The organism is Pseudomonas sp. PDM10, from assembly GCF_014852295.1.
Classification (GTDB): Bacteria; Pseudomonadota; Gammaproteobacteria; order Pseudomonadales; family Pseudomonadaceae; genus Aquipseudomonas.
On record NZ_JACVBJ010000004.1, the window covers coordinates 575,730 to 631,988 of the forward strand.

A 56,259-nucleotide genomic window follows, 5' to 3' on the forward strand; every position below is an offset into this window, starting at 1 on the left:
TGTGGTTCGCCAGCTCAATCAGATCGAGGGCTTTCTTAGCCAGAAGGTGGATGCGGTCATCGTCTTGCCCGTGGACACCGCTGCCACCGCCAACATGACGCGCGCCGCCGTCGAGGCGAAGACACCGCTGGTCTACGTCAACCGCCACCCGGACGAGCGCGTCTTGCCCAAAGGCGTGGTCACGGTGGCGTCCAATGACGTTGAGGCCGGGCAACTGCAGATGCGCTACCTGGCCGACAAGTTGGGGGGCAAAGGCAACATCGCGATCATCATGGGCGACCTGGCGCAAAACTCCACGCACGACCGTACCGAAGGCGTGAAACAGGTGCTCAAGGACTATCCAGGGATCAAGGTCGTCGAACAACAAAGTGCCGAGTGGCAGCGCAACAAAGGGATGGACCTGACCAGCAACTGGCTGCTGGCAGGTACCCGTTTTGATGCCATCGTTGCCAACAATGACGAGATGGCCATCGGCGCCGCTATGGCATTGCAGCAAGCCGGCAAAGCCAAGGGCGAGGTTGCGATTGTCGGCATCGACGGTCTGCCTGACGGCCTGGCGGCCATCAAGCGCGGGATGCTCGTGGCCTCGGTATTTCAAGACCCCAAAGCGCAAGCGACGAGCGCGCTGCAAGCGGCCATCAAAATGATCAAGGGGGAGCCGGTGGAGGCGGATGTCTGGGTGCCCTTCCAGCTGATCATGCCGGAGCAAGTGGCCGTCTTTGAGCAACACTACAAGTAACGTCAAACGAGCGAATGACCTGCCGACGGAAAGTCAGCAGGTCAATCGTCGTTTACAGATCAGTGATTTCCTTATGGCGTGGCACCAGCGCCTTCATCACGCTCCACGCCACCAGATAGGCCAGCGCACAGATGGCGAACATGATCATGTAGCCGGTATGGATATCGCCGATCAGTTTGTAATGGTCGATCACCCAACCGCCGGTCTTGGTCATCACGACGCCGCCCAGGCCGCCGGCCAAACCGCCAATGCCAACCACCGACGCGATGGATTTTTGCGGGAACATGTCAGACACGGTGGTGAAGATGTTGCACGACCACGCCTGATGCGCCGATGCGCCCACGCCGATCAGCAGCACCGGCACCCAGAAACTGATGTAACCGAATGGCTGCGCCAGCAGTACCAGCAACGGGAAGAAAGCGATCACCAGCATGGCTTTCATACGACCGTCATACGGCGCATCACCGCGTGACATGAAATAGCTCGGGAACCAGCCGCCGCCGATACTGCCCACCATGGTCATGCTGTACAGCACGGCCAGCGGCAACACGATGGCCTGGCCCTTCATGCCGTATTGCGCAGACAAATAGGTCGGAAGCCAGAACAGGAAGAACCACCACACGCCGTCGGTCATGAATTTGCCGAAGGCAAAGGCCCAGGTCTGGCGGTAGGTCAGCAACTTGAACCACGATACTTTTTTGGCAGCGGCACCCGAGTCTGTGCCGGTGAGTGCTTGCGCGCCCTGATCGCTGCGGATGTAGGCCAGCTCTTGCACCGACAGGCGTTTTTGCTGCTCCGGTTTTTCGTACAGCGCAATCCACACCGCCACCCAAACGAAGCCCAACGCACCGATCACGATGAACGCCGCTTCCCAGCCCCAAAGGCTGGCGATCAGCGGCACACTGATCGGCGCCAGGACTGCGCCCACGTTGGCGCCGGAGTTGAAGATACCGGTGGCGAAGGAACGCTCCTTCTTCGGGAAATATTCGGCAGTGGCCTTGATCGCAATCGGGAAGTTACCCGCTTCGCCGATCGCCAGCACGGCGCGCGCCAGCATGAAACCTGCAATCGAAACCGGGATGACGGCAAGGCCCAAGGCGCTGCTGATGCCGGCAATACCCTCGCCCATCGGCTCTGCAAAGGCGTGCATGATCGCGCCGGTCGACCAGATGCCGATCGCTATCACATAAGCCTTCTTGGTGCCGATCTTGTCAACGAAACGGCCGGCGAACAGCATGGAAATCGCGTACACAAACTGAAAGACAGAGGCGATGTTCGCGTAATCGGTGTTACTCCAGCCAAATTGCGTCGACAGATCCGGCGCCAACAGACTCAGTACCTGGCGGTCCAGGTAATTGACGGTGGTAGCAAAAAACAACAGCGCGCAAATCGTCCAGCGGTACTTGCCAACGGCCTGGCCGACTCGTTGCGCATTGATGGGCTCGTTCAGATTCATGGCATCACTTTATTGTTGGTTTATGGTGATGATCTCTCGGTTTCAAGCGAGATCAATGGTGTCGTGATGGTCCACGCCACGGTATTGCGGGCTCGAAAATGGGTGCTCCATGCTCAGCGGCTGGAGTTGGACATTTGGCAAGAGCTATCGGGCGTTGGGTGGGACAGTTGTATGTGACTGGCCTGACCGTGGGGATGGGCAAGCAGTCGAGGTCGAACCGTAAGAAGCGGCATTCAGCAGGATGCGCAGGCGGGTGGAATTCATGATGGGGCCGACACTCGTTTTTATTTTTAGTGTTTAACAGCCGATAATCGTCTGTCGTCGTACAACCGTGTCTTTTATATCGAGTTCACTACCGGGCTGTCAATCTGAAAAAACAGCCGCTCGTCTCGACAAAGGCTGCCCATTAAAAGTGCAGCTTTGTACAGGTACCGCCGGTTGTAGGCCCGTCAGGCTTTCATTTTTCGTGTGTTGATCGCCAGGTCTGAGTGTCTTGATATCAAGAAAAGTCGTACGACAACACCATCCAGCACGATGACAGGCCAAAACCAGACCGTAACCACTCGACGCCAATTGCTGCATCTACTGCAACAATGAACTGCAATTGCCCTTACTAGTGCTTCACTGGCAACTCAATAGACTCTCAGCACGACCAACGCATCGGGAGTTCCAAATGGTAAGCACCGTAATAATTCAGGAAACTGGCGGGCCTCAGGTTTTGCGGTTCGAAAAAAAAACTACTGAGCAAACACCGGGTGCAGGAGAAGTCTGGCTGGAGCAAGCAGCCATCGGGCTCAACCCTTTGGACGTGAGCCAACGCTGTGGCGCTGCCCGTGTTCCCCTGCCCTCAGGATTAGGCCTTGAAGGCGCCGGACAGGTGACAGCAATTGGGGCAGGCGTCACCGAAGTCGCCGTGGGGGACAGGGTCGCGTACGCCACTGGCCCCATGGGTGCCTATGCAAGCGGTCGCCTCTATCCGGCCAATCGACTCGTGAAGATTCCCGATGACCTCGGCTTCGACGAAGCGGCGGCCCTGCTCTTCAAGGGCATCACCGCCCACTACCTGCTCAAGACGACCTTCCCTGTTGGCCCAGGTTCCACAGTGCTTTTATATGGCGCGGCGGGTGCGTTGGGGCAAATCATGGTGCCTTGGGCCAAACACCTGGGTGCCTTCGTGATAGGCGTGGTCTCGAAGCAGGACAGTATCGAGCGGGCCAAGGCCGCCGGTTGTGATGAAGTGCTGGTGTTTGACCCGGCGACACTGGCCGCCCAGGTTGCGGAAGTCACCCACGGGCAAAAGGTTGACGTCGTGTATGACCCCATCGGGCGGGTGTCTTTCGAAGCCTCCCTCGACAGCCTTCGCCCACGTGGCTTGATGGTGTCTTTCGGCATGGCCTCGGGCATTCCGGCCGCTATCGAGGTCAGCACCCTCAACGCCAAAGGCTCTCTGTTCCTGACCCGACCGTCTCTCGCCGCGCATACGGCCACCGCGCACGAGTATCAGCAGCGCGCACAGGAGGTGTTGCAAGCGGTCGCCGCCGGTATCATTCAACCTCGAATCTGGCGTCGCTACCCATTGGCTGACGTAGCACAGGCACACGCCGATCTGGAAAGTGGACGGTCGCAAGGTGCAATCGTCCTTACGCCCTGAGTAGAACCCGGGACGAAGCCTGCGGCCCGAGTCCTTGTTTCCTTGAATTTGCGAGGTTTGCCGTTGCATGGATCTGTTCGATAGCCGACAGGCAGATGAACTCGCCACCCTCTTGGCGCTGTCCGAACACGGCTCTTTTGCCGCCGCCGGAAGGATGCTGCAACGGCATCCATCGGTGCTGTCCAAACGCCTCGGCGCGTTGGAACTTCGTCTCGGAATACGTCTGGTGGAACGAACCACAAGGCAACTGCGCTTTACCGACGAGGGACAGCGTCTGGTCTCGCAGCTTCGTCATGCCGTCAGTTTAATTTCCCAAGCGGAGCAAGAGGCAGCCCAAGGCGCGGCACAGGTCAGGGGACGATTGCGACTCGCCCTGCCCGCCGCGATGGGGCGATTATGGCTCAGCACGATGGTGTCCGAGTTCGCCCTGGCTTACCCCGAGGTGTCGCTGGAGGTCGAATACTCGGAGCGATTCGTCGACATCGTCGCGGAGGGTTTCGATGCCGCGATCCGAATTGGTGAGCTGTCAGACAATCGACTGGTGGCCAGGAAGTTGTGCGATCACCGCCGAATCCTCTGTGCTGCACCCGCCTACCTGCAACGCCAGGGCGAACCGAAGACACCGGCAGACCTCGCTGGGCACAATTGCCTGGGCTTCACCGGACTGCATTCCTACCCGGAATGGAAGCTGACCCGCGATGGCGATCAGCAGAGCATCAGGGTGCGCAGCGCCATGGTCAGTAACGACAATGAGGCGCTGCTGTCCGCCGCCCGCATGGGGCTGGGCATTCTTGCCGGCGGTGAGTGGCTCATGACGAGGGACATCGATAGCGGTCAGCTCGTCAGGGTGCTTCCCGACTGGCAGCTGGATGCAGACGCCGGTGTCTATCTGGTGCGCCCGTCAGCCAAGTACAACACGGCAACGACGACGGCGTTCAAGCACTGGATCGAGGCAGCGTTTGCGCGAGGTGCGCCATGGCAGCTGCCCCAACCGTAGCGCTTGAAACCGGAACCTGTCAGCAAGGCCCCATCAGGATTTCGCACGCCTGCTCGTGTTGAGCGCCACGGCGGCGAGAATCAGCGCCTTCAACGCGCGCTCATCAAGCGTGTCGCCCTCATGCAAATCAATGGCACGTCGGGTGTTGCCTTCGAGACTGGCGTTGAAGAGGCCGGAAGGGTCTTCCAGCGAGGCGCCCTTGGCAAACGTCAGCTTCACCACCTGCTTGTATGTCTCGCCAGTGCAGATGATTCCGGCGTGCGACCACACTGGAACGCCCCGCCACTTCCATTCCTCGACCACGTCAGGGTCGGCCTGGCGGATGAGCGTTCGGACCCGAGCGAGCGTCTCGCCCCGCCAATCGCCCAGCTCCTTGATTCTCGCATCGATCAGCTGAGAGGCCGAAACTGCCCCCTCTTCTTCCTTTGCACCGACCTGCTCTTTGTTCATGGTGGTTGTCGCCTTCTTCATGAGGGTGTCCAAAACCGGGCTTTACAGCGTTTTTTGACTGTTGCCGAGGGTCTTGGCCTTTTCGATCCCCCAGTCAAAGGCAGCCTCCATGTCCAGCAGGTGCGGTTTTGGATCGTGGTCCTCAAAAATGGCCGTGCCGTCCGGTCGGTAAACACCAATGAACATCCCCAGTGAGCCGTCCTTCAATATCTCGGCTTTGACCTCGATCTTGCATCCGTTCGACAGCGTTTCCTTGTGGTGCATATGGCGTTCAGTCATGGCTGCATTTCTCCCGTCGTTGAAGTCCGAGTAGCGCGTTTACCCATTGGCCATGTTAGCTCAGTGCGGCCCATTCAAAGGCCTGCCAGGACAGCGGCGTAATGCCACCTATACTAGAAGCCACCGCCCCCTCGGGGTCTGCACTCCCAACAATAAAAAGCAGAGGTGGAACATGGTCTGGCAGCAAATCTACGATCCGTTCGGTAACCCGATACTTTCAACCATCATGGCAGCGGTGCCGGTCGTGGTCATGCTGGCAGCCCTGGCGTTTTTCCATGTCAAAGCGCATCTGGCCGCATTGATGGCCCTGGCATCTGCGCTGGTGATCGCGATCTTCGCCTTCGGCATGCCGGCGAACATGGCCGGCTCGGCCGCCCTGTACGGCGCCGCCAACGGCTTGCTGCCCATTGGCTGGATTGTGCTCAACATCATCTTCCTGCATCGGCTGACCACCGAGAACGGCTCGTTCAAGGTGCTGCAGGATTCCCTGGCGCGCATCACCGACGATCGACGCCTGCAATTGCTGCTGATTGCTTTCTGCTTCGGTGCGTTCTTCGAAGGGGCAGCCGGGTTCGGCACTCCGGTGGCGGTGACCGGGGCGATTCTGATCGGGTTGGGCTTCTCGCCACTGGCCGCGTCTGGCCTGGCGTTGATCGCCAACACTGCGCCCGTGGCATTCGGTGCGTTGGGCACGCCGATCATCACCCTGGCCAAGGTGACCGGGCTGGATGAAATGGAACTGTCGATGATGGTCGGCCGGCAATTGCCGTTCTTCTCGGTGATCGTGCCGTTCTGGTTGATCTGGGCCTTCGCCGGTTGGCGCAAGATGCTGGAAATCTGGCCGGCGATTCTGGTGGCCGGGGTCAGTTTCGCCGTGCCGCAGTTCCTGGTGTCCAACTACCACGGACCGATGCTGGTGGACGTGATCGCCGCGCTGATTTCCATGGCCTGCCTGACCGGTTTCCTCAGGGTCTGGAAACCGGCCACCGTGCACACCTCCGCCGCGCTGTCCGGGCGCGTCGACAACTCCAAAATTGCCGAAGAGCATGACGAAAAACCCGTCGCCAGCGCGACCTTTGCCAGCGATGCCAAGCCTGCGGTGATGCGCGCGTGGATGCCGTGGATCATCCTCACCGTGTTCGTGTTCGCCTGGGGCACCCAGGGTTTCAAAAACATGTTCGATACCCGCCCGGCGATTGATCCGGCCACCCATTCGGCCAAGCTCGATCCTCAGGGCAAACCGATGCGCGAAGCGAACCCGATCTTCGCTCCGGTCGTGACATTCACCACGATCCACCAGCAGATCGAGAAGGTCCCGCCGGTGGTCCCAGCGCCTAAAACCGAGGACGCGGTCTACAAGTTCACCTGGTTCACCAGCACCGGCAGCGGCATCCTTCTGTCGGCGATCCTCGGTGGGTTACTGATGGGCTATTCCATCCCGCAATTGATCCACCAGTACGTGCGAACGCTGTGGGTGGTGCGCTACTCACTGATCACCATTACCGCCATGCTCGCCCTCGGTTTCCTCACCCGTTATTCGGGCCTGGACGCCACCATGGGCCTGGCCTTTGCTGCGACGGGCATCTTCTACCCCATGTTCGGCACCCTGCTCGGCTGGCTCGGCGTGGCGTTGACCGGCTCGGACACGGCGTCAAACGTGCTGTTCGGCGGCTTGCAACGGGTAACCGCCGAGCAATTGGGCCTCAGCCCGGTGTTGATGGCGGCCGCCAACAGTTCCGGCGGGGTCATGGGCAAGATGGTCGACGCGCAGTCGATCGTGGTGGCCTCGACTGCCACGCGCTGGTATGGGCATGAGGGGGAAATCTTGCGTTATGTGTTTTTCCACTCGATCATCCTGGCCATTCTGGTCGGGGGGTTGGTGACGTTGCAGGCGTATGTGGCGCCGTTCAGTCATATGGTTGTTAGTGGGCATTGATTGATGTAGTTCGGGGTGGGATGGGGTGCATATCCGTTTCTGCGGGAGTGGGCCCGCCGCCATCGGCCATCCATGGCCGGGGGCGGCTACCGCGGCATCCTTGCCGCGGTGCCCACTGCGCAGAACCTGCGCTCGGCCCCTGTGGGAGCGAGCCTGCTCGCGAAGGCGGATTTACATTCAACATTGATGTCGACTGACAGGGCCTCATCGCGAGCAGGCTCGCCACAGGGGAATGCGTACGCCTAAAGACCCGGGCATTACGCCCACCCCTCAAGTCGCAACGTGGCCCGAACCAATCGTTGCTCTTCACTTTCGATTTCCTTGAGGTTCTCGCAGATGCTCTGAATATGCGCAATGGCCGCCTTGCGCGCCTGCTCCGGCATACGACCGGTGACAGCGTTGTAGAGCCGCGCATGTTGACGGTCGATCTGACGCTTCTGCGGCTCGCGGTGATAAAGGTTGTTCACCGAAGCAAACACCGTGTTCAGCAGCAAATCCGTCAGCGAGCGCAAGGTCTGCACCAGCACCGGATTGTGCGAGGCCTCACAAATCGCCAGGTGAAACGCATGATCGAGCCGGGCATGTTCGGACGCCTCCAGCGAACGGCTATGCGCATTAAGCAACGCCTCGTAGCTGCGGGTGATGAGCACGAAGTCGGCGTCGGTTCCGCGCAACGCCGCCAAGCGTGCGGACTCGCCTTCAAGCAGGCTGCGGACCTCGAACAAATCGTAAAGCGTGCGGGGCTGTGAGCTGAACAAGTGCATCAGCGGTGACGCAGCACCGTGCCCTGAAAGATCGGCAACAAATGAGCCTTTGCCCTGCTCTGTCTTGATAATCCCGCGCGCGCGCAACAGCTTCAGGCCCTCGCGAAGTGCCGTGCGGGAAACGCCGAGTTTTTCGGTCAGACGACGCTCCGACGGCAACAGTTGCCCGGTCTTGAGTACCCCGTCCACGATCAGCCGTTCTATACGTTCACAGACCACGTCTGCGACTTGTGGATTACGGCTCGTTTCTGCCCTTTCCATCGACTCTCCAACTGGTATGACCAGCCTCGCTTCGAAAACCGCAAATGTTCAACCACAAACATAAACTTATGTTTTAAAACAGTTTTTTTTCATCAGTGAAAAACTACCGAATAAAAAACTGGTTCGACCAGCCAAACAACACATAGACAGTAGAACGCCTCAGGCCAATGATGCAAGTCAGTGGTAAACGGACACAGACCTCCTATAAAAACAACTGAGGGTCGTCAACCGACTATGAACATTCTTTACGATGAACGCGTCGATGGCGTCCTGCCTGATGTCGACAAAACTGCCTTGCTACAAGCCCTGCAAACACAGTGGCCGGATCTGGAAGTCCTGCATCAACAGGAAGAGCTCAAACCGTACGAATGCGACGGACTTTCTGCTTACCGCACCACGCCCATGCTGGTGGTGCTGCCGCGCCACATCGACGAGGTGCAAGGCGTGCTCCGACTCTGCCATGAACGGCAAGTCGCGGTGGTCGCCCGCGGTGCCGGCACCGGTTTGTCCGGCGGTGCATTGCCGCTGGAAAAAGGCGTACTGCTGGTGATGGCTCGCTTCAACTCTATTCTGCACATCGACCCCGCCGCCCGCACCGCTCGGGTTCAGCCGGGGGTGCGCAATCTGGCGATTTCCCAGGCTGCAGCACCGTTTGGCTTGTATTACGCGCCAGACCCTTCCTCACAGATCGCTTGTTCAATCGGCGGCAATGTGGCGGAAAACGCCGGTGGCGTGCATTGCCTGAAGTACGGGCTGACCGTGCACAACCTGCTCAAGGTCGACATCCTCACCGTCGACGGCGAACACCTGACCCTGGGTTCCCAGGCGCTCGATTCTCCGGGCTTCGATCTGCTGGCGTTGTTCACCGGTTCCGAAGGCATGCTCGGTGTCATCACCGAGGTCACGGTCAAACTGCTGCCCAAACCCCAGACCGCGAAAGTGCTGCTGGCGGCGTTCGATTCCGTCGAGAAGGCTGGCCGCGCGGTGGGTGACATTATTGCCGCCGGGATTATCCCCGGTGGCCTGGAAATGATGGACAACCTGGCCATTCGCGCCGCCGAAGACTTTATCCACGCCGGCTACCCGGTCGACGCCGAAGCCATTCTGCTGTGCGAGCTCGATGGCGTTGAAGCCGACGTTCATGATGACTGCGACCGCGTGCGCCAGGTGCTGGAACAGGCCGGCGCCACCGAAGTGCGCCAGGCCCGCGATGAAGCCGAACGCGTGCGCTTCTGGGCCGGGCGCAAGAATGCCTTTCCCGCGGTGGGCCGTCTCTCACCGGATTATTACTGCATGGACGGGACAATCCCGCGCCGCGAGCTGCCCGGTGTGCTGCAGGCGATCGCCGCGCTATCGGCCGAGTACGGCCTGCGGGTGGCCAACGTTTTCCACGCCGGTGACGGCAACATGCACCCGCTGATTCTGTTCGATGCCAACCAACCGGGTGAGCTCGATCGCGCTGAAACCCTGGGCGGCAAGATCCTCGAATTGTGCGTGAAGGTCGGCGGCAGCATTACCGGTGAACACGGCGTGGGCCGGGAGAAAATCAATCAGATGTGCGCGCAGTTCAATAGCGACGAATTGACCGTGTTCCATGCCGTGAAAGCCGCTTTCGATCCGAGTGGTTTGCTCAACCCCGGCAAGAACATTCCGACGCTACACCGTTGCGCCGAGTTCGGTGCCATGCACGTTCACATGGGACAGTTGCCCTTCCCTGAACTGGAGCGTTTCTGATGCGCAGCGAACACGATATCGACGACAGCGCCTCGCTGCTGGAACAGGTCAACCAGGCGCTGCAAAACGCCACGCCGTTGCGCATTCAAGGCTCCAACAGCAAGGCGTTTCTTGGGCGCATCGTGGCGGGCGAAGTGCTCGATACGCGCAGCCACCGAGGCATCGTCAGCTACGACCCGACCGAGCTGGTCATCACCGTACGCTGCGGCACCCCGCTGGCAGAACTGGCGGAAGTGTTGGACGCGGCACAGCAGATGTTGCCCTGCGAACCGCCCTCCTTCGGCGACGGCGCCACGGTCGGCGGCATGATCGCCAGCGGGCTGTCGGGGCCACGGCGTCCCTGGTCCGGCTCCGTCAGGGACTTTGTCCTCGGGACACGGGTCATCACCGGCCACGGCAAGCATTTGCGCTTTGGCGGCGAAGTCATGAAAAACGTCGCTGGCTACGATCTTTCGCGCTTGATGGCCGGCAGCTACGGCTCGTTGGGCGTGGTCACCGAAGTCTCGCTCAAGGTCCTGCCCAAGCCGCGTCAAACCTTAAGCATCAGCCTGGAAATGGACAGTGATCGCGCCTTGCTGCGCCTCGCCGAATGGGGCCAACAACCGTTGCCGATCAGCGCTGCGTGCCACGATGGGGAACGCCTGCACCTGCGGCTTGAGGGTGGCGAAGGTTCAGTGGCCGCGGCACATGACCGATTGGGCGGCGAGTTGCTCGACGCTTCTTATTGGGCTGATCTCAACGAACATCGATTGAGCTTCTTCGATGAGGACCAGGCACTTTGGCGCCTGTCCGTCCCTCACAACACGCCTCGGCTTTCCCTGCCTGGCGGTCAGTTGCTCGATTGGGGCGGTGCGCAGCGCTGGCTCAAATCCGACGCAGAGGCAACGTTCATTCGCTCGATCGTCGAAGAAGTCGGCGGGCATGTGACCTGCTACACCCATGGCCTGATCGACAGCCCGTTCCAACCGTTGCCTGATGCATTGATGCGCTACCACCGGAACCTGAAGCAACAACTCGACCCCCGGGGCATCTTCAACCCCGGGCGCCTGTACGCGGAGCTTTGACCCATGCAGACCACCTTGAGCGAACAAGCCCGCCAACTGCCCCGCGCCGAAGAAGCCGAAAGCATCTTGCGCACCTGCGTGCACTGCGGTTTCTGCAATGCCACCTGCCCGACCTATCAATTGCTCGGCGATGAACTGGACGGACCGCGGGGCCGCATTTACCTGATCAAGCAGGTTCTGGAGGGCAACGAAGTCACGCAGAAGACCCAACAGCACCTGGATCGCTGCCTGTCCTGCCGTAACTGCGAAACCACCTGCCCTTCCGGCGTCGACTATCACAACTTGCTGGACATCGGCCGGGCGGTGGTCGATGCGGCGGTGCCGCGCCCACTGGGTCAGCGCTTGTTGCGTGAAGGATTGCGCAGCGTCGTCCCCAATCCGGCGCTGTTCAAAGCTCTGGTCAGCAGCGGCCAGGTGTTCCGGGCGTTGTTGCCCAACACCTTGCAGATAAAGTTGCCTCGTCGCGTCTATCCGGCCAAGCCGCGCCCGGTCACTCGCCACGCCCGGCAGGTGTTAATGCTCGAAGGCTGCGTGCAACCGAGTCTGTCACCCAATACCAACGCCGCCGCTGCGCGAGTACTGGATCGACTGGGGATCAGCGTCATCGCGACCCGCGAGGCCGGATGCTGCGGCGCCGTGGATTATCACCTCGACGCTCAGGCGGCCGGCCTGGATCGCGCCCGCCGCAATATCGATGCGTGGTGGCCAAGCATTGAAAACGGTGCCGAAGCCATCGTGCAAACCGCCAGCGGTTGCGGTGCGTTCATCAAAGATTATGGTCACCTGCTCAGCACCGACCCGGCGTATGCCGAGAAGGCGAAAAAGGTCAGTGCGCTGGCCAAGGATCTGGTCGAAGTGCTGCGCGACGAGCCGCTGGAAAAGCTCGGTATCCACAGCGCCCAGCGCCTGGCCTTTCATTGCCCCTGCACCTTGCAGCACGCGCAGAAACTGGGCGGTGCGGTGGAAGCGATTCTGACGAGTCTGGGCTTCAACCTCACGCCTGTTGCCGACAGTCACTTGTGCTGCGGCTCGGCGGGCACCTATTCGCTGACCCAACCCGAGCTGTCCCGGCAACTGCGCGACAACAAGCTCAATGCGCTGGAAAGCGGACATCCCGAAGTCATTGTCACGGCCAATATCGGCTGTCAGTCCCACCTCGACGGTGCGGGCCGAACCCCTGTCAGGCACTGGATCGAACTGGTCGAAGCCGCCTTGCCCTCACCGAGCACTGGAGTATCCCCATGAAAAGCAAAGCCGTACTGAGCCAGACCGAAGTCAGCCAAATCCTCGCGGCTGCACGCACCGAAGCGCAGAACAACCAATGGGCCGTGACCATCGTGGTTGTCGATGACGGCGGCCATCCCCTGGCCCTCGAACGCCTCGACGGTTGCGCTCCGATTGGCGCCTACATCGCCACCGAAAAGGCCCGCACTTCGGCCTTGGGTCGGCGCGAATCCAAAGGCTATGAAGAGATGGTCAATGGCGGGCGCCACGCCTTTTTGTCCGCGCCATTGCTGACATCCCTTGAGGGCGGCGTGCCGATCATCGTCGACGGCCAGGTGATCGGCGCGGTCGGGGTGTCCGGGGTCAAAGCCGAGCAGGACGCGCAGGTGGCCAAGGCCGGGGCGCAATGCCTGAACTGAACAGGGGCGTTATCCGCGCTCAATAAATTCTGTGTGATGGAGATGCAAAAAGTGACCGAATTCGTGAACTGCCAAGGCCTCAAGGTCGCGCCTGTCTTGCAACGTTTCGTTGATCTGGACGTGCTGCCGGGAACCGGCCTGGCCCCTCAAGCGTTCTGGGGTGGTTTCGCCGCACTGGTGCATGAACTCGCACCTATCAACCGCGCGCTGCTGGCTGAACGTGATCGCCTGCAAACCGAACTGGACACCTGGCACCGCGCCCACCCGGGACCGGTGACGGACATGGCGGCTTATCGCAGCTTCCTCAGCGGTATCGGTTACCTGCAACCGCAACCCGCAGACGTCAAGGTCAGCACCGCCAACGTCGATACGGAGATCAGTGTGCAGGCCGGACCGCAACTGGTCGTCCCGGCGGTCAACGCGCGTTATGCGCTCAACGCAGCCAATGCGCGCTGGGGTTCGCTGTACGACGCGCTCTACGGTACCGATGTGATTTCCAATGACGGCGGCGCCGAACCGGGCCGGACTTACAATCCTGTGCGCGGGGCGAAGGTCATCGCGTTTGCCCGTGGCTTCCTGGATCAGGCATTCCCCTTGAGCAGCGGTTCCCATGCCGAAGTGGCGCGTTACCGAATCGACAACGGCACACTGCAAGCCTCCTTGAAAGACGGCAGCCAAACCGGTTTATCGAATACCGCGCAGTACGTCGGCTACCAGGGTTCCCTCGCTGATCCCACGGCCATACTGCTGAAAAACAACGATCTGCACGTCGAGATTCAGATCGATCGGCAGAGCGTTATCGGCCAGGCTGACGCCGCTGGGGTCAAGGATCTGCTAATTGAAGCAGCGCTCTCGACCATCATTGATTGTGAAGACTCGGTGGCGGCGGTCGACGCCGATGACAAGGTGCAGGTGTACCGCAACTGGCTGGGTTTGATGAAGGGCGACCTGAAAGAGGACCTGGAGAAAAACGGTAAAACCATCACGCGACGGTTGAACCCGGACCGCGAGTACACCGCGGCCGATGGCCGCTCACTGTCGCTGCACGGGCGGTCGTTGCTGTTCATCCGCAACGTCGGACACCTGATGACCAGCCCGGCGATTCTCGACAAGGATGGACTGGAAATCCCGGAAGGCATTCTCGACGGCGTCATCACCAGCCTGATCGCCCTGCATGACCTGCAACGTCGCGGCAACTCCCGGACCGGTAGCGTCTACATCGTCAAACCGAAAATGCACGGCCCCGCCGAAGTGGCCTTCGCCGAGCAGTTGTTCAGCCGCATCGAAGACTTGCTCCAGCTCGAACGCCACACCCTGAAAATGGGCATCATGGACGAGGAACGGCGCACCAGCATCAACCTCAAAGCCTGCATCGCCGCAGCTTCCTCACGGGTCGCGTTCATTAACACCGGTTTCCTGGATCGCACCGGCGACGAGATGCACACCGCCATGGAAGCGGGCGCGATGCTGCGCAAGGGCGGCATGAAAAATACCTCGTGGATCGAGGCCTACGAACGCAACAACGTGCTCGTCGGTCTGGACTGTGGATTGCGTGGGCGGGCGCAGATCGGTAAAGGCATGTGGGCCATGCCGGACCGGATGGCCGATATGCTCAAGCAAAAAATCGCCCACCCGAAAGCGGGCGCGAATACCGCGTGGGTGCCCTCCCCGACCGCTGCGACCCTGCACGCGCTGCATTACCATCAGGTCAACGTGCGCTCGGTGCAGGCGTCCCTTGAAACAACGGACTTCGGAGCCGCCAGCCCGGCACTTCTGGACGGCTTGCTCAGCGTGCCAGTCGTCACCGCCCCATCCTGGTCGGCCGATGAGATTCGTCAGGAAGTCGAAAACAACGCGCAAGGCTTGCTGGGGTATGTGGTGCGTTGGGTCGAACAAGGCATCGGCTGCTCGAAAGTGCCCGACATCCATAACGTGGGGTTGATGGAAGATCGCGCGACCTTGCGCATTTCCAGTCAGCACATGGCCAACTGGCTGCGACACGGGGTGATCACCAAGGATCAGGTCGTCGAGATATTGCAGCGCATGGCGCGGGTCGTTGATCAGCAGAACGCCGGTGATCCGATCTACACGCCAATGGCGCCGGACTTCGAGCAGTCGGTTGCGTTTCAAGCGGCTTGCGCATTGGTGTTCGAGGGATGCGCACAACCCAATGGTTACACCGAACCGCTGCTGCATAAATTCCGGCGCGTGTATAAGCAGTCGAGGGTGTAATCGGAGGAAATAAAAAAAGAAGAGGCTAAGGCCTCTTTTTTTTTGAGCGACTACGCTCGACAGGTATCGCCTCATCGCCCCGCCCAAGAGGAAGCGCACAGATGCCCCGTCTCACTGCGAAAGACTTTGCTCCGGAACTACTCGAACTGTACGACTACTACGCCCACGGCAAGATCAACCGGCGAGAGTTTCTGGATCGGGCGGCGTTGTTCACTTTGGGCGGTTTGACCGCCAGCGCGCTCCTCGCCGCCCTGAGCCCGAATTATGCGCTCGCCGAGCAGGTTGAATTTACTGACCCGGACATCGTTGCCGAATACATCACCTATCCATCCCCCAAGGGCAACGGGCAGGTCCGTGGCTATCTGGTGCGCCCGGCGAAAGCCACCGGCAAGGTGCCGGCGGTGGTTGTGCATGAAAACCGCGGGCTCAACCCGTATATCGAAGACGTCGCGCGGCGTGTGGCCAAGGCAGGCTTCATCGCCCTCGCCCCTGATGGCCTGGGACCGGACGCTGGGGTGGTTTCGGCGGTACCTGGCTTAAGGGTGAGGTTGCTCGCCGGTTGCTAAATAGAGTTGGCGGTACGCGCCCACCAGTTGATCAAGCGTGAACGCGCGATTTCGCCCACTGGGATTGGGCAGGATCCATACCGAAGCATTGCCGAAGGTCTTTGGCTGAAGCCCCCATGCAATGTCTCGTTGACCGGATAGCGCGCAATACGCCGCTTTACCGAGAAACGCCACAAAGCGCGGCGCATAGCGCACGATTTTTTGTTCAAAATCCGCAGCGGCAGCGATGAACTCATGGGCAGACAACTGATCCGCTCGGGCCGTCGGCCGTTCCACCACGGCCGTTAATCCACACTGATACTGCAAGATCGTCCGATCGTTTTCCGGGCGCACCTCCTCAGGCGTGAACCCCGCGAGATGCAGCGTGCGCCAGAAGCGATTGCCCCTGCCCGCAAAGTGGTGGCCTTGGGCAGCGGCCGTCATGCCTGGGTTGATGCCACAAAAAATCACGGCCAGCTGTTCGGCAAGAATATCGTCGAGTCCTTCACTCACCGAAAACCTCACCCACCGCAAATCACGTTGACCGCGCCGCGCACAAGCTCGGTCAATTCAGCGCGGGATTTGCCCGCTCGTGCACGTATCGAAATGCTATGCAGCAGGGATGACGCGAGTACGGCAAGGGCTGCCGGGTCGACATCGCCTTTCAATTCACCGGAACTGATGGCCGTTCGCAGACGCGTTTCGAGATCGGCATCGAGCCTGCTGAGCCGGTCCGACAGCACGTCTCGTATTTCAGAATCCTCGACGGCTTCGGTCGTCGCCGTGCCGATCGCAAAGCACCCACGCGGCTGGCCGTCACCCGAGAAGTAGATCGACAACTGCCCTTCGTAAAACCGCATCAATGCCTGGCTCAAGGTCAGTTCGTTGTCCGTCAGCGCCTCCTGCATGGCCGCAGCGGCGAACTCCCAATATTGCTCCAGCGCTTTGATATACAGCGCGTGCTTGTCACCGAATGCCGCATAGAGGCTTGGACGATTCATGCCGGCGGCCGTGGCGATGCTATCCAGAGAAGCGCCGGAATATCCGGTACTCCAAAAAACATCAAGTGCCTGCAACAGCGCTGTCTGCGGGTCATACGCGCGTGGGCGGCCGCGGCCTTTCGCCTCTGTAATCTTTTTTTGTGCCATGTCGTACAAAATCCTTGAATGAAAGTGAGCCTGGGGGATATTCTTACACCATCGCACAAAATTAAGGAACCAGAAATTCCTTGGCTTTGAGGTTTGTTGTAGCGGAGCTCGAACTGGGTATTGCGGCGACGAAACAGAGGCGGCGGAGCGATCCTCCTGACCGCACACGGTATGGCTGTTTTTGTGGGTGTTAGCCCGACTTCCCGGTTAATAGGTGCAATCGATCATGACCAAACAGTTCGACATCCCAGCTACACAGACCTTCGAGCATCCAGGGCCGAACCCGTCTGACTCACCGATCAAGAAGCCGTTTAAAGAGAAAATGCGGCCATTGCTGATGGTGGGTTTTCCTCTCCTTTTCGCTGCGGTTGGGTACGCCCACTATGTCGCGGGTGAGCCCTTTGTTTCGACCGATAACGCTTACGCCCGAGTGGCGAAGGCATCGGTCAACGCGCGCATTTCCGGGCAAGTCGTCGAAATCGCAGTCGAAGACAACCAGCCTGTTCACAAGGGCCAGATTCTGTTCCGGATCGACCCGAAACCGCTGCAGATCGCGGTTGACCGTGCACAAGCGCAGTTGAGCGTCGCGCGGCTGCGCATCGATGGCCTCAAGGCCAGCTACCGCCAGCAGCAGGCTGAACTGCAATCGGCTAAAGAGTCGGCCGATTTCGACCAGCGGGATTTTGCCCGCAAGAAGGCGCTGGTCGCTACAGAGTTTGTCTCGCGCTCGATTTACGAGCGCGCCGACACTGACGTTAAAGTGGCCCGGCAACGAATCGCATCGGTCGAACAACAGATCGCCAGTACGATCGTTGCCTTGAACGGCAATCCAAACATCGAAGCCGATAGTCACCCGTCGGTTCGCGAGGCCAAGGCTCAGCTCGACGAGGCGCAGCTGTATCTCTCGTATGCGACGGTGTATGCGCCGGACGATGGCATCGTGGCCAAGGTCGACGATTTGCAGGTGGGCAACTATGTGAACAACGGTGCGCCAGCCTTTGCACTGCTGTCCGATCGCGAGATTTGGGTTGAGGCCAACTTCCGCGAAACCGACGTGACCCACATGCGTCCAGGCCAGGACGCGACCATCAGGATCGATACGTATCCTGATCGCGTCTTCAAAGCCCACGTGACCAGCATGAGCCCCGGTGCCGGCTCGGACTTCGCCCTGCTGCCGCCGGAAAATGCGACCGGCAACTGGGTCAAGGTTGTGCAGCGGGTGCCGGTCCGACTCGAACTCGACGAGATGGACCCTGCCCTGCCGCTTTTCTCGGGTACCAGCGCCACGGTCAAGGTCGATACCGGATATCGCACGCCTTGGTGGCATCCGCTCAAGGCCCTGTTAACCGCAGGTAACTTCTGATGAACGCCAAACTTGCCGGACCTCAAGGTGCGCGGACATTAAGGTTCGCCGCGCTGCTCGCCACCTATATGCAGTCGGCGAACCTGCCTTTGCCAAATGCGGTTCTCAGGTTGATTCAGGGCAGTCTGTCGATGACTGACGACCAGGCTGGCTGGATATTCACCTCGTACCTCGCGGCGAGCGCCATCACGATGCCGATTGCGCAATGGCTCGCCGGGCGCTATGGCTTGAAGCTGGTTTATCAAGCCGCGCTGGCCTTCTTCGTCCTTGGCTTGCTGCTCGCGACGCAGGCAACGACGCCATTGGAATTCGTGGGCGCACGCGTTATTCAAGGCTTGGCGAGTGGCGTGCTGGCACCGCTGTCGATGGCGATTTCCCTGGAGACATTGTCCCTCGAGAAGCGTGCAAAATTTGGCGCAACGTGGACGGCCATCGTGCTGTTCGGCATCGTCAGCGGCCCGAGCATCGGCGGTTGGCTCGGCGAACATTTCGGATGGCGCCCGATCTTCTACATCAGCGTTCCGCTGGCGGCGTTTATCTTCCTGGTGATGGCGCTGCTGCTTGCCGAGAAAAAGACCGAGAAACGTCCGTCGTTCGACTTCTTTGGCTTCGGCAGCTTCACGCTGGGTTTGATCAGCCTGCAAATGTTGCTCGACCGTGGTGAACGCCTGGACTGGTTTTCCTCGACCGAGATCTGGCTGGAAGCGATCGGCTGTGCACTGGGGCTCTACCTGTTCGCTGTGCATGTGCTGACCACGAAGGTGCATTTCCTCAACAAGCGTTTGTTCAACGACCGCAACTTCGTGCTCTCGACGGTCATCTTTTTCGCCGTGGGTTTCGTGCTGTTGTCGACCATGGCGCTGACCTCGCCGATGCTCGACGAGATTCTCGGCTACCCACCTGACACCACGGGTTCCCTGACGATTCCGCGCGGGATCGGGCTGGTCGGTGCGTTCCTGTTGATGAGCCGTGTTCCCGAGCGTTTCGACCGTCGGTTGTTCGTGGCGGCAGGCGTCGCCGTGGTGATTTATGCCAACTGGCTGATGCTCGGTTACTCGCCGTTGATGGACTGGTCGCCCGTGGCGGTGGCGGGTGCGATCCAGGGGATTGGCATCGGCGTCTTGATGCCGTCGCTGACCAAGGTCGCGTTCAGCACGCTCGACCCGACGTTACGCCCGGAAGGCACCGGTCTGTTCAACCTGTCACGCGTCTACGGCAGCACCCTGGGCGTTGCGATTGTGCAGCTGTTCTTCTTCAACAACACGCAGGCGATGCACATGGCGCTGGCCAGTAACCTGACGCCGTATCGCGCCGCTGCGCATTCCGCGCCGACGTCCCTGCAAGCACTGGCGGGGCTCAACGAAATGATCACCGGCCAGGCCGCGTTTATCGCGGTGGTCGACCAGTTCAAGATTTTGATGTTCGCGATGCTGGTGGTCAGCCCACTGGTTGTCTTTCTTCGCAAGCCCGTTCCGACCAACTAGTTTTCGTGGAGTTTGCCAAATGAAATCCCCTGCACGCTTCATCAATAGACAAATGTTCAAAACCACGTTCGGTGCGGTGTCGGCTCTTGCGTTCCTGACGGCCTGCACCGTCGGCCCTGACTATCAAATGCCGCCACCGAGCCTGTCGCAGCACTACGATCAACAGGCCGAGCAGCGTCTTGGTCAAGGCGGCAACAAGCCCGGTGAACAACGCATTGACCTGGGCAAAAAGGTCAACGGTGACTGGTGGTCTGCGTTTCGTTCGCCGAAGCTCGACAAGCTTGTACGTCGCGCCATTGACGGCAATCTTGAGCTCGTGGCCGCAGACGCGACGATCCGGCAAGCGGCTTCCTCCGTCGCTGCGGCGGAAGGTGCGCTGTATCCGCAGGTCGACTTTGGCGCCCAGGCTGGCCGCCAACGGGTGCACAACGCGAAAGAACCTTCCACCGCCAATTTCTATGCGATTGGGCCACGGGTTGGCTTCGACCTTGACGTTTTCGGCGGTAACAAGCGGCAGGTCGAACAACAGCAAGCGTTTACCGATCTGCAGACGCATCGCTACGAAGCGGCGTACCTGACCTTGACGGGCGATGTCGCGAGCCAGGCGTTGTTGCTGGCCTCTGCCAGCGCGCAGATGGCAGCCGTCGAGAAGTTGCTCGCCAATGACGCAAAGAACCTCGAACTGGTGCGCATGGCGCACGCCAATGGCAGCACCACGCAGATCGATGTTTCACTGGCCGAAACCCGGCTCGCCCAGGACCGCACGCTGTTGCCGCCCCTCGCCCAGCAGCGCGACTCGGCACGTCACGCACTCTCGATTCTGACGGGCAAAGGCCCGGCTGACTGGATCGCACCTGACTTCACCCTCGCCGAGTTTGCCTTGCCGGCAAACGTGCCGGTCAGCCTCCCTTCCGAAATGGCCCACGATCGGCCGGACGTACGACAAGCAGAGTCAGAACTGCACATGGCCAGCGCCGCGGTTGGCGTTGCGACCGCCAACCTCTATCCCCATGTCGAACTGTCCGCGTCGCTTGCACAGGCGGCTTCAGGCAATGGCGGCGCCGCACTCTGGGGCTTCGCCGCCGGGCTCACGGCGCCCATCTTCAATGGCGGAACGCTGAAAGCTGAACGTCAGGCCGCCGTCGACGGCTACAAGGCAACCCTCGCCGGTTACCAGCAAACCGTCATTAGTTCGTTCGGTCAGGTCGCCGACACGCTGCAGGCGATCAATCATGACGCAGAGGAAAACCTGGCCCAGGAGGACGCGTTGCGCGCGGCGGACACGAGCTTTCGGTTGAACCAGCAAGCCTACGCGCAAGGCGAGAACAGCATTCTCCAGGTGTTGGAGGCGGAACGTGCTTATGAGCAAGCGTTACTGGGTCAAATCAGAGTGAAGACCGCACAGTACCTCGACACGGTGAGGCTGTACGTGGCACTCGGCGGTAATTCCGTCGGTGTGTTTGAACAAAGAGTCGCCAGTCGCGAAGCACAGAAACCGTCCTATCAGTAACGCCAGACGTTGGAGTAAAAGCTATGCCTTACGAATCCTTTCACGATGCACTTCGCGATACCCGATTCCCTCTGATACACGGGTCTGGTGAGATGCCGGCGGTTGGCTTTGGCACGTTGTTTCGGGATCTCTCCGTGACAACACAAGCGGTCAAGGCCGCGCTGGAAGCAGGATTTCGCCATTTCGATTGTGCGGAACGTTATCGAAATGAAGAAATGGTCGGCGTTGCCTTACAGGAAGTGATTGAGGCAGGTAAGGTCCGGCGCGAGGACGTGTTCATTACCACCAAATTGTGGAACACCAACCATCGTCCCGAGCGCGTCGAACCTGCTTTCGAGGCGAGTTGCCGACGACTTCAAGTGGATTACATCGACTGCTATCTGATCCACACGCCGTTTGCCTTTAAGCCCGGTGATGATCAGGACCCAAGAGACGAGCACGGTCGAGTTATCTACGACTCCGGCGTGACGTTAATTGAAACCTGGCGGGCGCTTGAGCGCCTGGTGGATGAAGGCCGCTGCAAGTCCATCGGCTTGTCTGATATCACGCTGGAGCGGTTACAAGAGATTGTGGCAGTGGCCCGGATAAAACCCGCCGTCGTGCAGGTTGAATCCCACCCTTATTTGCCTGAATGGGAACTGCTTGAGTATTGTCAGCAGCACGGAATTATTGTCCTTGCCTTTGCGCCACTCGGGCATGGCATGGAGCCGAACGTATTGGAAGACTCGGTGATTACAGGGATCGCCAAGCGCATACAGAAAACTCCGGCTCAAGTAGCATTGGCCTGGTCGGTCCAGCGGGGAGTCGCTTTCCTGACCACGTCTGCGACGCCGAGCCATATTCAGGAAAACATTGATATTTCTACCCTGCCGCACAGGGCCATGCGTGAAATCCGGGAAGAGATTACAACCCGGGTACGATTCAACTCAGTCGTGGAAACGGGTGTACCTGGATTTATTCCGCAGAAAAAGTAATACACCACGAGGGGGGCGGTCTTTTTGCAGGGCCGCCCTCTTTATCCATACCCTTGAGGTGGAAACGATGGACGTTTTCCAAACCATGCGTTTTTTTGTTGCGGTAGCTCAGAGCGGTAGCTTTACCGCGGCGGCTGAGGTGTTGGACACCACAACAACCAACGTTTCCAAAGCGGTCTCCAGCCTGGAGGCCAGGCTTCAAACACGCCTGATTAACCGCACAACCCGACGCCTGGCGCTGACCGAAGCCGGTCTGCGCTACTTGCAACGCTGCGAGAAAATTCTTGAAGAGATGCGTGAAGCGGACGAAGAAGCAGGCACTGCTCATACCTTGCCCGTTGGCCGGCTGAAGATTCACGCGATGTCAGCCATTGGCAACCATTACGTGATCGATGCCATCGCCCGCTATCGAGAGACTCATCCCTCGGTGATGTTTGATCTGACCCTGACCAACCGGCTCCCTGACTTGCTGGAAGAAGGCTATGACATGTCGATTGTCTTGGCGCGGGATTTACCCGATTCAGGGTTTGTCGCTCAGCGGCTCGGCATGACCTACAGCATCCTCTGCGCCTCGCCTGCGTACCTGAAGAAACGCGGACACCCGGAGTCCCCGAGTGCACTGGGCTCACATGATTGTCTGAGAATTGTGAATAGCGTCATGCCGGCTGAAAACTGGGCATTTGAGGGGCCCGAAGGCATGGAAACCGTCAACGTCCCGCTGTCGCCCTTGCACATCAACACCGCCGATGGCATGACCATCGCGATTACCAACGGAATGGGCATCGGCATTCAGCCGATTGCTTCTGCAGTCGACGGTCTCAAGGCGGGTACGTTAGTGCGGGTACTATCCGACTATCATCTTGAAGAGTTGAATCTATTTGCAATCTACCCATCAAGAAAGTTCGTGGATGCAAAGATTAAGACATGGGTGGAATTTCTTAAAAGTTATATTCCAGGCTTGTTGGCATCCGATGAAACAATCACCGGTTCACCCAGGAAACGATAACAACATTTGAAATCACGAGTGCGGCAGGCATGGAGTGTCGACCCTCCATCTTCCACACACGACTCAACCGTTTGAACAGCCAGTGCCCATGACTTGATACTGCAGGATATGCCGTTGACCCTGAGAGTCTTCATACGTCATTTGCGCCGGGACTGGCCCGCACTGGTCAGGAATATCTGACACTGTAATGACTTTCTGGATATCCAGCTTCATGTCGTAAGTGTACGTGTCTACAGGCGTCTTGCTGTCCGCGGCAGTTGACTGGCTTTCGCCTGCAAAGGCCTGTGAACCTAAAACACCAAGCGCAAGAACCATCGCAAGTCTTGAGATCTTCATCGTATTCACCCTATCGTCAAAAGTTAACCTCGTGAGCGAGTTGACACTGACGCTATTGGCTCACTCGGTAGAGACGATGCTAGGTGTTTACCCCTCCCTCAAACAGCAGCCCACGGGACAAACACTGTTGCCAGATTCCGCATGAATGGAGGATTTCGAACAGACAACGCCAGGAAGACGACGAATGAGCTATACCCGCTAATCTCCCATTGCAGTTCTTCCCCACAGGAGGTTGGCAATGAAGCGCAGACACTCACTTGCAGCGCTATTGGTCACCGCAAGCCTTTTCGGCTGCACCACTTCATCAAACCATGGCGTGAGCATTACATTGGTTGCCACCCGGCAGAACACCGGTCAGATCGGCAATGTAACGTTGGCCGACTGGGGCAAAGAGACCGGGTTCAGTTTCTTCATCAGTGGTGCTCCAAGCGGAGCGTCTCTGCCCTTGCGCCTCTTCACCTTCATCAATAAAGGCAGCTGCCAGCACCCCGGGCCAGTCGCTTACGCCATGAATGACCATGTCACCACCGAACGCCAGGCCATACGCGGCTGGGCTTTCTCAAGAAGCGCACCTGTCGCACTGCCGGTCCTGCTTTCAGGCGAGTACTCCATCGTCGTGCGAAGTGCGCCGGACAGTGGCAACGTCGATATTTTTTGCGGAGATATCAGGCACAAAGGCCCGGGGAAATAGCCTCGGTTCGACCTGCTCCGGAGATTTTCGCTGGTCAGATCATCCCCTGGCGGTTTCTGGAAGCTTGGCAATCACCTTGATCTCGAACTGGTAACCATAGAGCCACGTGACGCCGACGCCGGTCAGCGTCGGGTGCGGCGCGTTACCCCAGAACTCTGGCACAACCTTCCAGATCGTCTCGAACTTTGATTCGGGATCGACGATGAAAACGGTGACGTCAATCACATCGTCGAAGGTGCAACCGGCAGCGACCAGGATTGCATTCAGATTGTTGAACGCGAGTCGGACCTGGGCCTCCAGGTCGGGTTCGGGCGAGCCGTCTTCCTGACTGCCGACTTGCCCCGACACGAATAAAAAGCCATTGGACTTGATAGCCGGCGAATAGCGATTGCGTTCATAAAGTGCCTGGCGTCCAGGTGGAAAAACGACATCACGCTGCGTCATAAGTGCCTCCATCAATGGGTCAAAGCCGCCCCGAAGCTAACGATGGAGAGACTGTAAGGACTTGTGCCTGGGCGATAAACAAGCAACCTTGGCTATCACTGTTTGTGAAATCCAAACAATCTGATCGATAGCGGGGGCAGCAATGGACCGTTTTGATGCTATGCAGGCATTTGTTCGAGTGGTGGAAGCGGGCAGCTTCACCAAGGCAGCCGAAACACTGCATATGAGCAAGACCACCGTGACACAACTGGTGCAGCAGCTGGAGGCTCGGTTGCGCGTTAAATTGCTTAACCGCACGACTCGCAAAGTCAACGTCACTGCCGATGGTGCCGTCTATTACGAGCGAGTGCTACGGCTGCTGGCCGACATGGATGACGCTGAGACTAGCCTGTCCGGCGCCTCGGCGCTGCCCAGGGGCCGGTTGCGAGTGGATGTGCCGAGCCCACTGGCCAGCATGATTCTCGTACCCGCATTGCCTGCATTTTACGAACGGTACCCAGACATCCAGATCGACATGGGCGTAAGCGATCGTATCGTGGATATGATCGATGAAAACGTCGATTGCGTGGTGCGCGGCGGCGAGCTGACGGATCAATCGTTAATAGCCCGGCGGGTAGGCGAACTTCAGCTTGGCGTTTTTGCAGCGCCGAGCTACCTGGCACGCGTTGGTATGCCCGCGCATCCGCGGGAGCTGGAAAATTCGCATCATCGTATCGTCGGCTTCTTGTGGGCGCGCACCGGCAAAGCCGTGCCCTATGCCATGCGCAACTCCGTTGAGAGTGTCAAGATCAAAGGCCGCTACGCGCTGGCAGTCGACGATGGCAACGCCTATCTCGCAGCCGGCCTTGCCGGATTGGGTGTGCTTTGGCTGCCAAAGTACATGTCCAGGACCTTCGAAGCGCGCGGCGAGTTAGTGCCCCTGTTCGAGAACTGGAGCCTCGATCCAATGCCCATCTACGTGGCATTTCCCCCGAACCGGCATATCAGCATCAAGTTGCGCGCGTTCATCGATTGGGTCGCTGAGCTGATGGCACAACTTGCGCCTGTCAGCGACCGACATGATTCGTGACTACCGCTTTGCGGGGCTCGCTGATGTTCAAGGCGACCGGCGCCCTGCCTGCCAGCGAACTCGTTCACGTCTCAATCACATCGTCCGCCCAACTGATGGCCGCAACGACGGTGGGGAAACCGATCGTGCTGGTCAGGGAGATCAACGTGTGACGGATCTGCTCTGGTGTAGCGCCCGCCTCCAGTGCCCGTCGGGTATGACTGTGCACCGCGCCCTCAGAGCGGATGGCCGCCGCGGCACCGAGCTGGATCAGCTGGACAACGATCTCTTCCAGTGGGCCGGTATGACGCACCGCCGTCCCCAAGGCCTCCACGGCGGCCAGGTAATCCGGGTACTGCTGTTCGAGACGTTGGTAAGTATTGTTCGCTTTCTTCTTTGTCATGTTTGTTTCCTCGCGTTGGAGGGCGATCAATTCGCGCCTTTGTGCTCGAGTCATCAGGCTGCGATTGGCGAAACTTGCACACTGCAACAGTAGGCTACGCTTACAGCAGCTTATTGCACACGATGCTCGCGTCTGCAGGTTTTGGTTGGTTCTGGAGAGCGTCTGCAACAGCTATTTCAGACAGGCCCAAACAATTCACGCAGGACTACGTGATGACCGAGCCCCTCCTCAGTTTTGATCAACTCAAGCGTGCCGCCGCGTCCGGCGAGATCGATACCGTGCTGGTCTGCATGGTCGACATGCAAGGCCGACTGGTCGGCAAACGATTCCAGGTCGAGTTTTTCATCGACAGCGGCCATGAAGAAACCCATTGCTGCAATTACCTGCTGGCCGACGACATCGACATGGAACCGGTGCCGGGTTACGCCGCGGCCAGCTGGAGCAAAGGCTATGGCGACTTTGTGCTCAAACCCGACATGGCCACGTTGCGACGGGTGCCCTGGCTCGAGTGCACGGCGCTGGTGCTCTGCGATGTGCTCGATCATCACCATCGGCGCGACTTGCCGCACAGCCCTCGGGCGATCCTGAAAAAGCAAATTGAGCGACTGCGCGAGCGCGGTTACACCGGCATGTTCGCCTCGGAACTGGAGTTCTATCTGTTCGACGAGAGCTACGAGGCCATCCACGAGCGCAATTACCACAAGCCGAAGACGGCTGGTCACTACATCGAGGACTACAACATCCTGCAGACCACCCGCGAAGAGCCGGTGCTGCGGGCGATTCGCAAGCATCTGCAGGCCAGCGGCATTCCCGTGGAAAATTCCAAGGGTGAATGGGGGCCGGGTCAGGAAGAGATCAACATCCGTTACGCCGACGCGCTGACCATGGCCGACCACCACGTCATCATCAAGCACGCCTGCAAAGAGATCGCACAACTGCAGGGCAAGGCGATCACGTTCATGGCCAAGTGGCGCTATGACGCCGCCGGTTCCAGCAGCCACATCCACAATTCGCTGTGGGACAAGAACGGTAAAAAGCCTTTGTTCTTCGACGCCAAGGCGGAGTTCGGCATGTCGAAACTGATGCGCTCCTGGGTGGCCGGGCAGCTCAAGTACGCCAACGACATCACCTGTTTTCTCGCGCCCTACATCAATTCGTACAAGCGCTTTCAGGCCGGCACCTTTGCCCCGACCCGGGCGGTGTGGAGTCGGGACAATCGCACCGCAGGTTTCCGTTTGTGCGCAGAAGGCAGCAAATCCATCCGCATCGAATGTCGCATTGGCGGGGCCGACCTCAACCCTTATCTGGCCTTCGCCGCCTTGATCGCTGCGGGACTGGCCGGTATCGACGAGAAGCTCAGCCTCGCGTCGCCCTTCGAGGGTGATGCCTACGTCGACGAACATTTGCCTGAAGTATCGAAGACCCTGCGCGAAGCCTGCGCCGCACTCCAGGGCTCAACCATGTTGCGCGAAGCGTTCGGCGATGAAGTGATCGACCACTACGTGCACACCGCCGAATGGGAACAGAAAGAGTACGACCGGCGGATCACCGACTGGGAACTGCAGCGCGGGTTTGAGCGCTATTGAGACCACCATCATGACTTCAACCATTCAACTCATCTCCCCGGTCGATGGCCGGGTCTATGCCGAACGCCGCTGCGCCGATGCGGCGCAAATCGACCAGGCACTGGCGGCGGCCGAAGCTGCCCAGGCGCAATGGAAACGCCGGCCACTGAGCGAACGCGCCGCCTTCTGTAGTGCCGCGGTAGACGCGATGCTGGCCATGAAGGCCGACATCGTGCCGGAACTGGCCTGGCAAATGGGCCGTCCGGTGCGCTTTGGTGCTGGCGAACTGCGCGGTTTCGAAGAGCGTGCCCGGCATATGATCGCCATTGCGCCTGAAGCCTTGGCAGCAATTGAACCCACGCCTGTTGCCGGTTTTCGACGCCATATCAAACGCGAACCGTTGGGTACGGTGTTGGTCATCGCCCCTTGGAATTATCCCTACCTGACAGCGGTGAATACGATCATCCCGGCGCTGATGGCCGGCAACAGCGTCATCCTCAAACACGCTTCACAAACGCTGCTGGTCGGCGAGCGATTCGCCGAGGCGTTTCGCCGCGCCAATTTGCCCGAAGGACTGTTCCAGAACCTGCTGCTGAGTCATGTTTATACCGGAGCGATCATTGCCTCTGGACGCGTGCAGCAAGTGAACTTCACCGGCTCGGTCGAAGCCGGTAAATCCATGGAACAGGCTGCCGTCGGAAGTTTCCTCGGCGTAGGCCTGGAACTCGGCGGCAAAGACCCGGCCTATGTCCGCGCAGACGCCAACCTCGAACACGCAGTGGAAAACCTGGTGGATGGCAGCTACTTCAACTCCGGGCAAAGCTGCTGCGCGGTCGAACGGATCTATGTCGATGAAAAAATCTACCCGGCGTTTGTCGAGCGCTTCGTCGCGCTGACCCACCAATACGTGCTGGGCAACCCACTGGACGAAGCCACCACCCTCGGCCCGCTGGTGAATCCGGCCGCCGCTGAATTCGTTCGGGGTCAGATCGCCGAAGCACTGTCAAAAGGCGCCAAGGCGCTGATTGATCCGAAGACCTTTCCCGCCGACGCACCGGGCAGCGCCTACCTCGCGCCGCAAGTATTAGTCGACGTCACCCATCAAATGTCGGTGATGCGCGAGGAAAGCTTTGGTCCCGTGGTCGGCATCATGCCGGTGGCCAGCGACGACGAAGCCATTGCCTTGATGAACGACAGTGAGTTCGGGCTCAGCGCATCCATCTGGACGCAAGACCTTGCCGCCGCCGAACGCCTGGGCAACGAGATCGACACCGGCACCGTGTTCATGAACCGCTGCGATTACCTGGACCCGGCCCTGGCCTGGACCGGGGTGAAGAACAGCGGACGCGGCGTCACGCTGTCGCGCCTGGGTTATGAACACCTGACCCGCGCGAAATCCTTCCATTTGCGCCACGAGATCTGAGCCATGAGCCTGACCGCGAACTGGAACTACCCCACAAGCATCCGCTTCGGTGTCGGCCGCATCGCCGAGCTTGCCGAGATCTGCCGCAGCCAAGGAATCCAGCGACCGTTGCTGGTCACCGACAGTGGACTGGCGCGTGCCCCGATCACCCTTTCAGCGCTGGACGCCTTGCGCGCCGCCGGCCTTGGTGTCGCGCTGTTTTGCGACCTTAAACCCAATCCGGTCGAAGCCAATCTGGCGGGCGGGCTCGACGCCTGGCGCGCCGGCAAACACGATGGCGTGGTCGCCTTCGGCGGGGGCAGTGGCCTAGACATGGGCAAGCTCATCGCCTTCATGAGCGGCCAGACCCGACCGGTGTGGGATTTCGAAGACATCGGCGACTACTGGACCCGCGCCGACGAAGGCAGCATCGCCCCGATCATTGCGGTGCCGACCACGGCGGGTACCGGCTCCGAGGTGGGCCGTGCCGCGGTGATCATCGATGAGCGTACGCACACCAAACGCATCATCTTCCACCCGAAGATGATGCCGCGCGTGGTCATCAGCGACCCGGCCCTCACCGTCGGCATGCCGGCCAAGGTCACTGCGGGCACCGGCATGGATGCGTTTGCGCATTGTCTGGAATCGTATTGCGCTCCCGGCTTTCACCCCATGGCCGAAGGGATTGCGGTGGAAGGCATGCGCCTGGTCGCCAATGCCCTGGTGCGAGCCGTACACACCCCCTCGGACCTGGAGGCGCGAGCGGAAATGCTCGCGGCTGCCGCGATGGGCGCTACCGCTTTCCAGAAAGGGCTGGGCGGGATGCACGCCCTCTCACATCCGGTGGGCGCCCTGTACGACACCCATCACGGCATGACGAACGCCACGTTCATGCCCTATGTCCTGAAATTCAATCGACCGGCCATCGAGGAACGCATCACCCGCCTCGCGGCTTATTTGCGTCTGCCCTCGCCCGGCTTCGACAGTTTTCTGGCCTTTGTCCTCAAGTTGCGCAAGGACATCGGCGTGCCCCATACGCTGGTTGAGCTGGGGGTGGATGACCGGCAGGCCGACCTGATCGCGGACATGGCGATTGTTGACCCTTGCGCCAGCGGCAACCCGCTGCCATTGACCCGAAATGGCGCGGCAGAAATTTTCGAAGCGGCGTACCACGGCCGTTTGTAGGAGCAGTTGTCTGTCCATGGCCAAGGTGCGAACGCGCAGCATGGACGGGGTTTATCCGTTAGCAACAGGAGCAGTACGACAAGGGGTTGAAGGCCAGCCCGTCCGGCAACGTAAACCCGGATGGATGCGTATCAAAACCTGAAGGGGCACACAACATGAAGCCAACAAACCAGCCCGGCACGAGCGCGCCGCAAGACGATGACGTCAAGGTGCTGCACAGCATGGGCTACGCCCAGGAACTTTCGCGACGCATGGGCGTTTTCTCCAACTTTGCCATTTCCTTTTCGATCATCTGCATCCTCTCGGGTGGCATCAACTCACTCGCTCAGGGCACCTCGGGTGCGGGCGGTGCCTCAATCGGTATCGGCTGGCCGATTGGTTGCCTGATCTCCGGGGTTTTCGCCATGGCCATGGCGCAGATTTCCTCGGCCTACCCCACCGCTGGCGGCCTCTATCATTGGGGTTCGATTCTCGGTAACCGCTTCACCGGCTGGCTGACCGCGTGGTTCAACCTGCTGGGGCTGGTCACCGTGCTCGGCGCGATCAACGTCGGTACTTATTACTTCTTTTTCGGCGCCTTCGGACCGTCCCTGGGAATGGAAGACACCACCACGACCCGGGTGATTTTCCTGGCGATCCTGACCGGTATCCAGGCCTTGTGTAACCACCTGGGTATCGGCCTGACCGCGAAACTCACCGATTTCTCGGGGTATCTGATCTTCGCCACGGCGCTCGCGCTGACCATCGTCTGCCTGATCTCGGCGCCCAGTTATGAGTTCGCCCGGTTATGGACCTTCAGTAACTATTCCGGCGAGGCTGGCGGCAGCGTCTGGCCACAGGTGTCGAACGGCTGGGTTTTCATGCTCGGCCTGCTGCTGCCGATCTATACCATCACGGGTTATGACGCTTCTGCGCACACCTCCGAGGAGACTCGGCAGGCAGCCATGTCTGTGCCGCGTGGCATGGTCACGTCGGTGGTCTGGTCGCTGCTGTTCGGCTGGGTCATGCTCTGCTCGTTTGTGCTGATGCTGCCGAACATGGATGAGGCGGCGAAGCAAGGCTGGAACGTATTTTTCTGGGGCATGAACACGCAGGTCAACCCAACCGTGAAGCTCGTGCTGTACGTGGCGATTTTCATCTCGCAGTTCCTCTGCGGGCTGGCAACCGTGACCTCGGTTTCACGCATGATCTTCGCGTTTTCCCGTGACGGTGGCCTGCCCTGCTCGAAAGCACTGGCCTCGGTGTCACCTACCTATCGCAGCCCGGTGGCGGCGATCTGGACCGGTGCCACCCTGGCGGTATTGTTCGACTGGGGATCGTCGGTGATATCGGTCGGCGCAACGCCGGTCTATACCATCGTGGTGTCCTGCACGGTGATCTTCCTGTTCTTCTCCTTCATCATTCCCATCGTGCTGGGCCTGTTTACCTACGGGACTTCGAAGTGGCCAACCATGGGGCCGTGGAACATGGGACGCTTCTGGTACACAGTATTCGCCGTCCTCTCGATCCTCTCGATGGTCATCATTTTCGTCATCGGCATTCAGCCACCGAACGATTGGGCGTTGTACATCACCATCGGCTTTCTGGTGCTGACGGCCATCGTCTGGTTCGGTTTTGAAGCCCGACGTTTTCAGGGGCCGCCGATTGGCGACATGATCATCAAGCGTCAGGCTGAAATTGCGGCGGCGGAAGAGGCGTTGAATAAACGGGCCGGGAGCTGATTGCTAGTTAAGCGTGACGCTAACCCTTTGGCGAGGGAGCTGCTCCCGCTAGACTGCGCAGTCTGTGATTGGGCAATCCCAAGATCAGTACCCATGGATCAATAGGACGCAGGGGCGGCAGGAGGCATGCAATGGAACTGAAGTTCAGTCACGTCGATGTACTGGTCAACAATCTCGAGGAAGCCTGTGCTTACTACGCACAGATACTGAAGGCCAGGATCTCCAAAACGCTCGTCTGGGAACGAGGTAGTCTGCACGTGCGCTACGCGATTGCGCTGATCGGCCAAGAACGTTTCATGCTGGTTCAGCCGTTGGCGGGGAACCTGAGGGAACTGTTGGACGCCTCGGGTGAAGGGATGATTTATCGCCACTGCTACTCGACACCGGACATTGAGAAGGCCTATGACGAATTGATGGTCGCCGGTGTTCAGCCAGAAGACGAAAACGGAGCGCCGTTGGCCCGCGCGAACCTGCAATCCCCGTCCGGGACACGCATCATCTGGTTGCCCAAGCGCTTCGGGCACTTCTCTATCGAGATCCTGGAAGACAAGGCGCTGGAGGCCTTTATCGAGACTGCGTTTGCCTGAGAGGCACAAGCCCGAACGCACGTAGCCCCATCGGTCCAGCGGATATTCGCTGGGCCGGTGTCATCTTTGTCATGGAAGACGCAGTGAAGTCCTATCTCACTCCCTAGGCTTCGTGCGCCAACCTCTGCCATCATTGAAGAACTTACCAGCCGAGCAGAAAACATGAATCGTCGTAAAAAAATACAGCAGTTGTTAAAGGCTCACGCCAAAAAGGCCAGTGCCAAATTGGCACCGGCCAGTAAGTCTAAATACATTAGTAAAGCTGACCGATTGAAGCTCGCGGCTGAACCTGGTCCAGACTCGATCATTTCCCCGGAGAGCTAATCTATTTACCTTAAACACCAGCGCAATTTACACATCTGTTTGGGCCAGGTATTCCGATGGCTCGCACCGTGAGGACGCAGCCTGACAATGCACTCAACGTCACTCTCTTCGGTTGCTGGACGCTACGCGATAAAACCGGGACCGTGCTGCGCTCCCTTAACCAAATCTCAGGCACTTATCCAGCCTTACCGTTACGGAGCATGTAAGACATGTCAAACATCGTCGCATGGACCCTGTTCGCCTTGGGCGTCCTCCATATTCCATTCGGTATCGTCAAGTTCAAAACAGCATTCGCCGCCGCTGTAGACTCTGGCTTCGTTGACCAATTCAGAGCGCACGAAGATCGGCGCACTGCCCTCTGGTTTACCATGCTGGGGCCGCTTTTTATGCTCGCAGGGCAGACAGCGATTCACGCCGTAGCCGTTGGCGATCTCGCGCTACTTAAAATGGTTGGCCTCTATGTGTTGATGATCTCGATCATTTGCGTCATTGCTGTTCCAAGATCGGGGTTCTGGGCAACGCTGCTGGTTTCTCCGCTGATCATTGCGGCAGGGTATGGTTTGTACGCCTGATTCAGCTTGAGAATCGGCCTCTTTGGAGTCTCGCATGCCCCGTCTCTGCACCCTCCTGCCTCTGCCCTCCTCGACACTGTTTTCGCTGCGTTCACGCAGCCTGCTCGCGCGGCACTGGCGGCGATGGATCCTGTGCCTGAGCATTGTCGTGCCCGGCATCGCCGGTGCAGAGACACGACCCGAGAACATGGTGTATCTGCGTACGATTGATCCGGGCATCGAGCAAGACATTCGCTATGCCAGCGCTCACAACTTCACCGGGCACCCACTCGACGGTTACGCCGCGCCACAGTGCCTGTTATCGCTGGACGCCGCCAAGGCCCTCGCTCGGGTACAAACGGCATTGCGTGCGCAAGGCTACGGTTTGAAGGTGTTTGACTGTTATCGACCCAACCGTGCCGTTGCCGATATGGGGCGTTTTGCGTCGGAGCCGGGTGACCCGCGCAAGGCCGAGTTCTATCCACGTGTGGACAAGCAGGACTTCTGGCGCCTGGGCTACGTGGCCCGGGTGTCGAACCACTCCAAAGGCTCAACCGTGGACCTGACACTGACCGGCCCGGATGCCCTGCCCGCCGAGACCTGGACGCCTTCAGCCGGGCAAGTCGATTGCACGGCCGCCTATGGCCAGCGTTGGCGCGACGGCGCGCTCGACATGGGCACGGGGTTCGATTGCTTCGATGAGCGCGCGCATACCGACAACCCGACGATCAGCGCTGCCGCCAAAGAAAATCGCCAGAAGCTCAGCAGGGCCATGGAGAAAGAAGGGTTTACCGGGTACTCGAAGGAATGGTGGCACTTCACCTACAGCGGGGAAGGTTCGCCGAAGAACGTCATGGACTTCCCCATCACGCCGCTGGGTGCACGCGATGTTCTCGACACCGCCAATCAGCTGATTGTGGTCACCACAAAAAACTGGACTGACATCCAGGGCACGGCCCAGCGTTATGAACGGCAGGGCAACACCTTTCGAAAATACGAAGGATCGTTTCCGGTAGTGGTCGGCAAGAGCGGGCTGGCGTGGGGCAAGGGTCTGAGCAGCGTTGAGCAACGCGAAGGCCCGCTCAAACATGAAGGCGATGGAAAAGCACCTGCCGGGGTGTTCAAACTGGGAACGGCGTTTGGCTACGACAGCACGGCCGACACCAGACTGCCTTACCTGGCACTCACCCCGACCATCGAATGCGTGGATGACAGCCACTCCGCACGCTATAACGAGCTGGTCGATGGAGCGACTGTTTCAAAAGACTGGAACAGCTCCGAACGGATGCGTCGCGATGACGACATGTATCGAAAAGGCATTTTCATCGAGCACAATACGCCGGCGTCCCCCGCCTCGGGCTCGTGCATTTTCTTCCACATCTGGCGCGGCCCCGCCTCGCCGACGCTGGGCTGCACCGCCATGGACCCAGCGGATATTTCTCGCTTGTTCACTTGGCTGGATCCTCGCCAGTCCCCTCTGCTGGTTCAAATGCCTGAGGCGCAATACGAGCAAATCCGCGAAAGCTGGAACCTTCCCGAACGTTGATGGCTGGCAGACGGTGGCGGGAGGTCCTGACCATCGCCGAAGACCACCCAGCGCAAATTCGTATACCATATCTGCAATTCAATCCGAACGATCACGACCGTGGCCCTGACAAAACTCAACGCTCCCGACCTTGGCAATTCGCCTTCGACGTCGGAAATCATCACCCGTCATCTGCGTGACGCCATCGTCGCCGGGCATTTTGCCGAGGACGAGCCGATCCGCCAGGACGACATCGCCCGCCAGTTCAACGTCAGCAAAATTCCGGTGCGAGAAGCCCTCAAGCGCCTGGAGGCCGAAGGCCTGGTAATGTTCCAGCGAAATCGCGGGGCGATGGTCACCCGGGTTTCCGATGCAGAACTGGCGCAGATGTTCGAAGTGCGCATGCTGCTCGAAGACAAGGTGCTGCGCCTGGCCATTCCGAACATGACCGAAGACACCTTCGCCCGTGCCGAACGCATCTGCCAGGAGTTCATCGGCGAAGATGACGTGGGGCGCTGGGCCGAGCTCAACTGGGAGCTGCACGCTTGCCTTTACGAGCCGGCGCAACGACCGTTTCTGGTCGGCCTGATCCGCTCGGTCAACGACAAGCTGGAGCGCTACCTGCGCATGCAGATGAGCCTGTCGGCCGGCAAGGAACGCGCCGATCACGAGCACCGGGAAATCCTTGCGGCCTGTCGCGCCGGTGACGTGGAGCTGGCGGTGAAGTTGCTCGACGAGCACATTTCCGGGGTCTGCAAGACCCTGTTCGAGCACCTGCCCCACCACCACTAACCGCTCGCCGCACTGTGCCGATTTCGTCATCGGCACTGGATAAAACCATCAAGCCGGCAAGCCCTTGCACAGGCCACTCTTTCGTTCACTCATCTGAACGGACGTGGCCATCCCATGAAACGCATCACCGTGATCGACTCCCACACCGGCGGCGAACCGACCCGCCTGGTGACCGCCGGTTTTCCTGATCTGGGCAATGGCAGCATGGCCGAGCGTCGGCAGCGGCTGGCCGAACAGCATGATCAATGGCGCGCCGCTTGCGTGCTGGAACCAAGGGGCAGCGATGTGCTGGTCGGCGCCCTGCTTTGCGAGCCGGTGGACCCGAGCGCCTGTGCCGGCGTGATTTTCTTCAACAACAGCGGTTACCTCGGCATGTGTGGCCACGGCACCATCGGCCTGGTGGCCTCGCTGGCGCATCTGGGCAAGATCGGCCCTGGGGTGCACAGCATCGAAACCCCGGTGGGCACGGTGCAGGCGACGTTGCACGAAGACCATTCGGTCAGCGTGCGCAATGTGCCGGCCTACCGTTACCGCAAAGCGCTGTCGCTGCAGGTGCCGGGGATCGGTCAAGTGACCGGCGATGTTGCCTGGGGTGGTAACTGGTTTTTCCTGATTGCCGAGCATGGCCTGCGCGTTGCCGGCGATAACCTCGATGCGCTGACCGCCTACACCTTCGCCGTCCAGCAAGCACTGGAGGCTCAGGGTATTCGCGGCGAAGACGGCGGCTTGATCGACCATGTCGAGCTGTTCGCCGATGACGTGCAGGCCGACAGCCGCAACTTCGTCCTCTGCCCCGGCAAGGCCTATGACCGCTCGCCCTGTGGCACCGGCACCAGCGCAAAACTGGCGTGTCTGGCGGCCGACGACAAATTGCAGCCGGGACAGATCTGGCGTCAGGCCAGTGTCATCGGCAGCGAGTTCGAGGGTTCCTACGAACTTCAGGGCGAGCGCATCGTGCCGACCATTCGCGGCCGCGCCTTTATCAGCGCCGAAGCCAGCCTGATCATCGAACAGGACGACCCGTTCGCCTGGGGCATTCGTCCGTGAACGAGGGCCGGGTGGCCGATGTGATCGTGATCGGCGCCGGCATCATCGGTGCCGCTTGTGCCCAGGCGCTGGCGGGGCGCGGCTTGCGCGTGCTGGTGCTGGACGCCGGCCTGCCCGGCGCTACGGCGGCGGGCATGGGCCACTTGCTGGTCCTCGATGACAACCCGGCCGAACTGGCCCTCAGTCAATACTCCCTGCAACGCTGGCGCGAACTGGCGCCGGCCTTGCCCGACGGCTGCGCCTACCGGTGCAATGGCACCCTCTGGCTGGCCGCCAATGCCGAAGAAATGGCCGTCGCCCACAGCAAATACCTGAATTTGCAAGCCCAAGGCGTGGCCTGCGAATTGATCTCCAGCAGTGCCTTGCACCAACGCGAACCCGAATTACGCGAGGGCCTGGAAGGCGGTCTGCTGATCAGTGGCGACGGAATTCTTTATGCGCCGGCGACGGCTAATTGGATGCTCGACACACCGAACATCAGCCAACGCCGGGCGCGGGTCAGCGAAGTCGATGGCAACCGCGTACGACTCGACAACGGCCAATGGCTAAGCGCTGAAGCGGTGATTCTGGCCAACGGTGTCCAGGCCAACGAGCTCTGCCCCGAATTGCCGATAGAGCCGAAGAAAGGTCACTTGCTGATCACCGACCGCTACCCCGGCAAGGTCACGCACACCCTGGTGGAACTTGGTTACGTCACCAGTGCCCACAACGCCACTGGCCCATCGACGGCATGCAATATCCAGCCTCGGCCGACCGGGCAATTGTTCATCGGCGCTTCACGACAATTCGGCACCACCGACCCGCAGGTCGAGGGCTGGATGCTGGCGAAAATGCTCCGGCGTGCCACCGACTACATGCCGGGGCTGACTCAGCTCAACGGCATCCGCGCCTGGACCGGTTTTCGCGCTGCCAGCCCCGACGGCTTGCCGCTGGTGGGTCAGCACCCACAACGCAAAGGCTTATGGCTGGCGGTCGGTCATGAGGGCCTCGGCGTCACCACCGCCCCCGGCACCGCCGACCTATTGGTCGCACAGTTGTTCGACGAAACGCCGCCGCTGGCCGCGCAACCGTATCTGCCGCAACGTTTTCTCGGAGAGCCCGTTTATGCCTGAATTGATGCTGGACGGGCGTGCCCTGCGGGTTGCCGAGGGCACCAGCGTCGCCGCTGCACTGGCCCTGAGTGGCGACGGCTGCACGCGCACCTCGGTCAGTGGCCAACGTCGCGCACCGCTGTGCGGCATGGGCATTTGCCAGGAATGCCGGGTGACCATCGACGGTCGGCGACGACTGGCCTGCCAGACGCTGTGCCGTGACGGCATGCACGTGGAGACTCAAGCATGAACGAATACGCCGACCTGCTGATCATCGGCGCCGGTCCCGCCGGCATGGCCGCTGCGCTCGCCGCCGCGTCAAGCGGTGCGCGCATCGTCCTGCTCGATGACAACCCGTTGCCGGGTGGGCAAATCTGGCGTGATGGGCCTCAAGCCAAGCTGCCGAACCCGGCGCGTCAGATGCGCGGGCGATTGGAAGCGTGCAGCAACATCCGCCGTCACTCCGGCACTCGAGTGATCGCCTGCGCCGGGCCGAAACAACTGCTGGTTGAAGACGCCGATCGAGGCTGGGTGATCGGTTACGACAAACTGATTCTGTGCACCGGTGCTCGCGAATTACTGCTGCCCTTCCCCGGCTGGACGCTGCCCGGCGTGACGGGTGCGGGTGGCCTCCAGGCATTGATCAAAGGCGGGCTGCCGGTGCAGGACGAACGCATTGTGATTGCCGGCAGCGGACCGTTATTGCTGGCCAGCGCCGCCACCGCAAAACACAACGGCGCCCGGGTACTGCGCATCGCCGAGCAAGCCTGCGCGGCCGCCGTTGGCGGTTTCGCCGCACAACTGCCACGCTGGCCCAACAAGCTGATGCAGTCGGTCACGTTGTTCGACCGCCATTACCGCACCGGAACCTACGTACTGGCCGCCCTGGGCAATGAGCGGCTGGAAGGTGTGCGCCTGCAACAGCAAGGGAAAATCGTCGAGCTGGAATGTGATCGCCTGGCCTGTGGCTTTGGTCTGATCCCCAATACCCAACTCGGCCAGGCCCTCGGCTGCGAACTTGAAGGTCAGGCGATTGCTGTCGATGCCTGGCAGACCACTCGCCGCGCCGATTACTACGCAGCAGGTGAATGCACCGGTTTCGGTGGCAGTGAACTGGCGTTGGTCGAAGGCGCCATCGCTGGCCACGCCGCCGTCGGTGACCTTGATTCGGCCCGAGCATTGTGGCCGCGTCGTGCGCGCTGGCAGGGTTTCGCCAACGCCCTCAACAAAGCATTCACCCTCGACCCGCAACTCAAATCGCTGGCACAACCCGACACCCTGGTGTGCCGTTGCGAAGACGTGCCTTACGCAGCGCTTGCCGGGCACACTGACTGGCGCGAGGCCAAACTGGCCAGCCGCTGCGGCATGGGCGCCTGCCAGGGCCGGGTGTGTGGCGGCGCGCTGCAGCACCTGTTCGGCTGGCAACCTGCGGCACCACGCCCGCCGTTCAGTCCGGCGCGGATCGAGACCTTGCTGTGCCTGGACGACACCCCTCCCGCCTGAATGCCGGCCCGGGGCTTTCGGCTCCGTCGCCGAGTCTTTATGATCCCGGGCATTGCCTCCAGACGCCCAGCGCCATGTATGCCTCGCTCACTACCTTCAAACCCTGCGACCTGCCCACTCTGCTGAGCAGTCTGCAGCCGATTGCGGCGTTGCTCGACACCCTGTCGGATGTGGTGTTCTTCATCAAGGACAGCGAAGCCCGCTACGCCTTCGTCAACCAGACCCTGGCCCGGCGCTGCGGCTTCAAACACAGTGACGAGCTGCTCGGGCGCACCGCCGACATGGTCTTTCCCGAGCGTTTCGGCCCGCTGTACACCGAGCAGGATCGGCGGGTGCTGTCCACCGGCCGCGAACTGGCCGACCAACTCGAACTGCACCTGTATTACGGCAACCAGCCGGTTTGGTGCCTGACCCACAAACTCGCGCTGCGCGACCTGCAAGGTCAGATCGTCGGCCTGGCCGGCATCTCCCGCGACCTGCAAGCGCCACAGTCCAGTCATCCGGCCTTCCAGAAACTTGCGGCGGTGGACGCGCATATCCGCAGCCATTTCGCCAGGCCGATCAGCCTCGCCGAACTGACCGCAATCGCCGGGTTTTCCGTGGCGCAACTGGAGCGCCACTGCAAACGAGTGTTCCAGCTCACTCCTCGGCAGATGATTCACAAGGCGCGCCTGGAAGAAGGCTCCCGGCTGTTGCTGCACACCGACCTGCCGATCACCGAGATCGCCCTGCGTTGCGGTTACACCGATCACAGCGCCTTCAGTCGGCAGTTCCGCGCCTTGACCAGTCTGGCGCCGAGTCAGTATCGCGAAAGCCGTCGCTGAACCGGGGCGAGTGTTCCTTTAAGGGGCGCCCGGCGTTCCCATTGCTCCCTTCTGTAACACCGCCTGATACGGCCCGCCGAGGCGCTCTTTTCCTACGCCCTGTTCCCACAATCTTGTAAGACCTTTAGCTCAAGGCTTGGCGAATAATTCTCGCCTCAGTTCGGAAACAGGCACGCTCATTGCTAATCACATATCGTATACGAAATTCACAATACGATATCCAACAGCACTTTCCGACAACGAGGCCTCTATGAAAAACCCCGCATTTGCCGTAGCCCTCAGCGCTGTTCTCAGTACCTCCTTCATCGCCACCGCCCAGGCCGACAAGCTCGACGACATCATTGGTTCGGGCAAGCTGCGCTGCGCCGTGACCCTGGACTTCCCGCCGATGGGTTTTCGCGATGAAGGCAACAACCCGGCCGGTTTCGACGTGGACTACTGCCGCGACCTGGCGAAAATCCTCGGGGTCGACGCCGAAGTGGTTGAAACGCCCTTCCCGGATCGAATTCCGGCACTGGTCTCCGGACGCGCAGACGTGATCGTCGCGTCCACCTCCGACACCCTCGAACGGGCCAAGACCGTCGGCCTCACCGTGCCGTACTTCGCCTTCCAGATGGTGGTGCTGACCCGCGACAACACCGGCATCAACAGCTTCGCCGATATCAAAGGCAAAGCCCTGGGCAACACCAGCGGCACCTATGAAGCCATTGCTCTGGAAAAAGACGTGAAGAACTGGGGCACCGGCACCTTCCGCGCCTATCAGTCGCAGAACGACACGCTTCTGGCGGTCGCCCAAGGTCACATCGACGCCACCGTGGTCACCAACACCGTGGCCGCCGCCACGATCAAGTCGGGCAAATACAAGAACCTGAAAATCGCCGGTAACGCGCCGTACACCATCGACTACGTGTCCCTGGGCGTCAAGCGTAACGAGTATGGCCTGCTCAATTACCTCAACCTGTTCGTCAATCAGCAGGTGCGCAGCGGCCGCTACAACGAGTTGTTCACCAAATGGGTCGGCACCGAGATTTCACCCACCGACCTGACCGTGCCCAAGGTCTATTACTGAGGTGTCCGGCATGCCTAGGCCAACCTCTCTGACCGGTCGCAGCCTGGTCGCCGGTGCCGCCCAAGGCGCCCTGCTGTTTGCCGATGTGGGCTTGAGTTTCTGGGGCGGGGTCGATCCGTTTAGTGGAGAGATCATCGACCGTCACCACCCGCTCAGCGGCGAACATCTGGCCGGTCGGGTGCTGGCGATCCCCAGTGGTCGCGGCTCATGCACCGGCAGCAGTGTGCTGATGGAACTGATCAGCAACGGTCACGCGCCCGCCGCACTGGTGCTGGCCGAACCCGATGAGATCCTGACCTTGGGCGTGCTTGTGGCACAGACCATTTTCGAGCGTTCCCTGCCGGTGCTGTGCATCGGCCGGAAGGCCTTCGCCGCCTTGCGCGGCCAGGCCTTTGCTCGGGTCGAAGAGTTAACAGTGACCCTGTTCGAACACCTGCCGGGCGATGCCTGGCAGGCACTCGACAGTCCGTTGCAGACAGCAGAAAAAACCACCGCCATCGAACTCACCGAGCACGATCAGGCACTGCTCGACGGCGAGCATGGCAAGGCCGCCCAAGTGGCGATGCAGATCGTCCTGCGCATGGCTGAACTGCAAGGTGCGCGCAGTCTGGTGGATGTCACCCAGGCACACATCGACGGCTGCATTTATACCGGGCCTGCGAGCCTGCGCTTCGCCGAACAACTGGTGCAGTGGGGAGCCAAAGTGCGGGTGCCGACCACCCTCAATTCGATATCCGTCGACCAACGCCGTTGGCGCGAGTTGGGCATTGATCCGGCACTCGGGGTACCGGCCAGCGCTCTGGGCGATGCCTACATGGCGATGGGCGCACAGCTGAGTTTTACCTGCGCGCCCTACCTGCTCGACAGCGCGCCGAAGGCCGGCGAGCAAATCGTCTGGGCCGAATCCAACGCCGTGGTGTATGCCAACAGCGTGCTCGGCGCACGCACCCTGAAATACCCGGACTACCTGGATATCTGCATCGCCCTGACCGGCCGCGCGCCTCTGATCGGTTGCCATCTGGACGCGCAACGTAAAGCGAGACTGCAAATCGAATTGCCGGTTTTAAGTGACCTGGACGATGCCTTTTACCCCCTGCTCGGTTACCACATCGGGGCCCTGGCCGGCAGCCGGATTCCGCTGGTGCTGGGACTAGAACACAGCAAGCCGAGCCTGGATGATTTGAAAGCCTTCGGCGCCGCTTTCGCCACCACCTCCGCCGCACCGCTTTTCCACATCGCCGGGGTGACCCCGGAAGCACTCGACCCGGCGCAGGTGCTGGAGGCGGATGTCCATGTGCCGGTGGAAAAAATCCGCCTGAAGGATTTGCTGCTCAGTTGGCGCGAGCTCAACAGTGCCCGCGACAACCGGGTGGATGTGGTCTCGCTGGGCAATCCGCATTTCTCCCTCAGCGAATTCGCGCATCTAGCGCGGCTGTGCCGGGGTCGGCACAAACACCCCGAAGTAGTGCTTGCCATTACCTGCGGTCGTGCGGTGCTGGAACAGGCCCGCGAGGCGGGACATATCGCGGTGATCGAAGCCTTTGGCGCGACGCTGGTCACCGACACCTGCTGGTGCATGCTCGGCGAACCGGTGATCCCGCTGACCGCCAAAACCTTGATGACCAACTCGGGCAAGTACGCCCATTACGCACCCGGCCTGGTGGGCCGCAAGGTGCACTTTGCCAACCTCGCCGAATGTGTCGACGCCGCCTGCAGCGCCATGGCCAGTGGTCGTTTGCCGGCCTGGCTGCAATCGGCCGCTTCTCTGGAGAGCCCCGCGCATGTTTGATTACACCTTCCAATGGCGCGCGACCCTGCGCGCCCTGCCGGACATGCTCGCCGGCGCCTGGGTCACCTTCGAGACCGCCGCGCTGTCGATGATCTTCGGCGTGCTGATCGCCCTGGCCCTGACGGTGATGCGCGAAACCAAACAACCGTTGTTGCGCGGCATCGGCAACGGCTGGGTGTCGATCGCCCGCAACACCCCGTCGCTGTTCCAGATCTACGTCCTCTACTTCGGCCTCGGCTCGCTGGATTTGCATGTCAGCTCATGGTTCGCACTGCTGGCCGGGATCACCTTCAACAACGCCGGTTACCTGGCGGAAAACTTTCGCGGCGGCCTCAAGGCTGTGCCCGGCACGCAGGTGCGCGCCGCGCGTTCGCTGGGCATGAGTGCCTTCCAGGCTTACCGGATGATCATCGTCCCGCAGCTGCTGCGGATCGTGTTCTATCCGTTGAGCAACCAGATGGTCTGGGCGGTGTTGATGACGTCGCTGGGGGTGATCGTCGGACTGAACAATGACCTCACCGGCGTGACCCAGGATTACAACGTCAAGACGTTCCGCACCTTCGAATATTTCGCCATCGCCGCGGCGCTGTATTACCTGATTGCCAAGGCGATCGTCGCCGTCGCCCGGCTGATGGCCTGGCGACTGTTCCGCTACTGAGGAGGTGAGCATGTTGACCACCAGTTTTTCCTGGAATGACCTGTTGTTCTTGCTGGATGGCGCTTGGGTCACTCTGAAACTCACGTTCTGGTCGATCATCCTCGGCTCCTTCGCCGGGCTGTTGTTCGGCTTGCTGCGGGCGTTGTTGCCGCGCGCCAGCCTGCCGCTGGCCTGGGTGCTGGACGTGTTTCGCAGCGTGCCGTTGCTGATCCAGTTTGTGTTGTTCAACTCGCTGAAAAGCATTGTCGGCTTGAACATCAGTGCCTTCAGCGTCGGCTGCATTGTGCTCGGGGTCTACGCCGCCGCGTACTTCACCGAGATCGTGCGCAGCGGCGTGCTGTCGGTGCCGTTCACCGTGCGCCGGGCCAGTCGTTCACTGGGCCTGAGCTTCCTGCAGGACCTGCGCTGGATCGTCCTGCCGATGGCCACGCGAGTGGCCTTTCCCGGCTGGCTGAACCTGGTGCTCAGCGTGATGAAAGACACCGCGCTGGTGATGTGGATCGGCATCGTCGAACTGCTGCGCGCCTCGCAAACCATCGTGACCCGCATTCAGGAGCCGCTGCTGGTGCTGTGCATCGCGGGCCTCATCTACTACGTCATGAGCCTGGTGGTCGCTCGCCTCGGCGCTCGTCTGGAAAGAAGGTGGCAAGAAAATGATTGAGATCGACAACGTACACAAATCCTTCGGCAACCTCGAAGTGGTCAAGGGCGTCAACCTGACGGTGAACAAGGGCGAGGTGGTGTCGATCATTGGCGGCTCCGGCTCGGGCAAGTCGACCCTGCTGATGTGCATCAACGGTCTGGAGCCGATCCAGAAAGGCAAGATCCGCGTCGACGGTGTCGAGGTCCATCACAGCGCCACGGACCTCAACCGTCTGCGGCAGAAGATCGGCATCGTCTTCCAGCAATGGAACGCGTTCCCGCACCTGACCGTGCTGGAAAACGTGATGCTGGCGCCGCGCAAAGTACTGGGCAAGAGCAAGGCCGAAGCCGAGGAACTGGCGGTGAAACAACTGACCCACGTCGGTCTGGGCGACAAGCTCAAGGCCTTTCCCGGCAAGCTCTCCGGCGGTCAGCAACAGCGCATGGCGATTGCCCGCGCCCTGGCCATGTCGCCGGACTACATGCTGTTCGACGAAGCCACTTCGGCCCTCGACCCGCAGTTGGTAGGCGAGGTGCTGGACACCATGCGCATGCTCGCCGAAGACGGCATGACCATGGTGTTGGTGACTCATGAGATCCGCTTTGCCCGGGATGTGTCTGATCGGGTGGCGTTCTTTCGTAATGGGCTGGTGCATGAGATTGGTTCGCCGGATCAGGTGATTGGTAATCCGGTTCATGCCGAAACTGCGGCGTTCCTGAAATCAGTGAAATAGCTAATGGCCCTATCGTCGGAACGCCGCCCGGAGCTGGCTCACTCCCACAGGGTTTGATGGTGGACACAAAATCAGTGTGGGAGCGAGCCTGCTCGCGATGAGGCCCTAACAGACAAAACAAGGAGCAGACCATGCGCTCATCGAAAGTCATCCATGTAGTCAGCTGCCACGCCGAAGGCGAAGTCGGCGACGTGATCGTCGGCGGCGTCTCGCCACCACCCGGGGCCACCGTGTGGGAACAGTCGCGCTGGATTGCCAAGGATCAGACCCTGCGCAACTTCGTCCTCAACGAGCCGCGCGGCGGCGTGTTCCGTCACGTCAACTTGTTGGTGCCGGCCAAGGATCCTCGGGCGCAGATGGCCTGGATCATTATGGAACCGGCCGACACACCGCCGATGTCCGGCTCCAACTCACTGTGCGTGGCCACCGTGTTGCTCGACAGCGGCATCCTGCCGATGACCGAACCGCAAACCCGGCTGGTGCTCGAAGCACCGGGCGGGCTGATCGAAGCGGTGGCCGACTGCCGTGACGGCAAGGTCGAACGGGTGGAAATCAAGAACGTGCCCTCCTTCGCTGACCGCCTCGACGTCTGGATCGAAGTCGAAGGCGTTGGCTCGTTGCAGGTCGATACCGCGTACGGCGGCGACAGTTTTGTGATCGCCGATGCCAAGCGCCTGGGCTTTTCCATTCGTCCTGATGAAGCGGCGGAGCTGGTCGAGGTCGGGCTGAAAATCACCCGCGCGGCCAACGAACAATTGGGCTTCGTTCATCCGCTGAACCCTGAGTGGTCGCACATTTCCTTCTGCCAGATTGCTGCGCCCCTCGTCTATGAAAACGGCATCGCCACCGGCGCCAACGCGGTGGTGATTCAACCCGGCAAGATCGACCGTTCGCCCACCGGCACTGGCTGCTCGGCGCGCATGGCGGTGTTGCAGGCCAAGGGCTTGATGCAGGTCGGCGAACGTTTTATCGGCCGTTCGATCATCGGTTCCGAGTTTCACTGCCGCATCGATTCGCTGACGGAAGTGGCGGGACGCCCGGCAATTTATCCGTGCATTTCCGGCCGGGCCTGGATCACCGGCACTCACCAATTGCTGCTCGATCCGAGCGATCCGTGGCCACAAGGCTATCGCCTGTCTGACACCTGGCCTGGGGCCTGAGCACAGCCTTACAAACCCTGACCAAAAAACTCTGACCAACGGCTAGTAAAAAACCCCTCGTAACTGAAAAAAGCACTGGCCGAGTCTTTTTACTTGAAATATCGTATACGAAATACAATTAACGAACCGGAGGCAACAATGAGCAAGCGCATTAACTGGAGTGGCGTCTTCCCCGCGGTGACCACTCAATTCAACGACGACTTTTCCATCAACCTGGAAAAAACCCACCAGGTGATTTCCAACGTGATCCGTGACGGCGTGTCGGGTCTGGTGGTGTGCGGTTCGGTGGGGGAAAACACCTCCCTGACCGCCGAAGAAAAAATCGCCGTGACCGAAGTCGCGGTCGACGCTTCCCGTGGTCGCGTGCCGGTGATTTGCGGTGTGGCTGAATTCACCAGCATTCAAGCGGCCAAGGTGGCCAACGCGGTGCGCCGGGTTGGCGTTGACGGGGTCATGCTGATGCCGGCGCTGGTCTACGGCTCCAAGCCGTTCGAAACCGCCGAGCACTACCGCTACGTGGCAAAAAACGCCGACGTACCGCTGATGGTTTACAACAACCCGCCGATCTACAAAAACGACGTCACCCCGGACATCCTGATTTCCCTGGCCGACTGCGACAACGTGGTGTGCTTCAAGGATTCTTCCGGCGACACCCGCCGTTTCATCGACGTGCGCAATGAAGTGGGCGACCGTTTTGTGCTGTTCGCCGGCCTTGATGACGTGGTGCTGGAAAGCATCGCCGTGGGGGCCGAAGGCTGGGTCTCGGGCATGTCCAACGTGTTCCCGAAAGAAGGCGAAACCATCTTCCGCCTGGCCAAGGCCGGTCGCTTCGCCGAAGCCATGCCGATCTACGAATGGCTGATGCCGATCCTGCACCTCGACGCCCGTGCCGATCTGGTGCAGTGCATCAAGCTGTGCGAAGCCATCGCCGGTCGCGGCAGCGCCCTGACCCGTCCACCACGCCTGGCCCTGCCGGAAGCCGATCGGGTTTTCGTCGAGCAGATCATGGCCAAGGCCCTGGCCAACCGTCCGGAATTGCCGGACGTCGGTCTCTGAGTGATTGCCGGGCGGGTCCTTGAGGACCCGGCCCGGCTGCCTGTCTCTGCGCCTCTACAGGAAACGTCCGCATGCCCACTCCTCACAGCATCTCTCGCGCAACTACGCCCTCGGGACTCAAGCGTGTCGTGGCTGCCGCCATGGCCGGTACTGTCGCCGAATGGTATGAATTCTTTCTCTACGGCACTGCCTCGGCACTGGTCTTCGGCCAGCTGTTCTTCCGTCAAACCGACAGCCCGATCGATGGCATTCTCGCGGCCTTCGCCTTATATGCGGTCGGCTTCCTCGCCCGCCCATTGGGTGGCCTGGTGTTCGGTCACTACGGTGACAAGTTCGGCCGCAAACGCTTGCTGCAACTGAGCCTGGTGGTGGTCGGTATCACCACGTTCCTGATGGGTTGCCTGCCTGGTTTCGATCAGATCGGCTACGCCGCGCCTGTGTTGTTGGTGCTGCTGCGGCTGATCCAGGGTTTCGCCTTCGGTGGTGAATGGGGCGGTGCGATTCTGCTGGTGTCCGAACACTGCCCGGACAATCGCCGAGGCTTCTGGGCCAGCTGGCCGCAAGCCGGTGTCCCAGCCGGTAACCTGGTGGCGACCGTCGCGTTGCTGTTGTTGTCGTCGAACCTGTCGGAGGAACAATTCCTCGCGTGGGGCTGGCGTGTAGCGTTCTGGTTCTCGGCGGTGGTGGTGCTGATCGGCTACTGGATTCGCACCAGCGTCGATGACGCGCCGATCTTCAAGGAAGCCCAGGCCCGTCAGGCGCAAAACAAGCAACAGCAATTGGGCGTGGTCGAAGTGCTGCGTCATCACTGGCGAGCAGTGCTGGTCGGCATCGGCGCGCGGTTTGCCGAGAACATTCTTTACTACACCGTTGTAACCTTCTCGATTACCTACCTGAAATTGGTGGTGCACAAGGACACTTCAGAGATTCTGTTTCTGATGTTCGGCGCGCACCTGCTGCATTTTTTCATGATCCCGCTGATGGGTTATCTGTCCGACCTGGTCGGACGCAAACCGGTGTACCTGACAGGTGCGATCCTCACCGCGTTCTGGGGCTTCATCGGCTTCCCGATGATGGACACCGGCAACAATTGGCTGATCATCGGGGCAATCACCCTGGGCCTGGCGATAGAGTCGATGACCTATGCGCCCTACTCGGCGCTGATGGCCGAAATGTTCCCGACCCACGTGCGCTACACCGCGTTGTCCCTGTGCTACCAGGTGGCACCGATCTTCGCCGGCTCGTTGGCGCCGCTGATTGCCCTCACCCTGCTCAACAAGTACCACAGCTCGACACCCATCGCCTGGTACCTGGTCGGCGCCGCGCTGATCTCCATCGTCGCCGTCGGCCTGACCCGGGAAACCCGAGGTAAGTCGCTGCACCTGGTGGATAGCGAATCTGCGGCGCGGATCGCAGCCCTGGACACCGCCGAACCCGCCATCCCTCGCAGGGGTGATTCGCTGGCTTGAGCCTGGCGATCAATTGTGGCGAGGGGACTTGTCCCCGTTGGGTCGCGAAGCGGCCCCAAAACCAGTGATCGGCTGCGTCAGGCACTCCCCATTCGTTGAATTTGCGACCGCTACGCGGTCGAACGGGGCGATGCGGCGTCCCGATAAGCCCCCTCGCCACAGTTTTGTGTCCGGCGCGCCTTTGCCTTTGCCCCTTTTCGACAGGAGTTTTTCATGCCCCACATCATCGGCCACAACTACATCGGCGGTGCGCGCAGTGCCGCTGGCAACATCACCGTGCAAAGCCATGACGCCAGCACCGGTGAAGCGCTGCCCTACTCGTTCACACAAGCCACCGTTGAAGAAGTCGACGCCGCCGCCCAGGCCGCAGCTGCCGCCTACCCAACCTTCCGCAACTTGCCGGCGAGCCGGCGCGCAGAGTTTCTCGAGGCCATCGCCGCGCAACTGGATGCGCTGGACGATGAGTTCGTTGCCCTGGTCACCCGCGAGACGGCGCTGCCAACCGGGCGTATTCAAGGTGAGCGCGGGCGCACCAGCGGCCAGATGCGCCTGTTCGCTCAGGTCCTGCGCCGTGGCGATTTCTACGGTGCGCGCATCGATCGCGCTTTGCCCGAGCGTCTACCGCTGCCTCGAGTGGATCTGCGTCAGTACCGCATCGGCGTGGGCCCGGTCGCGGTGTTCGGTGCGAGCAATTTCCCGCTGGCGTTCTCCACCGCCGGTGGCGACACCGCTGCCGCCCTGGCCGCCGGTTGCCCGGTGGTGTTCAAGGCCCACAGCGGGCATATGGCGACTGCCGAACTGGTGGCCGATGCAGTCCTCCGCGCCGCCGAGCACACCGGCATGCCCAAGGGTGTGTTCAACATGATCTACGGCGCGGGTGTCGGCGAAGCGCTGGTCAAGCATCCGGCGATCCAGGCGGTGGGTTTTACCGGTTCGCTCAAGGGCGGTCGCGCCCTCTGCGACATGGCCGCCGCACGGCCTCAACCGATTCCGGTGTTCGCCGAAATGAGCAGCATCAATCCGGTGCTGGTGTTGCCCGAAGCCCTGAAACTGCGCAGGGATAAAATCGCCAGTGAGCTCGCCGCGTCAGTGGTGCTGGGCTGTGGCCAGTTCTGCACCAACCCCGGATTGGTGATCGGCATTCGCTCCCCCGAGTTCAGCGCATTTATTCAATCGCTCAGCGCGGTAATGGCCGACCAGCCGGGGCAAACCATGCTCAACACCGGCACGCTAACCAGCTACGCCAAGGGCGTGCAGGCGCTGCACGCGCATCCGCACATCAGCCACTTGGCCGGCCGCGAACAACAGGGCAAGCAGGCCCAGCCGCAGCTGTTCAAGGCCGACGTCAGCCTGCTGCTCAAAGGCGATCCTCTGTTACAGGAAGAAGTGTTCGGCCCGACTACCGTGTTGGTGGAAGTGGCCGACAAGGCCGAACTGCAACGGGCGTTGCAGAGTTTGCACGGTCAACTCACGGCCACCCTGATTGCCGAAGCCGGTGACCTGCAAACCCATGACGAGCTACTGCCGCTGCTTGAACAGAAAGTCGGCCGGGTACTGTTCAACGGCTACCCGACCGGCGTCGAAGTCTGCGATGCGATGGTGCATGGCGGGCCCTACCCGGCCACCTCCGATGCCCGTGGCACCTCGGTCGGCAGCCTGGCCATCGAGCGTTTCCTGCGTCCGGTGTGCTACCAGAATTGCCCGGATGCGCTCTTGCCCGACGCGCTGAAAAACGCCAATCCGCTGGGTATTGCCCGTCTGGTCGATGGCAATAGTCACCGCGAACCGGTTTAAAAAAGACTCAATTGAGCAGCGAAATCCTGTGGGAGCGAGCCTGCTCGCGATGAGGGATTAACATTCAACACATGTGCTGAATGTCAGACCGCTATCGCGAGCAGGCTCACTCCCACAGAGGGATTGGTTGCCCTCCGTTTCTTCAATCCAGCAGGGCTTTCAAGTCGTTGTACAAGGCTTCAGGAATCTGCACGCCCTCCACCAGGCTGCGCGCTCGCGCCTCGTAACGCCGTTGCGACGGCAAGCGGGCGCCCTGCCCTTGTATGCTCTGGAACATCACTTCGGCACGGGCCAGGTGCTGCTCGGTGGCCTCGCCGAGAAAGCGTCGCGGATCGAGGGCAATGATCAGCTCGCCGTGGTACGGCGACGACTTGCTGCCCGCGTCGTACGCCAGTGATTCGGCACTGGTCAGGTCACCAATCAACGGCCCGGCGATCAACTCCACCATGGCGGCCAGCGCCGAGCCCTTGTGCCCGCCGAACGTCAGCATCGCGCCGGCATCGAGTACCACGTTCGCATCGGTACTCGGCTGCCCGTCTGCATCGACGCCCCAGCCTTCGGGAATCGCTTTGCCGGCACGTCGATGCAACTCGATCTCGCCACGGGCAATCGCACTGGTGGCGAAGTCGAACACAAATGGATCCTTGCCCGAACGCGGCCAGCCAAACGCAATGGGATTGGTGCCGAACACTGGCTGACGGCCCCCCGCCGGCGCGACCCAGGCATGGCTGGGATTACACGCCAGCGCCACCAGGCCGGCAGCGGTCAGCTGCTCGATCTCGACCCACAGGGCGGAAAAATGCACACAGCGATTGATCGCTAAAGCCGCAATCCCGTTTGCCCGGCTTTTCTCCTCCAGCAATGGCAGCCCCGCCTGAAACGCCAACTGGGAGAAACCTCCCGCCGCATCGACCCGCACGATCGAAGGTGCCTGGTCGATCACCCGTGGCTCGGCATCGGCCACCACCTTGCCGGCCCTGAGCGAATTCACACACCCCAGTACCCGATACAAACCGTGGGAGGCGCAGCCATCGCGCTCGCCGGCAATCACCGTGGCGGCCACCGCCTGAGCGTGGGCAAGGTTGAAACCGTTGTGCAGCAAGATCGATTCGGCCAGCTCGCGAGCTTCGGCCAGGGACAGTCGTTTCATCATCAACTCCTTGGACAGACCGTCCAGACTGGCCCATTCCAGACGCCACGGCTTGATCGCTTTAGGCCCGGTCGACGACGAATTCGGCATATCCCGCCAACAAGCCATTCGTCGGCTGGACCGCGCACCACCCCTTGACATCGATTGAGCTCTGCGCGAGTATTATTTCCATCGCATACGATACAAACGTATACGACAGACAAATCACATCTATTGAAACGTTGAGGATTCACTCCATGAGCAAGATCGAAAAAGTACTGGTTACCGGCAAGACCCACACCACGTTCAGCGACGCGACCCGTGCCCACGGCAAGCTCGACATCGAGCTGTCGTCGCCAGGTGACGCAAAACCGGCCCACGTGTTCGCAGCCACCCAAGCGCACCCGACCGCCGAGCAACTGTTCGCCGGTGCATGGTCGGCCTGCTACATCTCCGCCATCGAACACATAGCCAAGGCGAAAAAAGTGGTGCTGCCGGCCGATGCATCTGTCGACATCGAGATTGATCTGGGCCAGACCGGTCAGGCTTATTTCCTCCAGGCTCGATTCTTTGTCCGCTTGCCGGGCGTGGCACACGACGTCGCCACCGCGCTGGCGCACGCCGCCCACGAACTCTGCCCGTACTCGAAAGCGACGCTGGGCAACATCGACGTGGCGCTGAACGTCCTGACGGCGTGAAGATCGCTTTAATTTATTAAACATATCGCATGCGATATAAGCGCATACGAAAACAGTAAACACTCAGGAAATCATCATGAGCAAGATCGAAAAAGTACTGGCCACCGGCAAAACCCACACCACCGTCAGCAGCGCTGGCACTACCTCGCGCGGCCATGACGGCAGCCTCGACATCACCCTGTCAACGCCCGGCATCGCCAAGCCCGCCCACGTGTTCGCCGCTACCCAGGCGCACCCGACTGCCGAGCAACTGTTCGCCGGTGCCTGGTCGGCCTGCTACACCGCCGCCGTCGGGCTGGTGGCCGGTGAGATGAACGTGGTGCTGCCGTCGGATCTGTCCGTCGACATCGAAGTCGATCTGGGTCAGACCGGTCCGGCTTATTTCCTTCAGGCTCGATTGACTCTGCGCGTGCCGGGTTTGTCCCACGAGATCGCGACGACACTGGCGCACACCGCCGATCAAATCTGCCCGTACTCGAAAGCGACGCGGGGTAACATTGACGTGGCCCTGAACGTCCTCACGGCTTGACGCACCGCGCGGCGTTGCTATCGATCAGCATTGTCGATATGCCACATATGACGTATGCGCTTTAAGCGCATACGAATTACAAACCCAACAAAACGTTGAGGACTCAACCATGAACAAGATCGAAAAAGTCCTGGCCACAGGCAAAACCCACACGACATTCAGCGACGGCGCCAACTCTTCCCGCGGCCTCGCCATCGAGCTCTCGTCGCCGGGAAACCCTCGGCTGGCACACGAGTTTGCAGCCATTGTGCCGCACCCAACGGCAGAGCAGTTTTTCGCCGGCGCATGGTCGGCCTGCTACACCGCTGCCGTCGAGCTGGCGGCGAAAAATATGCAGGTGACGCTGCCGCCCAATCTGGCCATTGATATTGAGGTCGATCTGGGCCAGACCGGTCCGGCCTACTTCCTCCAGGCCCGGCTGACTCTTCGCGTGCCAGGCTTGACGCAAGCCGTCGCGACGGAGCTGGCGCACGCTGCAGACCAAATCTGCCCGTACTCGAAGGCAACGCGCGGCAATATCGACGTGGTCATCAACGCCCTGACCGCATGATGCACCGTACGACCGGTTCGACTTTCGCCGTCGAGCCGGTCGCCACCGTCAGTTAGAGTCGTTCCGACACAATCGCATACGAGGTATATTTCAGTTTTTGCGAGCCATCCGTCTTTGGCCAACGAGGAAGCACATGAACCCCACCGACAACGTCGCCCCCGACAACCTGAAGCTCTCCGACTTCCTGTGTTTTGCGGTCTATTCCACCAACCTGGCCTTCGGCAAGGCGTACAAGCCGATACTCGAGCAGCTTGGGCTGACCTATACGCAATACATCACCATCGTCGCGCTGTGGGAGGAAGATCATCAGACCGTCGGCAGCCTTGGCGAGAAGCTGTTTCTGGAATCGAACACGCTGACTCCGATCCTGAAGAAGCTGGAAGCGATGGGCTTTTTGCAAAGGCAGCGCGATCCCGAGGACGAGCGCCAGGTGCGGATCAGCCTGACGAAGAGCGGTCGACAGCTGCGCGAAAGCCAACCGGAAATGGGCCTCGCTGACGCGACGGGCCTGACGCTCGACGAGTTCACGATCCTGCAGAAGGCGATCGTGAAGTTGCGCGGCAATCTGATCAAGTCGACGAAAGCCGGGGAATGAGCCGGCCAGTCGATCTGGACATTTTCACGCGCTAATTAGCGCACCGCCTCATCCCGCACCACCCCGCGCTCCTCCAGCAAGCGCACAAACATGGTCAGACTTTGCGACACCGTCCCCCGGCGCCACACCAGCCAGGTGCGCAAATAGCGGAACGATTCCGATAGCGGCCAGACGCTCACCGTGGTGCATCCGGGCATGCTGTTGAGCATGCTGCGGGGCATCAGCGCCAGGCCTGCACCGGCGCTGACGCACGCCAGCATGCCGTGATAGGACTCCATTTCGAAAATCTTGCCGGGCACCGCCGCGTCCTTGGCGAACCAGCTTTCGAAGTGATGGCGGTAGGAGCAATTGGAGCGGAAGGCGTAGATGTTTTCGCCATTAACATCCCGCGCACGATGGATGGGGGAATGGTTGAGCGGTGCGATCACCACCATTTCTTCCTCAAACGCCGGCACGCCTTCCAGTGCCGGGTGCAGCACCGGTCCATCGACAAACGCTGCCGCCAGTCGGCCCGACAACACCCCGTCGATCATCGTGCCCGAAGGCCCGGTGGACAGGTCCAGCTCAACCTTGGCGTGCTTCTGGTTATACGCGGCCAGCAGCTCAGGGATTCGCACCGCAGCGGTACTCTCCAGTGATCCCAACGGAAACGAACCCTGCGGTTCTTCGCCCGCCACGGTGGCGCGGGCTTCCTGGACCAGGTCGAGAATGCGCCGGGCATAGTCAAGGAAACTCCAGCCGGCCGGCGACAAGCGCAAGCGGCTTTTCTCGCGGATAAACAGGTCCACGCCCAGATCCAGCTCCAGCTGCTTGATCCGCGTCGTCAGGTTGGAAGGCACCCGATGAATGTGCTGAGCCGCCGCGCTGATGCTGCCGTGTTCGGCGACGGCTTTGAAAATTTCCAGCTGAACCAGATCCAAGTCATTCTCCAAACGTGAACGATATGCTCAGTATTATTCAGTTTCCAGAAAACAAACGCCACCGTAACCTGAGCGCATCCCCACCTCGCAGGACAGTGCCATGACTCAAGTTTCCAGCCTCACCCATGCCATTTCGATCAACCCCGCCACCGGCGAGCAGATCGGCCACTACCCTTTCGAGTCCGCATCGGCACTGGACGATGCCCTGTCCCGCGCCGCTGCCGGGTTCCGCGCCTGGCGCAGCAAACCGGTTGATCAACGCTCGCAGTTGTTGATCGCCCTGGCGAAGGCATTGCGCGACAACGCCGCCGCGATGGCCAACATGATCACCCTGGAAATGGGCAAGCCGATCACTCAGGCGCGCGGCGAAATCGAAAAGTGCGCGCAACTCTGCGAGTGGTACGCCGAACACGGCCCGGCGATGTTGAGCGCTGAACCGACGCTGGTTGAAGGTGGAAAAGCGCGCATTGAGTACCGCCCGCTCGGCCCGATTCTCGCGGTGATGCCGTGGAACTTCCCGATCTGGCAGGTTCTGCGCGGCGCGGTTCCAGCGTTGATCGCCGGCAACACCTACGTGCTCAAACATGCGCCCAACGTGATGGGCAGCGCTTATCTGTTGCGAGAGGCCTTCAAGCAAGCCGACTTCCCCGAAGGTGTCTTCGAGGTGATCAATGTCACGCCGGACGGCGTCTCCATCGCGATCACCGATCCACGCATCGCGGCAGTCACCCTCACCGGCAGCGTGCGAGCCGGCATTGCCATCGGCGCTCAAGCCGGTGCGGCGTTGAAGAAATGCGTGCTGGAACTGGGCGGCTCCGATCCGTTCATCGTCCTTAACGATGCCGACCTCGACGAAGCGGTCAAAGCCGCCGTGATTGGCCGTTATCAGAACACCGGGCAAGTTTGCGCAGCGGCCAAACGCTTGATCGTCGAGCAAGGCATCGTCGAGGAATTCACACGTAAGTTCGTCGAAGCCACGCAAAAACTGGTAGTCGGTGATCCACTGGCCTCCGACACCTACATCGGCCCGATGGCCCGCTTTGATCTGCGTGATGAACTGGATCAACAGGTGCGCGACACCCTGGAAGAAGGCGCGACGCTGTTAATGGGCGGCAAGAAGGCTGAAGGCCCCGGCAACTTTTACGAGCCCACAGTGTTCGGTGATGTCACCGACCAGATGACCTCGTTCAAA

At 60.5% G+C, this 56,259-nt stretch carries 55 protein-coding genes and 2 pseudogenes (2 of these 57 running past the window's edge); 46 read left to right on the top strand and 11 right to left on the bottom strand.

Going from position 1 to position 56,259, the window contains the following annotated elements; all coding sequences use genetic code 11:
* Positions 1 to 739, top strand: the 3' portion of a protein-coding gene (locus IB252_RS17105; protein WP_192409632.1) for a sugar ABC transporter substrate-binding protein. Its footprint begins 188 nt before the window's first position; 739 of the gene's 927 nt are visible here — the last part of the coding sequence; its start codon lies beyond the left edge, outside the window; its stop codon occupies positions 737 to 739.
* Positions 740 to 791: 52 nt separating this feature from the next.
* On the opposite strand, the gene IB252_RS17110 is transcribed toward IB252_RS17105, so the two are convergent.
* Complete coding sequence (locus IB252_RS17110) at positions 792 to 2,195, bottom strand: MFS transporter (RefSeq protein WP_192409633.1); 1,404 nt, start codon at positions 2,193 to 2,195, stop codon at positions 792 to 794.
* 673 nt (positions 2,196 to 2,868) lie between these two features.
* Here IB252_RS17110 and IB252_RS17115 point away from each other — a divergent pair.
* Positions 2,869 to 3,846, top strand: coding sequence for a quinone oxidoreductase family protein (locus IB252_RS17115; protein WP_192409634.1), 978 nt, complete (start codon positions 2,869 to 2,871; stop codon positions 3,844 to 3,846).
* A 67-nt stretch (positions 3,847 to 3,913) separates the two neighbouring features.
* Positions 3,914 to 4,843 (top strand): LysR family transcriptional regulator, encoded by a 930-nt coding sequence (locus tag IB252_RS17120; RefSeq protein WP_192409635.1) that lies wholly within the window; start codon positions 3,914 to 3,916, stop codon positions 4,841 to 4,843.
* Positions 4,844 to 4,876: 33 nt separating this feature from the next.
* On the opposite strand, the gene IB252_RS17125 is transcribed toward IB252_RS17120, so the two are convergent.
* Both IB252_RS17125 and IB252_RS17130 read right to left on the bottom strand, forming a co-directional pair.
* Complete coding sequence (locus tag IB252_RS17125) at positions 4,877 to 5,293, bottom strand: DUF1801 domain-containing protein (protein WP_225607480.1); 417 nt, start codon at positions 5,291 to 5,293, stop codon at positions 4,877 to 4,879.
* Between the two features lie 42 nt (positions 5,294 to 5,335).
* On the bottom strand, positions 5,336 to 5,572 hold the full coding sequence (locus IB252_RS17130; RefSeq protein WP_008151753.1) for a hypothetical protein: 237 nt from the start codon (positions 5,570 to 5,572) through the stop codon (positions 5,336 to 5,338).
* A gap of 172 nt (positions 5,573 to 5,744) precedes the next feature.
* Here IB252_RS17130 and IB252_RS17135 point away from each other — a divergent pair, with 172 nt between their 5' ends.
* Positions 5,745 to 7,508 (top strand): L-lactate permease, encoded by a 1,764-nt coding sequence (locus tag IB252_RS17135; protein WP_192409637.1) that lies wholly within the window; start codon positions 5,745 to 5,747, stop codon positions 7,506 to 7,508.
* Between the two features lie 257 nt (positions 7,509 to 7,765).
* On the opposite strand, the gene glcC is transcribed toward IB252_RS17135, so the two are convergent.
* Positions 7,766 to 8,533 carry a transcriptional regulator GlcC gene (glcC, locus tag IB252_RS17140; protein ID WP_123368913.1) on the bottom strand — a complete coding sequence of 256 codons (768 nt, stop codon included), beginning with the start codon at positions 8,531 to 8,533 and terminating at the stop codon, positions 7,766 to 7,768.
* Between the two features lie 234 nt (positions 8,534 to 8,767).
* On the opposite strand from glcC, the gene glcD reads away from it, so the two are divergent.
* The 6 genes and pseudogenes from glcD to IB252_RS17170 form a co-directional block, all read left to right on the top strand.
* On the top strand, positions 8,768 to 10,267 hold the full coding sequence (gene glcD / locus IB252_RS17145; RefSeq protein ID WP_111448640.1) for a glycolate oxidase subunit GlcD: 1,500 nt from the start codon (positions 8,768 to 8,770) through the stop codon (positions 10,265 to 10,267).
* On the top strand, positions 10,267 to 11,331 hold the full coding sequence (glcE, locus tag IB252_RS17150) for a glycolate oxidase subunit GlcE (RefSeq protein WP_192409638.1): 1,065 nt from the start codon (positions 10,267 to 10,269) through the stop codon (positions 11,329 to 11,331). The genes glcD and glcE overlap by 1 nt, the downstream gene beginning before the upstream one ends.
* Positions 11,332 to 11,334: 3 nt before the next feature.
* Positions 11,335 to 12,576, top strand: a complete 1,242-nt coding sequence (gene glcF / locus IB252_RS17155; RefSeq protein ID WP_192409639.1) for a glycolate oxidase subunit GlcF — start codon at positions 11,335 to 11,337, stop codon at positions 12,574 to 12,576.
* Positions 12,573 to 12,974 carry a heme-binding protein gene (locus IB252_RS17160; protein WP_134097463.1) on the top strand — a complete coding sequence of 134 codons (402 nt, stop codon included), beginning with the start codon at positions 12,573 to 12,575 and terminating at the stop codon, positions 12,972 to 12,974. Before glcF ends, IB252_RS17160 begins: the two co-directional genes overlap by 4 nt.
* 51 nt (positions 12,975 to 13,025) lie before the next feature.
* On the top strand, positions 13,026 to 15,206 hold the full coding sequence (locus IB252_RS17165) for a malate synthase G (RefSeq protein WP_192409640.1): 2,181 nt from the start codon (positions 13,026 to 13,028) through the stop codon (positions 15,204 to 15,206).
* A 101-nt stretch (positions 15,207 to 15,307) separates the two neighbouring features.
* Positions 15,308 to 15,721, top strand: a pseudogene (locus IB252_RS17170) (dienelactone hydrolase family protein); the annotation flags it as partial.
* 21 nt (positions 15,722 to 15,742) lie between these two features.
* Here the strand turns inward: IB252_RS17170 and mug are convergent.
* Together mug and IB252_RS17180 are read right to left on the bottom strand one after the other, a co-directional pair.
* Positions 15,743 to 16,264, bottom strand: a complete 522-nt coding sequence (gene mug, locus IB252_RS17175; protein ID WP_192409641.1) for a G/U mismatch-specific DNA glycosylase — start codon at positions 16,262 to 16,264, stop codon at positions 15,743 to 15,745.
* A gap of 8 nt (positions 16,265 to 16,272) precedes the next feature.
* Positions 16,273 to 16,899, bottom strand: coding sequence for a TetR/AcrR family transcriptional regulator (locus tag IB252_RS17180; RefSeq protein ID WP_192409642.1), 627 nt, complete (start codon positions 16,897 to 16,899; stop codon positions 16,273 to 16,275).
* Between the two features lie 226 nt (positions 16,900 to 17,125).
* Here IB252_RS17180 and IB252_RS17185 point away from each other — a divergent pair, with 226 nt between their 5' ends.
* The 5 genes from IB252_RS17185 (at position 17,126) to IB252_RS17205 (ending at position 23,236) form a co-directional block, all read left to right on the top strand.
* Positions 17,126 to 18,262, top strand: a complete 1,137-nt coding sequence (locus IB252_RS17185) for an HlyD family secretion protein (RefSeq protein ID WP_192409643.1) — start codon at positions 17,126 to 17,128, stop codon at positions 18,260 to 18,262.
* Complete coding sequence (locus IB252_RS17190) at positions 18,262 to 19,746, top strand: DHA2 family efflux MFS transporter permease subunit (protein WP_192409644.1); 1,485 nt, start codon at positions 18,262 to 18,264, stop codon at positions 19,744 to 19,746. Before IB252_RS17185 ends, IB252_RS17190 begins: the two co-directional genes overlap by 1 nt.
* 19 nt (positions 19,747 to 19,765) lie before the next feature.
* Positions 19,766 to 21,256, top strand: a complete 1,491-nt coding sequence (locus IB252_RS17195; protein ID WP_192409645.1) for an efflux transporter outer membrane subunit — start codon at positions 19,766 to 19,768, stop codon at positions 21,254 to 21,256.
* Positions 21,257 to 21,279: 23 nt separating this feature from the next.
* Positions 21,280 to 22,230: an aldo/keto reductase gene (locus IB252_RS17200; RefSeq protein WP_192409646.1), complete on the top strand. Its 951-nt coding sequence runs from the start codon at positions 21,280 to 21,282 to the stop codon at positions 22,228 to 22,230.
* A 67-nt stretch (positions 22,231 to 22,297) separates the two neighbouring features.
* A complete protein-coding gene (locus tag IB252_RS17205; RefSeq protein ID WP_192409647.1) occupies positions 22,298 to 23,236 on the top strand; it encodes a LysR family transcriptional regulator in 939 nt (312 codons plus the stop codon).
* Between the two features lie 63 nt (positions 23,237 to 23,299).
* Here IB252_RS17205 and IB252_RS17210 read toward each other — a convergent pair whose 3' ends face one another.
* Positions 23,300 to 23,572, bottom strand: a complete 273-nt coding sequence (locus IB252_RS17210; RefSeq protein ID WP_192409648.1) for a DUF2790 domain-containing protein — start codon at positions 23,570 to 23,572, stop codon at positions 23,300 to 23,302.
* A 238-nt stretch (positions 23,573 to 23,810) separates the two neighbouring features.
* Here IB252_RS17210 and IB252_RS17215 point away from each other — a divergent pair, with 238 nt between their 5' ends.
* Positions 23,811 to 24,263: a hypothetical protein gene (locus tag IB252_RS17215; RefSeq protein ID WP_192409649.1), complete on the top strand. Its 453-nt coding sequence runs from the start codon at positions 23,811 to 23,813 to the stop codon at positions 24,261 to 24,263.
* 39 nt (positions 24,264 to 24,302) lie between these two features.
* Here IB252_RS17215 and IB252_RS17220 read toward each other — a convergent pair whose 3' ends face one another.
* Entirely contained in the window at positions 24,303 to 24,707 is a 405-nt protein-coding gene (locus IB252_RS17220) for a RidA family protein (RefSeq protein WP_111448651.1), read from the bottom strand.
* A 142-nt stretch (positions 24,708 to 24,849) separates the two neighbouring features.
* On the opposite strand from IB252_RS17220, the gene IB252_RS17225 reads away from it, so the two are divergent.
* Entirely contained in the window at positions 24,850 to 25,776 is a 927-nt protein-coding gene (locus IB252_RS17225) for a LysR family transcriptional regulator (protein WP_192409650.1), read from the top strand.
* Between the two features lie 64 nt (positions 25,777 to 25,840).
* Here IB252_RS17225 and IB252_RS17230 read toward each other — a convergent pair whose 3' ends face one another.
* On the bottom strand, positions 25,841 to 26,158 hold the full coding sequence (locus IB252_RS17230) for a carboxymuconolactone decarboxylase family protein (RefSeq protein ID WP_134097492.1): 318 nt from the start codon (positions 26,156 to 26,158) through the stop codon (positions 25,841 to 25,843).
* 212 nt (positions 26,159 to 26,370) lie between these two features.
* Here IB252_RS17230 and IB252_RS17235 point away from each other — a divergent pair, with 212 nt between their 5' ends.
* From IB252_RS17235 to IB252_RS17345, 24 genes and pseudogenes are all read left to right on the top strand, one after another.
* Entirely contained in the window at positions 26,371 to 27,744 is a 1,374-nt protein-coding gene (locus tag IB252_RS17235; protein ID WP_192409651.1) for a glutamine synthetase family protein, read from the top strand.
* 10 nt (positions 27,745 to 27,754) lie between these two features.
* Positions 27,755 to 29,146, top strand: a complete 1,392-nt coding sequence (locus tag IB252_RS17240; protein WP_192409652.1) for an aldehyde dehydrogenase family protein — start codon at positions 27,755 to 27,757, stop codon at positions 29,144 to 29,146.
* 3 nt (positions 29,147 to 29,149) lie between these two features.
* The gene (locus IB252_RS17245) at positions 29,150 to 30,310 is read left to right on the top strand and encodes an iron-containing alcohol dehydrogenase (RefSeq protein ID WP_192409653.1); all 1,161 of its coding nucleotides are present in this window, start codon (positions 29,150 to 29,152) and stop codon (positions 30,308 to 30,310) included.
* A gap of 155 nt (positions 30,311 to 30,465) precedes the next feature.
* Positions 30,466 to 32,031: an amino acid permease gene (locus tag IB252_RS17250; RefSeq protein ID WP_192409654.1), complete on the top strand. Its 1,566-nt coding sequence runs from the start codon at positions 30,466 to 30,468 to the stop codon at positions 32,029 to 32,031.
* Between the two features lie 131 nt (positions 32,032 to 32,162).
* Positions 32,163 to 32,618 (top strand): VOC family protein, encoded by a 456-nt coding sequence (locus tag IB252_RS17255; protein WP_192409655.1) that lies wholly within the window; start codon positions 32,163 to 32,165, stop codon positions 32,616 to 32,618.
* 2 nt (positions 32,619 to 32,620) lie between these two features.
* Positions 32,621 to 32,695 (top strand): annotated as a pseudogene (locus IB252_RS30165) (phosphotyrosine protein phosphatase); the annotation flags it as partial.
* An 85-nt stretch (positions 32,696 to 32,780) separates the two neighbouring features.
* The gene (locus IB252_RS17260) at positions 32,781 to 32,942 is read left to right on the top strand and encodes a DUF2986 domain-containing protein (protein WP_192409656.1); all 162 of its coding nucleotides are present in this window, start codon (positions 32,781 to 32,783) and stop codon (positions 32,940 to 32,942) included.
* A 209-nt stretch (positions 32,943 to 33,151) separates the two neighbouring features.
* Entirely contained in the window at positions 33,152 to 33,514 is a 363-nt protein-coding gene (locus tag IB252_RS17265) for a DUF6463 family protein (RefSeq protein ID WP_192409657.1), read from the top strand.
* 34 nt (positions 33,515 to 33,548) lie between these two features.
* On the top strand, positions 33,549 to 35,039 hold the full coding sequence (locus IB252_RS17270) for a M15 family metallopeptidase (protein ID WP_225607466.1): 1,491 nt from the start codon (positions 33,549 to 33,551) through the stop codon (positions 35,037 to 35,039).
* A 99-nt stretch (positions 35,040 to 35,138) separates the two neighbouring features.
* Positions 35,139 to 35,810, top strand: a complete 672-nt coding sequence (locus tag IB252_RS17275) for a GntR family transcriptional regulator (RefSeq protein ID WP_192409658.1) — start codon at positions 35,139 to 35,141, stop codon at positions 35,808 to 35,810.
* A gap of 114 nt (positions 35,811 to 35,924) precedes the next feature.
* Positions 35,925 to 36,857 carry a 4-hydroxyproline epimerase gene (locus IB252_RS17280; protein ID WP_192409659.1) on the top strand — a complete coding sequence of 311 codons (933 nt, stop codon included), beginning with the start codon at positions 35,925 to 35,927 and terminating at the stop codon, positions 36,855 to 36,857.
* Positions 36,854 to 37,969: an NAD(P)/FAD-dependent oxidoreductase gene (locus tag IB252_RS17285; protein WP_192409660.1), complete on the top strand. Its 1,116-nt coding sequence runs from the start codon at positions 36,854 to 36,856 to the stop codon at positions 37,967 to 37,969. Before IB252_RS17280 ends, IB252_RS17285 begins: the two co-directional genes overlap by 4 nt.
* Complete coding sequence (locus IB252_RS17290; protein ID WP_008157207.1) at positions 37,962 to 38,198, top strand: (2Fe-2S)-binding protein; 237 nt, start codon at positions 37,962 to 37,964, stop codon at positions 38,196 to 38,198. The genes IB252_RS17285 and IB252_RS17290 overlap by 8 nt, the downstream gene beginning before the upstream one ends.
* Complete coding sequence (locus IB252_RS17295) at positions 38,195 to 39,451, top strand: FAD/NAD(P)-binding oxidoreductase (protein ID WP_192409661.1); 1,257 nt, start codon at positions 38,195 to 38,197, stop codon at positions 39,449 to 39,451. The genes IB252_RS17290 and IB252_RS17295 overlap by 4 nt, the downstream gene beginning before the upstream one ends.
* Positions 39,452 to 39,525: 74 nt before the next feature.
* Positions 39,526 to 40,275, top strand: coding sequence for an AraC family transcriptional regulator (locus IB252_RS17300; protein ID WP_074877194.1), 750 nt, complete (start codon positions 39,526 to 39,528; stop codon positions 40,273 to 40,275).
* Between the two features lie 250 nt (positions 40,276 to 40,525).
* The gene (locus IB252_RS17305) at positions 40,526 to 41,344 is read left to right on the top strand and encodes a transporter substrate-binding domain-containing protein (RefSeq protein ID WP_192409662.1); all 819 of its coding nucleotides are present in this window, start codon (positions 40,526 to 40,528) and stop codon (positions 41,342 to 41,344) included.
* A 10-nt stretch (positions 41,345 to 41,354) separates the two neighbouring features.
* Positions 41,355 to 43,133, top strand: a complete 1,779-nt coding sequence (locus IB252_RS17310; RefSeq protein WP_192409663.1) for an aconitase X — start codon at positions 41,355 to 41,357, stop codon at positions 43,131 to 43,133.
* The gene (locus tag IB252_RS17315; RefSeq protein WP_008157202.1) at positions 43,126 to 43,791 is read left to right on the top strand and encodes an amino acid ABC transporter permease; all 666 of its coding nucleotides are present in this window, start codon (positions 43,126 to 43,128) and stop codon (positions 43,789 to 43,791) included. Before IB252_RS17310 ends, IB252_RS17315 begins: the two co-directional genes overlap by 8 nt.
* A 10-nt stretch (positions 43,792 to 43,801) precedes the next feature.
* Entirely contained in the window at positions 43,802 to 44,452 is a 651-nt protein-coding gene (locus IB252_RS17320; RefSeq protein ID WP_008157201.1) for an amino acid ABC transporter permease, read from the top strand.
* Positions 44,445 to 45,167 (top strand): amino acid ABC transporter ATP-binding protein, encoded by a 723-nt coding sequence (locus IB252_RS17325; protein WP_192409664.1) that lies wholly within the window; start codon positions 44,445 to 44,447, stop codon positions 45,165 to 45,167. Before IB252_RS17320 ends, IB252_RS17325 begins: the two co-directional genes overlap by 8 nt.
* 131 nt (positions 45,168 to 45,298) lie before the next feature.
* A complete protein-coding gene (locus IB252_RS17330; RefSeq protein ID WP_192409665.1) occupies positions 45,299 to 46,327 on the top strand; it encodes a trans-3-hydroxy-L-proline dehydratase in 1,029 nt (342 codons plus the stop codon).
* Between the two features lie 138 nt (positions 46,328 to 46,465).
* Entirely contained in the window at positions 46,466 to 47,383 is a 918-nt protein-coding gene (locus tag IB252_RS17335) for a dihydrodipicolinate synthase family protein (RefSeq protein ID WP_008157198.1), read from the top strand.
* A gap of 71 nt (positions 47,384 to 47,454) precedes the next feature.
* Entirely contained in the window at positions 47,455 to 48,852 is a 1,398-nt protein-coding gene (gene abaF / locus IB252_RS17340) for a fosfomycin efflux MFS transporter AbaF (protein WP_192409666.1), read from the top strand.
* A gap of 213 nt (positions 48,853 to 49,065) precedes the next feature.
* Positions 49,066 to 50,646 carry an aldehyde dehydrogenase (NADP(+)) gene (locus IB252_RS17345; protein ID WP_192409667.1) on the top strand — a complete coding sequence of 527 codons (1,581 nt, stop codon included), beginning with the start codon at positions 49,066 to 49,068 and terminating at the stop codon, positions 50,644 to 50,646.
* A gap of 142 nt (positions 50,647 to 50,788) precedes the next feature.
* On the opposite strand, the gene IB252_RS17350 is transcribed toward IB252_RS17345, so the two are convergent.
* Positions 50,789 to 51,796 carry an Ldh family oxidoreductase gene (locus tag IB252_RS17350; protein WP_192409748.1) on the bottom strand — a complete coding sequence of 336 codons (1,008 nt, stop codon included), beginning with the start codon at positions 51,794 to 51,796 and terminating at the stop codon, positions 50,789 to 50,791.
* A 236-nt stretch (positions 51,797 to 52,032) separates the two neighbouring features.
* Between IB252_RS17350 and IB252_RS17355 the strand changes: the two genes are divergently transcribed.
* The 4 genes from IB252_RS17355 to IB252_RS17370 all read left to right on the top strand — a co-directional run bounded on the left by IB252_RS17355 (position 52,033) and on the right by IB252_RS17370 (position 54,147).
* Positions 52,033 to 52,473, top strand: coding sequence for an Ohr family peroxiredoxin (locus IB252_RS17355; protein WP_192409668.1), 441 nt, complete (start codon positions 52,033 to 52,035; stop codon positions 52,471 to 52,473).
* Positions 52,474 to 52,549: 76 nt separating this feature from the next.
* Entirely contained in the window at positions 52,550 to 53,002 is a 453-nt protein-coding gene (locus IB252_RS17360) for an Ohr family peroxiredoxin (protein WP_192409669.1), read from the top strand.
* Between the two features lie 109 nt (positions 53,003 to 53,111).
* Positions 53,112 to 53,552 (top strand): Ohr family peroxiredoxin, encoded by a 441-nt coding sequence (locus IB252_RS17365; RefSeq protein WP_111448669.1) that lies wholly within the window; start codon positions 53,112 to 53,114, stop codon positions 53,550 to 53,552.
* Between the two features lie 133 nt (positions 53,553 to 53,685).
* The gene (locus tag IB252_RS17370) at positions 53,686 to 54,147 is read left to right on the top strand and encodes a MarR family winged helix-turn-helix transcriptional regulator (RefSeq protein ID WP_192409670.1); all 462 of its coding nucleotides are present in this window, start codon (positions 53,686 to 53,688) and stop codon (positions 54,145 to 54,147) included.
* A 35-nt stretch (positions 54,148 to 54,182) separates the two neighbouring features.
* On the opposite strand, the gene ptrR is transcribed toward IB252_RS17370, so the two are convergent.
* Positions 54,183 to 55,067, bottom strand: a complete 885-nt coding sequence (ptrR, locus tag IB252_RS17375) for a putrescine utilization regulator PtrR (RefSeq protein WP_046046804.1) — start codon at positions 55,065 to 55,067, stop codon at positions 54,183 to 54,185.
* A 100-nt stretch (positions 55,068 to 55,167) separates the two neighbouring features.
* Between ptrR and IB252_RS17380 the strand changes: the two genes are divergently transcribed.
* Positions 55,168 to 56,259, top strand: the 5' portion of a protein-coding gene (locus IB252_RS17380; RefSeq protein WP_192409671.1) for an aldehyde dehydrogenase family protein. Its footprint extends 300 nt past the window's final position; the window shows 1,092 of its 1,392 coding nt (coding positions 1-1,092); the start codon lies at positions 55,168 to 55,170; the stop codon falls past the right edge of the window.

What these genes read in the sequence shown, in the direction of transcription:
- IB252_RS17110 (WP_192409633.1), bottom strand. Translation starts at nt 2,195, where the DNA reads ATGAATCTGAACGAGCCCATCAATGCGCAACGAGTCGGCCAGGCCGTT.
- IB252_RS17115 (WP_192409634.1), top strand. Translation starts at nt 2,869, where the DNA reads ATGGTAAGCACCGTAATAATTCAGGAAACTGGCGGGCCTCAGGTTTTG.
- IB252_RS17120 (WP_192409635.1), top strand. Translation starts at nt 3,914, where the DNA reads ATGGATCTGTTCGATAGCCGACAGGCAGATGAACTCGCCACCCTCTTG.
- IB252_RS17125 (WP_225607480.1), bottom strand. Translation starts at nt 5,293, where the DNA reads ATGAACAAAGAGCAGGTCGGTGCAAAGGAAGAAGAGGGGGCAGTTTCG.
- IB252_RS17130 (WP_008151753.1), bottom strand. Translation starts at nt 5,572, where the DNA reads ATGACTGAACGCCATATGCACCACAAGGAAACGCTGTCGAACGGATGC.
- IB252_RS17135 (WP_192409637.1), top strand. Translation starts at nt 5,745, where the DNA reads ATGGTCTGGCAGCAAATCTACGATCCGTTCGGTAACCCGATACTTTCA.
- glcC (WP_123368913.1), bottom strand. Translation starts at nt 8,533, where the DNA reads ATGGAAAGGGCAGAAACGAGCCGTAATCCACAAGTCGCAGACGTGGTC.
- glcD (WP_111448640.1), top strand. Translation starts at nt 8,768, where the DNA reads ATGAACATTCTTTACGATGAACGCGTCGATGGCGTCCTGCCTGATGTC.
- glcE (WP_192409638.1), top strand. Translation starts at nt 10,267, where the DNA reads ATGCGCAGCGAACACGATATCGACGACAGCGCCTCGCTGCTGGAACAG.
- glcF (WP_192409639.1), top strand. Translation starts at nt 11,335, where the DNA reads ATGCAGACCACCTTGAGCGAACAAGCCCGCCAACTGCCCCGCGCCGAA.
- IB252_RS17160 (WP_134097463.1), top strand. Translation starts at nt 12,573, where the DNA reads ATGAAAAGCAAAGCCGTACTGAGCCAGACCGAAGTCAGCCAAATCCTC.
- IB252_RS17180 (WP_192409642.1), bottom strand. Translation starts at nt 16,899, where the DNA reads ATGGCACAAAAAAAGATTACAGAGGCGAAAGGCCGCGGCCGCCCACGC.
- IB252_RS17185 (WP_192409643.1), top strand. Translation starts at nt 17,126, where the DNA reads ATGACCAAACAGTTCGACATCCCAGCTACACAGACCTTCGAGCATCCA.
- IB252_RS17190 (WP_192409644.1), top strand. Translation starts at nt 18,262, where the DNA reads ATGAACGCCAAACTTGCCGGACCTCAAGGTGCGCGGACATTAAGGTTC.
- IB252_RS17195 (WP_192409645.1), top strand. Translation starts at nt 19,766, where the DNA reads ATGAAATCCCCTGCACGCTTCATCAATAGACAAATGTTCAAAACCACG.
- IB252_RS17200 (WP_192409646.1), top strand. Translation starts at nt 21,280, where the DNA reads ATGCCTTACGAATCCTTTCACGATGCACTTCGCGATACCCGATTCCCT.
- IB252_RS17205 (WP_192409647.1), top strand. Translation starts at nt 22,298, where the DNA reads ATGGACGTTTTCCAAACCATGCGTTTTTTTGTTGCGGTAGCTCAGAGC.
- IB252_RS17210 (WP_192409648.1), bottom strand. Translation starts at nt 23,572, where the DNA reads ATGAAGATCTCAAGACTTGCGATGGTTCTTGCGCTTGGTGTTTTAGGT.
- IB252_RS17215 (WP_192409649.1), top strand. Translation starts at nt 23,811, where the DNA reads ATGAAGCGCAGACACTCACTTGCAGCGCTATTGGTCACCGCAAGCCTT.
- IB252_RS17220 (WP_111448651.1), bottom strand. Translation starts at nt 24,707, where the DNA reads ATGACGCAGCGTGATGTCGTTTTTCCACCTGGACGCCAGGCACTTTAT.
- IB252_RS17225 (WP_192409650.1), top strand. Translation starts at nt 24,850, where the DNA reads ATGGACCGTTTTGATGCTATGCAGGCATTTGTTCGAGTGGTGGAAGCG.
- IB252_RS17230 (WP_134097492.1), bottom strand. Translation starts at nt 26,158, where the DNA reads ATGACAAAGAAGAAAGCGAACAATACTTACCAACGTCTCGAACAGCAG.
- IB252_RS17235 (WP_192409651.1), top strand. Translation starts at nt 26,371, where the DNA reads ATGACCGAGCCCCTCCTCAGTTTTGATCAACTCAAGCGTGCCGCCGCG.
- IB252_RS17240 (WP_192409652.1), top strand. Translation starts at nt 27,755, where the DNA reads ATGACTTCAACCATTCAACTCATCTCCCCGGTCGATGGCCGGGTCTAT.
- IB252_RS17245 (WP_192409653.1), top strand. Translation starts at nt 29,150, where the DNA reads ATGAGCCTGACCGCGAACTGGAACTACCCCACAAGCATCCGCTTCGGT.
- IB252_RS17250 (WP_192409654.1), top strand. Translation starts at nt 30,466, where the DNA reads ATGAAGCCAACAAACCAGCCCGGCACGAGCGCGCCGCAAGACGATGAC.
- IB252_RS17255 (WP_192409655.1), top strand. Translation starts at nt 32,163, where the DNA reads ATGGAACTGAAGTTCAGTCACGTCGATGTACTGGTCAACAATCTCGAG.
- IB252_RS17260 (WP_192409656.1), top strand. Translation starts at nt 32,781, where the DNA reads ATGAATCGTCGTAAAAAAATACAGCAGTTGTTAAAGGCTCACGCCAAA.
- IB252_RS17265 (WP_192409657.1), top strand. Translation starts at nt 33,152, where the DNA reads ATGTCAAACATCGTCGCATGGACCCTGTTCGCCTTGGGCGTCCTCCAT.
- IB252_RS17270 (WP_225607466.1), top strand. Translation starts at nt 33,549, where the DNA reads ATGCCCCGTCTCTGCACCCTCCTGCCTCTGCCCTCCTCGACACTGTTT.
- IB252_RS17280 (WP_192409659.1), top strand. Translation starts at nt 35,925, where the DNA reads ATGAAACGCATCACCGTGATCGACTCCCACACCGGCGGCGAACCGACC.
- IB252_RS17290 (WP_008157207.1), top strand. Translation starts at nt 37,962, where the DNA reads ATGCCTGAATTGATGCTGGACGGGCGTGCCCTGCGGGTTGCCGAGGGC.
- IB252_RS17295 (WP_192409661.1), top strand. Translation starts at nt 38,195, where the DNA reads ATGAACGAATACGCCGACCTGCTGATCATCGGCGCCGGTCCCGCCGGC.
- IB252_RS17300 (WP_074877194.1), top strand. Translation starts at nt 39,526, where the DNA reads ATGTATGCCTCGCTCACTACCTTCAAACCCTGCGACCTGCCCACTCTG.
- IB252_RS17305 (WP_192409662.1), top strand. Translation starts at nt 40,526, where the DNA reads ATGAAAAACCCCGCATTTGCCGTAGCCCTCAGCGCTGTTCTCAGTACC.
- IB252_RS17310 (WP_192409663.1), top strand. Translation starts at nt 41,355, where the DNA reads ATGCCTAGGCCAACCTCTCTGACCGGTCGCAGCCTGGTCGCCGGTGCC.
- IB252_RS17315 (WP_008157202.1), top strand. Translation starts at nt 43,126, where the DNA reads ATGTTTGATTACACCTTCCAATGGCGCGCGACCCTGCGCGCCCTGCCG.
- IB252_RS17320 (WP_008157201.1), top strand. Translation starts at nt 43,802, where the DNA reads ATGTTGACCACCAGTTTTTCCTGGAATGACCTGTTGTTCTTGCTGGAT.
- IB252_RS17325 (WP_192409664.1), top strand. Translation starts at nt 44,445, where the DNA reads ATGATTGAGATCGACAACGTACACAAATCCTTCGGCAACCTCGAAGTG.
- IB252_RS17330 (WP_192409665.1), top strand. Translation starts at nt 45,299, where the DNA reads ATGCGCTCATCGAAAGTCATCCATGTAGTCAGCTGCCACGCCGAAGGC.
- IB252_RS17335 (WP_008157198.1), top strand. Translation starts at nt 46,466, where the DNA reads ATGAGCAAGCGCATTAACTGGAGTGGCGTCTTCCCCGCGGTGACCACT.
- abaF (WP_192409666.1), top strand. Translation starts at nt 47,455, where the DNA reads ATGCCCACTCCTCACAGCATCTCTCGCGCAACTACGCCCTCGGGACTC.
- IB252_RS17345 (WP_192409667.1), top strand. Translation starts at nt 49,066, where the DNA reads ATGCCCCACATCATCGGCCACAACTACATCGGCGGTGCGCGCAGTGCC.
- IB252_RS17350 (WP_192409748.1), bottom strand. Translation starts at nt 51,796, where the DNA reads ATGAAACGACTGTCCCTGGCCGAAGCTCGCGAGCTGGCCGAATCGATC.
- IB252_RS17355 (WP_192409668.1), top strand. Translation starts at nt 52,033, where the DNA reads ATGAGCAAGATCGAAAAAGTACTGGTTACCGGCAAGACCCACACCACG.
- IB252_RS17360 (WP_192409669.1), top strand. Translation starts at nt 52,550, where the DNA reads ATGAGCAAGATCGAAAAAGTACTGGCCACCGGCAAAACCCACACCACC.
- IB252_RS17365 (WP_111448669.1), top strand. Translation starts at nt 53,112, where the DNA reads ATGAACAAGATCGAAAAAGTCCTGGCCACAGGCAAAACCCACACGACA.
- IB252_RS17370 (WP_192409670.1), top strand. Translation starts at nt 53,686, where the DNA reads ATGAACCCCACCGACAACGTCGCCCCCGACAACCTGAAGCTCTCCGAC.